Source organism: Curtobacterium sp. MCBA15_008, assembly GCF_001865065.1.
Classification (GTDB): domain Bacteria; phylum Actinomycetota; class Actinomycetes; order Actinomycetales; family Microbacteriaceae; genus Curtobacterium.
In genome coordinates, this window is the sequence record NZ_MJGN01000016.1 from 114,429 (window position 1) to 171,571 (window position 57,143).

Annotated in this window: 51 protein-coding genes and 1 tRNA gene (1 of these 52 only partly in view); 29 read left to right on the forward strand and 23 right to left on the reverse strand. The window is 71.4% G+C overall.

The annotated features are described in order from the left end of the window. Positions 1-573 precede the first annotated feature (573 nt). Positions 574-1,098 carry a hypothetical protein gene (locus tag BIU96_RS08715; protein ID WP_139199934.1) on the forward strand — a complete coding sequence of 175 codons (525 nt, stop codon included), beginning with the start codon at positions 574-576 and terminating at the stop codon, positions 1,096-1,098. A 169-nt stretch (positions 1,099-1,267) separates the two neighbouring features. On the opposite strand, the gene BIU96_RS08720 is transcribed toward BIU96_RS08715, so the two are convergent. The 5 genes from BIU96_RS08720 to BIU96_RS08740 all read right to left on the reverse strand — a co-directional run bounded on the left by BIU96_RS08720 (position 1,268) and on the right by BIU96_RS08740 (position 7,654). After that, positions 1,268-3,001, reverse strand: coding sequence for a cell wall metabolism sensor histidine kinase WalK (locus tag BIU96_RS08720; RefSeq protein ID WP_071292213.1), 1,734 nt, complete (start codon positions 2,999-3,001; stop codon positions 1,268-1,270). 61 nt (positions 3,002-3,062) lie between these two features. Beyond that, entirely contained in the window at positions 3,063-3,758 is a 696-nt protein-coding gene (locus BIU96_RS08725; RefSeq protein WP_017888045.1) for a response regulator transcription factor, read from the reverse strand. Positions 3,759-3,809: 51 nt separating this feature from the next. Further along, on the reverse strand, positions 3,810-5,507 hold the full coding sequence (locus tag BIU96_RS08730; protein WP_071292214.1) for a DNA repair helicase XPB: 1,698 nt from the start codon (positions 5,505-5,507) through the stop codon (positions 3,810-3,812). Between the two features lie 58 nt (positions 5,508-5,565). Then, positions 5,566-7,326 (reverse strand): helicase-associated domain-containing protein, encoded by a 1,761-nt coding sequence (locus BIU96_RS08735; RefSeq protein WP_071292215.1) that lies wholly within the window; start codon positions 7,324-7,326, stop codon positions 5,566-5,568. Between the two features lie 28 nt (positions 7,327-7,354). Next, on the reverse strand, positions 7,355-7,654 hold the full coding sequence (locus BIU96_RS08740) for a hypothetical protein (protein WP_071292216.1): 300 nt from the start codon (positions 7,652-7,654) through the stop codon (positions 7,355-7,357). A 56-nt stretch (positions 7,655-7,710) separates the two neighbouring features. On the opposite strand from BIU96_RS08740, the gene BIU96_RS08745 reads away from it, so the two are divergent. Continuing rightward, positions 7,711-8,088 (forward strand): cold-shock protein, encoded by a 378-nt coding sequence (locus tag BIU96_RS08745; RefSeq protein WP_022906598.1) that lies wholly within the window; start codon positions 7,711-7,713, stop codon positions 8,086-8,088. Continuing rightward, positions 8,088-8,861 (forward strand): DUF3027 domain-containing protein, encoded by a 774-nt coding sequence (locus BIU96_RS08750; RefSeq protein WP_071292217.1) that lies wholly within the window; start codon positions 8,088-8,090, stop codon positions 8,859-8,861. Before BIU96_RS08745 ends, BIU96_RS08750 begins: the two co-directional genes overlap by 1 nt. Before the next feature lie 151 nt (positions 8,862-9,012). On the opposite strand, the gene serC is transcribed toward BIU96_RS08750, so the two are convergent. After that, the gene (gene serC, locus BIU96_RS08755; protein WP_071292218.1) at positions 9,013-10,128 is read right to left on the reverse strand and encodes a phosphoserine transaminase; all 1,116 of its coding nucleotides are present in this window, start codon (positions 10,126-10,128) and stop codon (positions 9,013-9,015) included. A 196-nt stretch (positions 10,129-10,324) separates the two neighbouring features. Between serC and BIU96_RS08760 the strand changes: the two genes are divergently transcribed. The 3 genes from BIU96_RS08760 to BIU96_RS08770 all read left to right on the forward strand — a co-directional run bounded on the left by BIU96_RS08760 (position 10,325) and on the right by BIU96_RS08770 (position 13,126). Then, complete coding sequence (locus tag BIU96_RS08760) at positions 10,325-11,020, forward strand: metal-dependent transcriptional regulator (protein WP_071292219.1); 696 nt, start codon at positions 10,325-10,327, stop codon at positions 11,018-11,020. 283 nt (positions 11,021-11,303) lie between these two features. After that, complete coding sequence (locus tag BIU96_RS20390; RefSeq protein WP_071292220.1) at positions 11,304-12,275, forward strand: C40 family peptidase; 972 nt, start codon at positions 11,304-11,306, stop codon at positions 12,273-12,275. A 356-nt stretch (positions 12,276-12,631) separates the two neighbouring features. Continuing rightward, positions 12,632-13,126 (forward strand): HNH endonuclease, encoded by a 495-nt coding sequence (locus BIU96_RS08770; protein ID WP_071292221.1) that lies wholly within the window; start codon positions 12,632-12,634, stop codon positions 13,124-13,126. A 69-nt stretch (positions 13,127-13,195) separates the two neighbouring features. On the opposite strand, the gene BIU96_RS08775 is transcribed toward BIU96_RS08770, so the two are convergent. The 3 genes from BIU96_RS08775 to BIU96_RS08785 all read right to left on the reverse strand — a co-directional run bounded on the left by BIU96_RS08775 (position 13,196) and on the right by BIU96_RS08785 (position 15,697). Next, positions 13,196-14,056: a CPBP family intramembrane glutamic endopeptidase gene (locus BIU96_RS08775; RefSeq protein ID WP_071292222.1), complete on the reverse strand. Its 861-nt coding sequence runs from the start codon at positions 14,054-14,056 to the stop codon at positions 13,196-13,198. Between the two features lie 64 nt (positions 14,057-14,120). Continuing rightward, a complete protein-coding gene (locus BIU96_RS08780; RefSeq protein WP_083402766.1) occupies positions 14,121-14,990 on the reverse strand; it encodes a PrsW family glutamic-type intramembrane protease in 870 nt (289 codons plus the stop codon). A 53-nt stretch (positions 14,991-15,043) separates the two neighbouring features. Continuing rightward, positions 15,044-15,697 (reverse strand): hypothetical protein, encoded by a 654-nt coding sequence (locus tag BIU96_RS08785; protein WP_139199935.1) that lies wholly within the window; start codon positions 15,695-15,697, stop codon positions 15,044-15,046. Positions 15,698-15,763: 66 nt separating this feature from the next. Here BIU96_RS08785 and BIU96_RS08790 point away from each other — a divergent pair, with 66 nt between their 5' ends. From BIU96_RS08790 to argG, 4 genes are all read left to right on the forward strand, one after another. Beyond that, positions 15,764-16,867 carry an epoxide hydrolase family protein gene (locus BIU96_RS08790; RefSeq protein ID WP_071292225.1) on the forward strand — a complete coding sequence of 368 codons (1,104 nt, stop codon included), beginning with the start codon at positions 15,764-15,766 and terminating at the stop codon, positions 16,865-16,867. 13 nt (positions 16,868-16,880) lie between these two features. Continuing rightward, a tRNA-Arg gene (locus tag BIU96_RS08795) sits at positions 16,881-16,955 on the forward strand. Positions 16,956-17,528: 573 nt separating this feature from the next. Beyond that, complete coding sequence (locus tag BIU96_RS19420) at positions 17,529-18,089, forward strand: hypothetical protein (protein WP_139199936.1); 561 nt, start codon at positions 17,529-17,531, stop codon at positions 18,087-18,089. Between the two features lie 508 nt (positions 18,090-18,597). Next, positions 18,598-20,040 (forward strand): argininosuccinate synthase, encoded by a 1,443-nt coding sequence (gene argG / locus BIU96_RS08810; RefSeq protein ID WP_071292228.1) that lies wholly within the window; start codon positions 18,598-18,600, stop codon positions 20,038-20,040. A gap of 396 nt (positions 20,041-20,436) precedes the next feature. Here the strand turns inward: argG and BIU96_RS08815 are convergent, their stop codons facing one another. The 3 genes from BIU96_RS08815 to BIU96_RS08825 form a co-directional block, all read right to left on the reverse strand. Further along, positions 20,437-21,579 (reverse strand): AI-2E family transporter, encoded by a 1,143-nt coding sequence (locus tag BIU96_RS08815; protein ID WP_071292229.1) that lies wholly within the window; start codon positions 21,577-21,579, stop codon positions 20,437-20,439. A gap of 654 nt (positions 21,580-22,233) precedes the next feature. Next, positions 22,234-23,697, reverse strand: a complete 1,464-nt coding sequence (locus tag BIU96_RS08820) for an MATE family efflux transporter (protein ID WP_071292230.1) — start codon at positions 23,695-23,697, stop codon at positions 22,234-22,236. Between the two features lie 212 nt (positions 23,698-23,909). After that, positions 23,910-24,389, reverse strand: coding sequence for a MarR family winged helix-turn-helix transcriptional regulator (locus tag BIU96_RS08825; RefSeq protein WP_254786044.1), 480 nt, complete (start codon positions 24,387-24,389; stop codon positions 23,910-23,912). 424 nt (positions 24,390-24,813) lie between these two features. Here BIU96_RS08825 and BIU96_RS08830 point away from each other — a divergent pair, with 424 nt between their 5' ends. From BIU96_RS08830 to BIU96_RS08845, 4 genes are all read left to right on the forward strand, one after another. Beyond that, positions 24,814-26,922 carry a choice-of-anchor G family protein gene (locus tag BIU96_RS08830; protein ID WP_071292231.1) on the forward strand — a complete coding sequence of 703 codons (2,109 nt, stop codon included), beginning with the start codon at positions 24,814-24,816 and terminating at the stop codon, positions 26,920-26,922. 164 nt (positions 26,923-27,086) lie between these two features. After that, complete coding sequence (locus BIU96_RS08835; RefSeq protein WP_071292232.1) at positions 27,087-27,266, forward strand: hypothetical protein; 180 nt, start codon at positions 27,087-27,089, stop codon at positions 27,264-27,266. Between the two features lie 39 nt (positions 27,267-27,305). After that, positions 27,306-28,133 carry an ammonia-dependent NAD(+) synthetase gene (nadE, locus tag BIU96_RS08840; RefSeq protein ID WP_071292288.1) on the forward strand — a complete coding sequence of 276 codons (828 nt, stop codon included), beginning with the start codon at positions 27,306-27,308 and terminating at the stop codon, positions 28,131-28,133. A gap of 193 nt (positions 28,134-28,326) precedes the next feature. Beyond that, entirely contained in the window at positions 28,327-29,781 is a 1,455-nt protein-coding gene (locus BIU96_RS08845; protein ID WP_071292233.1) for an SPFH domain-containing protein, read from the forward strand. Positions 29,782-29,811: 30 nt separating this feature from the next. Here BIU96_RS08845 and BIU96_RS08850 read toward each other — a convergent pair whose 3' ends face one another. From BIU96_RS08850 to BIU96_RS08870, 5 genes are all read right to left on the reverse strand, one after another. Beyond that, positions 29,812-30,294, reverse strand: coding sequence for a hypothetical protein (locus BIU96_RS08850; protein ID WP_071292234.1), 483 nt, complete (start codon positions 30,292-30,294; stop codon positions 29,812-29,814). Between the two features lie 71 nt (positions 30,295-30,365). After that, a complete protein-coding gene (locus BIU96_RS08855; protein ID WP_071292235.1) occupies positions 30,366-31,052 on the reverse strand; it encodes an ATP-binding cassette domain-containing protein in 687 nt (228 codons plus the stop codon). Then, a complete protein-coding gene (locus BIU96_RS08860) occupies positions 31,049-31,918 on the reverse strand; it encodes an ABC transporter ATP-binding protein (protein WP_083402768.1) in 870 nt (289 codons plus the stop codon). Before BIU96_RS08860 ends, BIU96_RS08855 begins: the two co-directional genes overlap by 4 nt. Then, positions 31,915-35,070 carry an FtsX-like permease family protein gene (locus BIU96_RS08865; RefSeq protein ID WP_139199937.1) on the reverse strand — a complete coding sequence of 1,052 codons (3,156 nt, stop codon included), beginning with the start codon at positions 35,068-35,070 and terminating at the stop codon, positions 31,915-31,917. The genes BIU96_RS08860 and BIU96_RS08865 overlap by 4 nt, the downstream gene beginning before the upstream one ends. A gap of 88 nt (positions 35,071-35,158) precedes the next feature. Continuing rightward, positions 35,159-36,088, reverse strand: coding sequence for a phosphotransferase (locus tag BIU96_RS08870; RefSeq protein WP_071292237.1), 930 nt, complete (start codon positions 36,086-36,088; stop codon positions 35,159-35,161). A 216-nt stretch (positions 36,089-36,304) separates the two neighbouring features. Here BIU96_RS08870 and BIU96_RS08875 point away from each other — a divergent pair, with 216 nt between their 5' ends. The 9 genes from BIU96_RS08875 to BIU96_RS08915 all read left to right on the forward strand — a co-directional run bounded on the left by BIU96_RS08875 (position 36,305) and on the right by BIU96_RS08915 (position 46,652). Next, positions 36,305-38,365 carry an MDR family MFS transporter gene (locus BIU96_RS08875; protein ID WP_071292238.1) on the forward strand — a complete coding sequence of 687 codons (2,061 nt, stop codon included), beginning with the start codon at positions 36,305-36,307 and terminating at the stop codon, positions 38,363-38,365. 72 nt (positions 38,366-38,437) lie between these two features. Then, positions 38,438-39,019, forward strand: a complete 582-nt coding sequence (locus BIU96_RS08880) for a TetR/AcrR family transcriptional regulator (protein ID WP_071292239.1) — start codon at positions 38,438-38,440, stop codon at positions 39,017-39,019. A 316-nt stretch (positions 39,020-39,335) separates the two neighbouring features. After that, complete coding sequence (locus tag BIU96_RS08885) at positions 39,336-40,673, forward strand: enolase C-terminal domain-like protein (RefSeq protein WP_071292240.1); 1,338 nt, start codon at positions 39,336-39,338, stop codon at positions 40,671-40,673. A gap of 44 nt (positions 40,674-40,717) precedes the next feature. Beyond that, a complete protein-coding gene (locus tag BIU96_RS08890) occupies positions 40,718-41,956 on the forward strand; it encodes a sugar ABC transporter substrate-binding protein (protein ID WP_250900124.1) in 1,239 nt (412 codons plus the stop codon). A 107-nt stretch (positions 41,957-42,063) separates the two neighbouring features. Then, a complete protein-coding gene (locus BIU96_RS08895) occupies positions 42,064-43,041 on the forward strand; it encodes a carbohydrate ABC transporter permease (protein WP_071292242.1) in 978 nt (325 codons plus the stop codon). Then, on the forward strand, positions 43,034-43,951 hold the full coding sequence (locus BIU96_RS08900; protein WP_083402769.1) for a carbohydrate ABC transporter permease: 918 nt from the start codon (positions 43,034-43,036) through the stop codon (positions 43,949-43,951). The genes BIU96_RS08895 and BIU96_RS08900 overlap by 8 nt, the downstream gene beginning before the upstream one ends. A gap of 96 nt (positions 43,952-44,047) precedes the next feature. After that, positions 44,048-45,373 carry an alpha-L-fucosidase gene (locus BIU96_RS08905; RefSeq protein WP_071292243.1) on the forward strand — a complete coding sequence of 442 codons (1,326 nt, stop codon included), beginning with the start codon at positions 44,048-44,050 and terminating at the stop codon, positions 45,371-45,373. Then, a complete protein-coding gene (locus tag BIU96_RS08910; protein WP_071292244.1) occupies positions 45,373-45,693 on the forward strand; it encodes an L-rhamnose mutarotase in 321 nt (106 codons plus the stop codon). Before BIU96_RS08905 ends, BIU96_RS08910 begins: the two co-directional genes overlap by 1 nt. Next, on the forward strand, positions 45,690-46,652 hold the full coding sequence (locus BIU96_RS08915; protein WP_071292245.1) for an aldo/keto reductase: 963 nt from the start codon (positions 45,690-45,692) through the stop codon (positions 46,650-46,652). Before BIU96_RS08910 ends, BIU96_RS08915 begins: the two co-directional genes overlap by 4 nt. A gap of 94 nt (positions 46,653-46,746) precedes the next feature. On the opposite strand, the gene BIU96_RS08920 is transcribed toward BIU96_RS08915, so the two are convergent. The 6 genes from BIU96_RS08920 to BIU96_RS08945 form a co-directional block, all read right to left on the reverse strand. Continuing rightward, positions 46,747-47,028, reverse strand: a complete 282-nt coding sequence (locus BIU96_RS08920; RefSeq protein ID WP_071292246.1) for a GlsB/YeaQ/YmgE family stress response membrane protein — start codon at positions 47,026-47,028, stop codon at positions 46,747-46,749. Positions 47,029-47,123: 95 nt separating this feature from the next. Beyond that, positions 47,124-47,801, reverse strand: a complete 678-nt coding sequence (locus BIU96_RS08925) for a FadR/GntR family transcriptional regulator (protein ID WP_083402770.1) — start codon at positions 47,799-47,801, stop codon at positions 47,124-47,126. An 83-nt stretch (positions 47,802-47,884) separates the two neighbouring features. After that, positions 47,885-48,634 (reverse strand): SDR family NAD(P)-dependent oxidoreductase, encoded by a 750-nt coding sequence (locus BIU96_RS08930; protein ID WP_071292247.1) that lies wholly within the window; start codon positions 48,632-48,634, stop codon positions 47,885-47,887. Next, on the reverse strand, positions 48,634-49,497 hold the full coding sequence (locus tag BIU96_RS08935) for a fumarylacetoacetate hydrolase family protein (protein ID WP_071292248.1): 864 nt from the start codon (positions 49,495-49,497) through the stop codon (positions 48,634-48,636). The genes BIU96_RS08930 and BIU96_RS08935 overlap by 1 nt, the downstream gene beginning before the upstream one ends. Positions 49,498-49,538: 41 nt before the next feature. Next, positions 49,539-50,417: an amidohydrolase gene (locus BIU96_RS08940; protein ID WP_071292249.1), complete on the reverse strand. Its 879-nt coding sequence runs from the start codon at positions 50,415-50,417 to the stop codon at positions 49,539-49,541. A 191-nt stretch (positions 50,418-50,608) separates the two neighbouring features. Beyond that, complete coding sequence (locus BIU96_RS08945) at positions 50,609-50,872, reverse strand: glutaredoxin family protein (RefSeq protein ID WP_071292250.1); 264 nt, start codon at positions 50,870-50,872, stop codon at positions 50,609-50,611. Positions 50,873-50,945: 73 nt separating this feature from the next. Here BIU96_RS08945 and BIU96_RS08950 point away from each other — a divergent pair, with 73 nt between their 5' ends. The 6 genes from BIU96_RS08950 to BIU96_RS08975 all read left to right on the forward strand — a co-directional run. Then, positions 50,946-51,965 carry a PrsW family intramembrane metalloprotease gene (locus tag BIU96_RS08950; protein ID WP_071292251.1) on the forward strand — a complete coding sequence of 340 codons (1,020 nt, stop codon included), beginning with the start codon at positions 50,946-50,948 and terminating at the stop codon, positions 51,963-51,965. A gap of 28 nt (positions 51,966-51,993) precedes the next feature. After that, positions 51,994-53,679 carry an adenosylhomocysteinase gene (locus BIU96_RS08955; RefSeq protein WP_071292252.1) on the forward strand — a complete coding sequence of 562 codons (1,686 nt, stop codon included), beginning with the start codon at positions 51,994-51,996 and terminating at the stop codon, positions 53,677-53,679. After that, entirely contained in the window at positions 53,676-55,028 is a 1,353-nt protein-coding gene (locus BIU96_RS08960) for an amidohydrolase family protein (protein ID WP_368072971.1), read from the forward strand. The genes BIU96_RS08955 and BIU96_RS08960 overlap by 4 nt, the downstream gene beginning before the upstream one ends. Continuing rightward, a complete protein-coding gene (locus BIU96_RS08965; RefSeq protein WP_254786046.1) occupies positions 55,025-55,522 on the forward strand; it encodes a cupin domain-containing protein in 498 nt (165 codons plus the stop codon). Before BIU96_RS08960 ends, BIU96_RS08965 begins: the two co-directional genes overlap by 4 nt. A gap of 25 nt (positions 55,523-55,547) precedes the next feature. Further along, positions 55,548-56,339, forward strand: coding sequence for a DUF3800 domain-containing protein (locus BIU96_RS08970; protein ID WP_071292253.1), 792 nt, complete (start codon positions 55,548-55,550; stop codon positions 56,337-56,339). Positions 56,340-56,611: 272 nt separating this feature from the next. Next, positions 56,612-57,143 carry the 5' portion of an ABC transporter substrate-binding protein gene (locus BIU96_RS08975; protein WP_071292254.1) on the forward strand. Its footprint extends 290 nt past the window's final position, so the window shows 532 of its 822 coding nt (coding positions 1-532); the start codon lies at positions 56,612-56,614; the stop codon falls past the right edge of the window.

Here is a 57,143-nt window from a genome sequence, read left to right on the forward strand (position 1 = left end):
GCCGAGGTGCCGGGGCGCTCAGGATGGGGCCGAGGTCGCACGAACTGCCGCCTGCGCGGCGGACGAGCGGCAGTTCGAGCGACCCCCGCGATCGGTGCGCGGCATGTTGTGCGACCAGCGCAGAACGCACAGGAGGCGCGGCTCCTCCTGTTCTCCACAGTTCGGCTCCTCGTCGGGTCACGTCCGGCACCTCGCCGCCACACTCTGGCCATGCCTGCTCCTCGTGCTCTCCCCGCCGGAGTCGATGCGCCCGCGTTCCGCGTATGCGACGCCCTCGCCATCGGCATCGATCCGGGCAGACTGCGTCGGCGCGATCTTGTCCGGCCGATCCACGGCGTCCGCACGGCGGATCCGTCGCTGCCGATGGTCGCTGCCGTGGCCCTGGTGATTCGTCCTGACCAGTACTGCAGCCACACGACCGCTGCTGGCCTGTGGGGCGCCCCGCTCCCTCGGGAACACGAGGGAGCCGTCCACGTGACGACGGTCGGGTCCGGAGCGCTCATGCGCCGACCGACCGTCGTGGGGCACCGGCGGCGGGCCAGGGCGGACTTCGTGGAGCGACACGGTGTCCCGGTGAGCACCCCCGCACGGGCTTGGCGGGAGTGTGCCTCGCTGCTCACGGTGGCCGAGCTCGTCGCCGTCGGCGATCATCTCGTCGGTGTCGGCGGCCTGACGTCGATCGATGCGCTGGCGGCCACGATCGCACCGGGGGAACGGTTCGTCGGTGTCGCTCGGGCGGCGATCGAACGGATCCGCGTCGGGGCCGAATCGGCGATGGAGACGTGGTTGCGTCTCGCGGTCGTGGATGCGGGTTTCCCCGAGCCGGAGCTGCAGGTCGAGGTGGTGGATGATGCCGGGCGGTTCCTCGCCCGGGTCGACATGGCATGGCCAGCTGCCCGCATCGCGCTGGAGTACGACGGTGATCACCACCGAGACCGCGGCACGTTCGAGCACGGCCAGCGGCGGGACAACGCGATGACGGTCGCCGGATGGCTGGTGTTGCACGCCAACAAGATGGATGCGCGGAGGCCGGCGGTGCTGTTCGAGCGACTTCGCCAGGCATTCACGGCGCGCGCGTCGGGCATCGGCGGCGCCTGAGCCGGCCGAGATCGCACGACTTGCCGCGGCCGTGCCGCCGAGGTCTCACGAAGTGCCTCCGCGGGGTGCGGCGAGCGGCAGGTCGTGCGACCTCGACGATCGACGGGCGGCACGAAGTGCGATCTCGGCGGAAGTCGGGCCGGCGCGCGACGGCGGGCTGGCGCGCGCGTCAGGCGGCGGGGGGTGCGGGCGGGGCGGGGGTGTAGTCGCGGGGGAGGAGAGGGAGCCACACGCGGAAGGTGGCGCCGCCGCCCTCGGTGTCGAAGACCTCGACGGAGCCGTTGTGCGCCGCCACGATGCCGGACACGATGGCGAGGCCGAGGCCCGAGCCGCCGGTGTCCCGCGCGCGCGAGGTGTCCGCGCGCCAGAATCGCTGGAAGATCTTGTCGCGGAGCTGCGGCGGGATGCCCTCGCCGTGGTCGATCACGTCGAGGTGCGCCATGCCACGCTCGTCGTCCACGCCGATGCCGATCTCGATCGGGTCGTCGTGCTCGGTGAACCGCATCGCGTTGCCCATGAGGTTCGTGACGATCTGCCGGATCTTGTTCTCCTCCGCCAGGACGATCGGCGGACGCTGCGGCAGCACGACGGTGGGGAGCGGCGTGGTCTCGTCGGTCGGGGCGAGGGCGTCGACGCTCATCGCGCGGGTCCGGCGGGCACGCAGTCGCGCGATGGTCTGCCGCGAGAACGCGATCGGGCCGGTGGTGTTCGCCGAGGTGGGCGACGCCGGCGGGACCTCGCCGGTCTCGGAGAAGGGTGACGTCGATGCTGCCGAACCGAACGCGGACGTCGGGGGCCGGACTGCCTGGGCAACGCTCTCGCCGGTCACCGAGTCCTCGACGAGCACCTGGATCTCTCTGTCCGGGTTGGACGCCATCGTGTCGAGCGCGGAGTCGCGGGCGATGGCGACGAGGTCGACCGGACCGAGTTCGAGCGGCTTCGACTCGTCGATGCGGGCGAGCTGGAGGAGGTCCTGCACGAGGAGGCCCATGCGCTGGGCTTCCTTCTCGATGCGCTCCATCGCCTGGGCGACGTCCTCTTCCTTGCGGAGGGCACCCATGCGGTACAGCTCGGCGTACCCGCGGAGGGACACCAGCGGCGTCCGGAGCTCGTGCGAGGCGTCGCCGACGAACCGGCGCATCTGGTCGATGGTGCGCTGCCGGTCCTCGAATGCGGAGTCGATCCGTTCGAGCATCGAGTTGAGGGAGCGGTTGAGGCGGCCGACCTCGGTGTTCGGGGTGTCGGCTTCGAGGCGCTGGTTGAAGTCGCCGGCGGCGAAGCGCGCAGCGGTGTCCTCGACGTCGCGCAGGGGGTCGAACGTGGCGGTGACGAGGAGCCGGGTGAGCATCGCCCCGAGCAGGATCACCGAGATGCCGAAGCCCAGGAAGATGACCGTGAAGCGCGCGATCGTCTGGTCGGTGTCGGCGCTCGAGACGGCGACGAGCACGTACCCGGTCTCGGTGCTGCCACTCGTCTGGTCTTGCAGCGACGCCGGGATGACCTGCGCGCGCCACTCGTGGTTGTGCTGGCTGTCGTACAGCGAGAACCGCACGCCGCTCTGCGCCGCGGCGGAGAAGTCGAGCTGGCGGATGTCCGGTCGGCTGGACGCCTTCGTCTGGCAGATCCGGTCGCTGTCGGAGTTGTACGCGGCGACGTAGGCGCTCTGCGAGAGCACGACGGAGAGCTTGCAGTACTGCTCGCCGTCGCTGATGTTCTGGCCCTCGAGCTGCTCGGTCGTGTTCTTCACGCTGTTGTCGAGCTGCGACATCAGGTAGGTGGACAGCACCGTCATGGTGCCGAGTCCGGCGACGAGCAGGCCGAGCGCGACCAGCAGGACCGTGATCCCGGTGATCTTGGTGCGCAGGGAGATCCCGTCCCACCAGCGGCTCATTCGCGTGTGCATGCTGCCCCAACGATAGACAGCGGCCGCCCGGTGAAACCGGACGGCCGCCGTGAAGACGTGACTAGGAGGCCTTCGACGCCTTGAGCATGTAGCCGAAGCCGCGCTTGGTCTGGATGATCGGCTCGGCCGAGTACTGGTCGAGCTTGCGCCGCAGGTACGAGATGTAGGACTCGACGATGCCGGCGTCGCCGTTGAAGTCGTACTCCCACACGTGGTCGAGGATCTGCGCCTTCGACAGCACGCGGTTCGGGTTGAGCATGAGGTAGCGGAGCAGCTTGAACTCGGTCGGGGAGAGCTCGATCTGCGCGTCGCCGATGGTGACCTCGTGCGTGTCCTGGTCCATCGTCAGTTCGCCGGCGCGGATGATCGCGTCCTCTTCGTCGTTCATGGTGCGACGGAGGATGGCCTTGATGCGGGCGACGATCTCGTCGAGCGAGAACGGCTTCGTGACGTAGTCGTCGCCGCCGACGGTGAGGCCGGTGATCTTGTCCTCGGTGTCGTCCTTCGCGGTGAGGAACAGGATCGGCGAGGTGTAGCCCGAGGAGCGGAGGCGCTTGGTGACGCCGAAGCCGTTCATGTCGGGGAGCATCACGTCGAGGATGATGAGGTCCGGCTCTTCTTCCAGCACGGCGGAGATCGCCTGTGCACCGTTGCCCACCGCACGCACGGCGAAGCCGGCGAAGCGCAACGAGGTCGTCAGGAGGTCGCGGATGTTCGGCTCGTCGTCGACGATCAGGATCTTGGGGCCATCGCTCATGGTCCTATCTTCTGACCGTTCCCTCGGGGTTTCCTGGGAGCGATGCGTACGTCAGCCCACGGGCGTCTGGATCTGGTCCGCGTCGAGGATCGTGTACGAGTAGCCCTGCTTGGCGAGGAACCGCTGCCGGTTCTGCGCGAAGTCCTGGTCGACCGTGTCCCGCGTGACGAGGGTGTAGAACGACGCCGGCAGGCCGTCCTTGTTCGGGCGGAGGAGTCGCCCGAGACGCTGCGCCTCTTCCTGGCGGGAGCCGAACGACCCCGACACCTGGATCGCCACGGTCGCGTCGGGCAGGTCGACCGAGAAGTTCGCGACCTTCGAGACGACGAGCACGTCGATCGTGCCCTCGCGGAAGGCCTGGTAGAGACGCTCGCGCTCGTCGACCGGGGTCGCGCCGGTGATCTCCGCCGCGTCGAGCGACTCGGCCAGCGCGTCGAGCTGGTCGATGTACTGCCCGATGACGAGGATCTGCTCACCGCGGTGCTTCTCGATGAGCTCGCGGACGACCGGGGTCTTCGCCGGGGACGTCGCGGCGAGCCGGTAGCGCTCGTCGTCGCTCGACGCCGCGTACTCGAGGCGGTCCTGGTGCGGCAGGTCGATGCGGACCTCGAAGCACTCGGCGGGGGAGATGTAGCCCTGCGCCTCGATCTCCTTCCAGGGGGCGTCGTACCGCTTCGGGCCGATGAGCGAGAACACGTCGCCCTCGCGACCGTCCTCGCGCACGAGGGTCGCGGTCAGGCCGAGACGCCGACGGGCCTGCAGGTCGGCGGTGAGCTTGAACACCGGCGCGGGGAGCAGGTGGACCTCGTCGTACACGATGAGGCCCCAGTCGAGGGCGTCGAGCAGCGACAGGTGGGTGTACTCGCCCTTCCGGCGTGCCGTCAGGATCTGGTAGGTCGCGATCGTGACCGGACGGATCTCCTTCACGCTGCCGGAGTACTCGCCGATGTCGTCCTCGGTGAGGGTCGTCCGGCGCAGCAGCTCGGACCGCCACTGCCGTGCGGACACGGTGTTCGTGACGAGGATGAGCGTCGTCGCCTTGACCGTGGCCATCGCGCCGGCGCCGACGAGCGTCTTGCCGGCCCCGCAGGGCAGCACGACGACCCCGGACCCCTGCGCGAAGAAGGTGTCGACGGCCTGCTCCTGGTACGGACGGAGGTGCCACTCCGACGTGTCCAGGTCGATCGGGTGCGGCTGCCCGGGCGTGTATCCGGCGAGGTCCTCTGCCGGCCAGCCGAGCTTCACGAGTTCCTGCTTGATCTGCCCGCGGGCCCAGGGCAGCAGCTCCACTTCTTCCGGGGACCGCATGTTGCCGAGCAGCGGCTTGATGCGCTTCGACCGGATGACCTCGGCCAGCACCGACGGCTCCGTCGCGGTCAGGAGCAGCACCGGCTGGAGCTCGAGTTCTTCGGACGGCGAGTTCGCGATCGCCGGCGCGTCCGGGCGTTCCTCGCGCCGGATGACGAGCCGGCCGTACCGCGCCACGGTGTCGCGGATGTCCACGGTGACGCTCTGCGGGACGGGGAACTTCGCGAAGTGCTCGAGCGTGTGGATCATGCTCTCGGCGTCGTGTCCGGCCGCGCGCGCGTTCCAGAGACCGAGGCGCGTGATCCGGTACGTGTGCACGTGTTCCGGGGCGCGTTCGAGCTCCGCGAACACGGCGAGGTCGTGCCGCGCGTCCTCGGCGTCAGGGTGTGCCACTTCGAGCAGCACGGTGCGGTCGCTCTGCACGATCAGCGGTCCGTTCATGACGGATGAGCCTATGCCGCGCGGCTGCGAACCGGCGCGGACCGACCGTCCTGTGGAATCAGGCGTCGCTCTCCACAGCCACGACGAGGGAGAGCGGCAGGGTCCGTTCGACGTCGACAGCCGTGTCGCGCCCGCGGACGCGCCCGGCCGCGACGGACGTCGGGACGATCGAGAACGGCCGTTCCGTGCCGTCCGGCATCCGCACGGTCAGCCGGATCGGGGTGCGCCCGCGGACGGCGAGGTCGATCTGCCGCCCGAGCCACTCCTGCTCCGGTTCGGCGTCGCCGCGTTCGGTGGTCACCCGCAGCCGCTCCACGAGCGCGTGCGCCGCCTGCTCCGGGTTGCGTCCGCCCGCGCGTCGGCGGCCTGGAGGCACGGATCCCGTCGCGGGGCGGGCTGCGGCCGTCAGGACGGCCGGGTATCGCTGGTCCTCCAGCGCCGTGTGGACGACGTGCGGCGGGTAGCGGGTCAGGAGCGTCGTCAGCTCGCTGCGCTCCCACGCCAGCTGCCGGAGCTCGGCGTCGACCCCGATGAGGTCGAGCTGGTCGGCGGTGCCGTGCACCCGGGTGCCGAGGCCGTCCGCGCCGACGTCGACGACGATGCTGCCGTCGCGCGACGACACCTGGTCGACCAGGTAGGCGAGGGGCTGGGGCAGCCCGGTCGCCGAGAGGCGTTCGAGCAGCGCGACGACCTCGTCACGGGTGAGTCCGGCCCGGAAGGCCCGGCGGAGCGAGTCCTCCGAGATGCGGTACCGGGCGGCGAGCCCGGGCGCCTCGAGGACGGCGACGCTCCGGAGCGCGTCGTCGTCGACCGGCGCGAGGGGACCGGGGGCGATCACCGTGAGGTCGTGCTGCAGGTACACGCCGTCCACCGTCGGCGGCAGGTCCTCGGCAGCCGGGGTGGCGTCGCCGTCGAGCAGGGCGCGACCGGTGCTCGTCACGAGCCCGTCGACCGCCAGACCGAGGGCGTCCGCCGAACCCGCGACGTCGAGCAGGACGGCGTCGAGCCACCGCGCCCCGGCGGGGAAGGCCCAGCGGCCCACGGCGACGAGGTCGCGGAGGTCGTCCCCCGCGACGGCGAGGACCTCTTGCACGGCGGGGTCGAGCGCATCGCGCCACGCCGCGACGAGGGTCGACCAGCGGTCCGGCCAGCTCGCGACGAGCCAGGCGTCGCCGGCGGCCGTGGTCGTCCACGTGCCGTCCGACGGGTTCGCGAAACCGATCCGCTCGAGGAGCCCGAGCCGGTGCGGCACCACCTGCGGGTCGGCGCCGGCGCGTTCGCCGAGCGCCTTCGCCAGGGGGGTCCCGATGCCGCCCTTCACGAGTTCGCGCACGGCACCCTCGGAAACGGCGCGCAGGAGCTCGGCGAGCACGGTCATCGTCGCGAAGGCGTGCTCCGCGCCGACCGTCCGGGCGGTCGCGGCGTCGACCGCCTGCGGGTCGGGGGCGGCGGGGCGGGGGTGCGCCGTGCCTCCAGGCAGACCCACGAGGTCCGGGTGGGCGGCCAGCCGGGCCGTGACCGCGTCGTCGACGCGGCCGTCGTCGTCGGCCAGGCCGAGCGTGACCGCCGGGGCCAGGGCGTCCACGTCGCCCGTGCCGTCGCGCAGGGCGAGGAGCGTGGCACGCGGCAGGTGCTCGATCGCGGCGTCCACCGCGTCGTCGGTGCGGAGTGCCTCGGCGAGGTCGAAGAAGTCCGAGATGCGCAGCGGGCCGGTCTCGCCGAACACCGCCGTCGGGAGTCGCCGGGCCAGGACGAGCCGCTCCAGGGCATCGTCGGGCATCGCCCGGAGTCGGGCGGCGAGGTCTGCGGTGGTCGTCATCGTCCGCCGCGATCGTCCGGCGCGGGCCTCAGCGCGCCGTCCGGTTCGCTCGTGCCCTGCGCGTCCAGGTGATCGCGAGCAACGTGAAGACGAGCACCATGCCGATCGGGAAGCCGATGAGCGGGATCGCCATGATGACCGGCCACGGCATCGAGCCCTGGACGCTCGGGGCGGTCAACCACATCACGATCATGGCTGCCATGCAGAGGAACGCGGCGATGAAGATCCCGCCGACCATGAACGCGAGTGCGCGTTCGGTACGATTGAACGTCACCGGGGAATCCGCGGAGTCCTGCGTGTTCCCGGTCGATCGGGTCGGCTTGGCCATCGACCCAGGATATCCGACGCACCACGGCCGAACCACGACCACGAGGAGACCGACGAATGCCCACCGGCAAGGTCAAGTTCTACGACGACCAGAAGGGGTTCGGGTTCATCACCGGCGACGACGGCGAACCCGTCTTCCTGCACGCGTCCTCGCTGCCCGACGGCGTCACGTCGGTGAAGGCCGGATCGCGCCTCGAGTACGGCGTGGTCCAGGGGAAGAAGGGGTCGCAGGCGCTGTCCGTGCGGCTCCTGGACCCGCAGCCGTCCCTCGCGAAGATGTCCCGCCGCTCGGCGGACGACATGGCCGTGATCGTCGAGGACCTCGTGAAGGAACTCGACCGCATCAGCGGGGACTTCCGGCACGGCCGGTACCCGAAGAACGGCACCCGTATCGCCGCGATCCTGCGGCACGTCGCTGACCAGTTGGACGCGTGATGACCGACATCGATCCCTCCTCCACCACGGAGCCCACCGCACCGGTCCCCGGTCCCGACCTCACCGCGCTCGCGCGGAAGGCCCTGCTCGAGGTGACCCCGGAATCGACCGTCGGGGCGTCGGCGGGCACGGTCGACGAGGGCGACGGCGTCGTCTCCGTCCTGTTCGCCAACCGCATGTCCGGGTACCCGGGCTGGCGCTGGACCGTCTCGATCGCCCAGGTCGAGGGTGACGAGCCGAGCGTGCTCGAGGTCGAGCTCATGCCGGGCGACGGCTCGCTCGTCGCGCCGGAGTGGGTGCCGTGGTCGGATCGGCTCGCGGAGTACCGGGCCGGGCAGGACTCGGAGCACGCGCACGACGACGAGACTGACGAGGACGACGACGAGTCCGACGACGAGGACGACGACGAGTTCGACGGCGACGACGAGTCGGACGACGACGACGAGTCGGACGATGACGACGACGAAGACGACGCCGAGTCCGACGACGACGACAGCGACGACGACTTCGACACCGACGAGGACGACCTCGACGAGTCGGACGACGACGACATCGACGGCGTGGACGTCGACGAGCTCGACGTGGACACCGACGCCGAAGACGACTCGGACGCCGACGACGATGACGACGACGAGGCCGAGGACGAGGCCCCGCAGCCGTCCCGTGGCGCTCGCCGTCGCGCCCGCCGTGTCCGTCCGGTCGACCCCGACGATGACCTCGAGGTCGACCAGCTCGACCCGAGCGAGACCGACCCGGACCAGCACCGGTCCTGACGCCCGGCGCCTCCCGACACGCAACGGGGGCGGTTGCTCACAGCGGAGTACCGCTGCGAGCAACCGCCCCCCGTTGCGTTGTGCGATCGCGCGAGCGACCGGCCGGCCGGCCGAGCGAGCGACCGGCCGACCGACCGGGCGCGACTCCGGGTCAGCGCAGCGCGTTCACCGTGTAGTCGATCGCACGCGTGAGCTTCGCGACGTCGTCCGGGTCGATCGCGGTGAAGGTCGCGACGCGGAGCTGGTTCCGGCCGAGCTTCCGGTACGGCTCGGTGTCGACGATGCCGTTCTGGCGCAGGGTCGCGGCGACGGCCTTCGCGTCGATCGAGTCGTCGAGGTCGATCGTGGCGACGACCTGCGACCGGTGCTCCGGCACGCTGACGAACGGCGTCGCGTAGTCGACCGACTCCGCCCAGTCGTACAGCGTCGAGGACGAGGTCTTCGTGCGGGTGTCGGCCCACGTGAGCCCGCCGGACTGGTTGATCCACTGCACCTGGTCGTCGAGCAGGATCAGGGTGGCGAGCGCCGGGGTGTTCAGCGTCTGGTTGAGCCGCGAGTTGTCGACGGCGTTCTTGAGCGACAGGAACTCCGGGATGTACCGGCCGCTCGCCGCGATGCGCTCGACGCGCTCGAGGGCGGCGGGGGAGAACAGGGCGAGCCAGAGCCCGCCGTCCGAGGCGAAGTTCTTCTGCGGCGCGAAGTAGTAGACGTCCGTGGCGCTCACGTCGAACGCCGCACCACCGGCAGCGCTCGTGGCGTCGACCACGGTGAGCGCGCCGTCGTCACCCGCGGCGCGGACGACCGGAGCCATGACGCCGGTCGAGGTCTCGTTGTGCGGGTAGGCGTACACGTCCACGCCCTCCACCGGTTCGAGCGTCGCGAGCGAGCCACCCGGGGCCTCGAGCACGTGCGGCGCCTCGAGCCACGGGGCGGCGGCGGCCTTGGCGAACTTGGAGCCGAACTCGCCGAAGGACAGGTTCTCGGCGCGACGCTCGATGAGCCCGAACGCGGCGGCGTCCCAGAACGCGGTCGACCCGCCGTTGCCGAGGACGACCTCGTAGCCCTCGGGCAGGTCGAACAGGTCGGCGAGTCCGGCGCGCACGCTGCCGACCAGGTCCTTGACGGGCTTCTGGCGGTGGGAGGTACCGAGGATCGTCGCCCCGCGGGTCACGAGGGACTCGAGCTGCGCGCCACGGATCTTGGACGGGCCGCAGCCGAATCGTCCGTCGGTCGGGAGGAGGTCGGCGGGGATGACGATGTCTGCCATGCACCGATCCTAACGAGCGGTATCCCAGCGCTCGTGACCGTGCACCGGCCGGACGGGGCGGACCCGCACCGTGCCTCCAGGCCGCAGCCGACCCACGCCGGACGGGAGTTTCTTGCACCACGCAAGTGTTGGTCAGTCCTCGACGCCCCGAACAAGTAGGGTGGGGCGCGCTGGGCCCAGACATGAGAGGCGGACCGTGACCGATCTCGTCGACACAACGGAGATGTACCTCCGCACCATCCTCGACCTCGAGGAGGAGGCGATCGTTCCGCTGCGCGCCCGCATCTCGGAGCGCCTCGGCCACTCGGGTCCCACGGTCTCGCAGACCATCGCCCGCATGGAGCGCGACGGCCTCGTCGTCGTGTCCGGCGACCGGCACCTCGAGCTCACGGAAGAGGGGCGCTCCCGCGCGACCCACGTGATGCGCAAGCACCGCCTGGCGGAGCGGCTGCTCTCCGACGTCATCGGACTCGACTGGGCGTTCGTCCACGACGAGGCCTGCCGCTGGGAGCACGTCATGAGCGAACAGGTCGAGGTCCGCCTGCTCGAGATGCTCGGCAACCCGACCGAGTCGCCGTACGGCAACCCGATCCCCGGCCTCGCCGAGATCGGCGGCCCCGCGGCAGCCGGCTTCCTCGACGGCGTGCAGAACATCGTCGCCGCGACCGAGGGCACCGACGCCGTCGCGACCGGTGTCATCCGGCGCCTGGGCGAACCCGTCCAGTTCGAGCCGGAGCTCCTCCACCAGCTGCGATCGGCCGGCGTCATGCCGGGGCGGTTGGCGAGCGTGCAGCGTGCGGGCGCCTACGTGGCCGTCCGGGTCGACGGCGAGGACTCGGGCATCGAGCTGCCGAGCGAGGTCGCGCAGCACGTCTACATCGAGCGTCCGTAGGGACTTCGGCCGGCGATGCCCCTGCATCTGGGGGAACGGCATTTTTTGCGCTCTGATCAGGGCTTCTTTACCGTTCCGTTACAAAGCGGCGTTTTCATCTCGACAAGGTAACGGTCGGCACGTACACTCGACGAGTCCGCCGGCCACCCACGAGGCCCAGGACCCGTGACAGGACGTCTCGAACCCGTCTCCTGTCTCGATCGGAAACGATGACGAACGGATGGGGTTGCGCGGCCCGCGGTCACCCACGCGGACGTGATGACGAGACGCCGGAGACACCCCTTTGACGCAGACCGGTTCCGCCGCGGACGCCCAGACGCCCGTGAACCCGACGAACACCGCGAACGCCACCGATGCCCCGCTCTCGCGCCGCGCCGTCCGGCAGAGCGAGACCGACGTGCCCCGCACCCGGAGCGCTCGCGTGACGCCCGTCCGTGACGCACCGCTCCCCGGCGGTCGTCGTGCCGCGCAGGCCGCTCGGACCGCCGCCGACACCAAGGCGAGCTCGTCGGCCCGCAAGCGTCGCTTCCTGGCGCCGGTCGTCCTGACCGTGGCCGCTGGCATGTTCGGCACCGTCGCGGTCGCCCCGGCCTTCGCTGCCACGCAGCAGTCGAGCAGCACCGACGCCGCGAACGCCCAGCGTGCGATCCGCACCACCGAGGCCCAGAACTTCTCCGTGTCCGACGCGGTCGCCCTCGCCGGCACCAACCGCGACGGCTACGGCGCCACCGCGCAGTCCACGCTCGACGCCGAGGCAGCGAAGAAGGCCGCCGACGCCGCCGCGAAGCAGGCTGCGTCCCAGGCCGCAGCCACGCAGGCCGCACGTGCCCAGACCGCGTCGCAGTACGCCGCCTACACCGGCCCGAGCGCCTCCGACTACGTGGCGTCGGCCAGCGCCGCGAAGACCCCGTTCTCGCTGCCGGCCGTGGTCGCCACCGCCAAGCAGTACATCGGCACGCCCTACGTCTTCGGTGGTGCGGACCCGTCCGGCTTCGACTGCTCGGGCTACGTCATGTTCGTGTACGCCCAGTACGGCATCAACCTGGCGCACTCGGTGCCGCTGCAGGACCAGGCCGGCACCACGATCCCCGAGTCCGAGGCGCAGCCGGGTGACGTCGTCATCTTCAACAACGAGGCGCACGACGGCTTCTACATGGGCAACGGCATGATCATGGACGCCCCGAAGCCCGGCGGCGCCGTCTCGATCCGCCCGATCTGGACCAGCGACTACCACATCGTCCGCTTCGGCATCTGAGCCGACCGCGGGCTTCGATCCCGTGAACATCGCCGGAACCGGCCCGCACACCCTCGTGCCGGGCCGGTTTCTGACGTACCCTGCTGCTGCACCGGTCCGATCCGGTCCGCACAGGGAGACCTCATGTCATCGTTCCGCACGACCCGCACCATGGGTCGGCGCGCGCACGTCGACATATGGTCGACCACCGCCTGCATGCACGAGCACACCCCTGCATGACGAGAGCACTGCCCATCCGGGTGGTGCTCTTCGTGGTTCCGGGGTCGTGGACGCGAGCGACGGTCACCTGAGCGGGTGCCCCGGCCCGACGCACCCGCACCGCCTGGAAGCCGTCCAGGCACGTCGGAAGGGAACCCATGCGCACTCTCGTCCTCAACGCCGGTTACGAGCCCCTCGCGGTAATCTCGTTCCGTCGGGCCCTCGTGCTCGTCATGAACCAGAAGGCCGCCATCGTCGCCGCGGACCTCGAGCACCCTGTCACGGGCTCGACGTCCTCCTACGACCGTCCGTCCGTCATCATCCTGACCCGGTACGTGCGGATCCCGCACTCCCGGCTCGTGCCGGTCTCCCGGCGCGGGGTCCTGCGCCGGGACGCCAACCGGTGCGCGTACTGCGACCGGCACGCGACCACGATCGACCACGTCCAGCCGCGTTCCCGCGGTGGTGAGGACTCGTGGGAGAACCTCGTCGCCTGCTGCCTCGCGTGCAACAACACCAAGGGCGATCGCACCCCGCAGGAGATGGGCTGGCGACTGCGCTTCCGCCCGAAGGCGCCGCACGGGTCGTCGTGGGTGGTGCGCGGCATCGAGCGCCCGCAGTCCGAGTGGGATGAGTACCTGGTGGCCGCGTAGCGGCCCGTCGCGGCTGTCGCCGTGTCGGACTGGAGGCGCGTGGCGGGCTCGCCACGCGCCTCCAGTCCGTCAGCTGGTCCGGTCCAGGGCGCGCGCCCGGCGGCCCGGCAGCAGGAAGATCGCGACGATCCCGAACACGATGTAGACGAAGTTGAAGAGCGACGCGAACGTGACGAGGGCGTGTGAGCCACCCGTGACCACCGCGTGCGCGTCGTTGAGGCCGCCGACCGCCATCAGGGTCGTCGGGTCGGTGAGCGCGTGCAGGAGCATCGGCACGATCAGCCACCGGCTGACCCGGAGCGCGAGGAACATCATCGCGCCGAAGCCCATCGCGTAGCCGACGGTCGCGAAGACGAGGAGCGGGTTGCCGCCGCCGAGCAGGTTCTGCAGGTGGATCAGTCCGAAGACGAGGGACGACAGGACGAAGACGGCTCGCTCGCTGTACCCGTGGCGTTCCAGCAGTTCGACGGCGACGCCGCGGGTGAGGAGTTCCTCGGCGAACCCGACGCAGAGGCCGAAGAACAGGATCGAGAGCACCAGCGTCGGCGTGAAGCGGGACCAGTCGGTGCCGAAGACCTTGAGGATCGGCGGCACGATCGTGATGACGACGGCGATCCACATCCACCGCGGTGCCCGGTCGGCACGGCGGCGGAACAGCCGCGGCACCCAGCCGAGCGTCGCCGCGAACGCCAGGAGCAGCAGCCCCATCAGGCCGATCGGCAGGATCGACCCGAGGAGCACGCTCGTCACGTCGCCGTAGGGGTTGTCCAGGTCGATGTACGGCCGGATGACGAGGCCGAGGAGCTGGCCGAGGCCCAAGTACACGGCCAGGTACAGGGCTGCGAGGAGGACCGCGCGCCACCACCCGCCCCGTTGCCAGAACCGCTGCCAAGCGTTCGCGTGTGTCTGATCCGTCGTCTGGTCCGTCATCTGATCCCCTGGTGGCTCGGTCGGTTGCTCGGTCGGTTCGTCGAGCGGTGTCTCGGTCGTGGTCTCACCGCGCGTCGGTCCGGTCCCGCTGCAGTCGGAGGACCTGCGGTCGGAACCAGAACGCGAAGACCGCGACGACGTACACGGCTTCGAGCACGATGCTCGCCGGCACGCTCCAGTCGCGGACAGGGCCGTTGATCACCGCGTCGTTGAGTCCGTGGATCGCGGCGGCGCCGACGTACGCGAGGAGGCCGATGCCGAACGCCCGCCAGGCCGGCAGCGACTTCGCTGCGAGCCAGATGACGATCGCGGCACCGACCGTGATCAGGGGGTGCGAGACCTCCACGATGGTGCGGATCAGCACGTCCATCATCATGACGAACGGCGCATCGGACGGCGCCGGACCGCCGTCGAGGATCGGGTCCACCGCGGTGATGATGTAACTGACTCCCTCGAGGAACCCCAGCCAGGCCGCGGCGACGAGGACGAGCCAGGCGCCGAGCCGCGGCGAACGGTACGTGCGAGCGGACAGCAGCAGGACGACCGGGAGCAGGAGCTTCACGAACTCCTCGACGAGGCCGGGCCAGATCGCGCCGCCGGGCAGCATCGTGGCCGGGCCGTTCAGGACCCCGGCCAGCAGCATCGCGATCGTCCCCCAGGCGAGCCCGATCCACAGCGCCTGGCGCCGGTGCGGTGTGTCCGCGAGGGAGACCTTCTGGCGGAAGTACCAGGCGATCGCGACCAGCGGGACGCCGATGCCGATGATCGCGGCGACGACCACCACGAGTAGGGGGTAGGTCGGCCGGTCGTCACCGCCCGAGGCCGCGCGGTCGACGGTGAGCAGCAGCGAGCCGCCCCAGCGTCCGAGGAGCACACCGGCAGCAGCGCCCCCGAGGCCGACGATGAGCGGTACGGTCCCACGGGGTCGCGACATGTGCTGAAGCTATCAGCACGCTGAAGACACGCGGGATTGATGCGTGCCTGCTTCTACGGCCTTGCGTGGGCATGTGCCCTCGCCCGCCGTCGCCGCACGGTCAGCGTGATCGCCAGAGCCGGGAGGCCGAGCGTGCAGCCCCAGAACACGACGACGGCGGTGATCCAGAGCGCCGTCAGTCGACTGGCGCCCTGCTCGGCGGTGGCGAGCGTCGTCGCGGTCGGCGCGTGGACCGACCCGACGGGGCCGTGGTCGATCGCGTGCGGCGGGTCGTCGAGGACCACGAGGAACGACAGTCTGCGGGGGTGGTCGCTCGACGGCGGGAAGCCCCAGGTCTCGTCACCGACGGCCGTGATCGTGCTGCCGGCAGCCGGGTCGTCGACGTCGTCCGGGATCGTCATCGCGTAGTGCGGCGTCTCCTTCGGCATCCCGGACGTGGTGTCGACGTCGGTGAGCACGCCCTGTACGACGACGGAGTGTCCGACCAGGGGACGCAGCTCGGCGATGTGCTGCGGTGCCGAGTCCTTCGCGGCCCCGAGGAACCAGAGGCCGAGGGCGCTCGGCAGGAGCAGCACGCCGAAGACGACCCAGACGGGCCAGCCAGGAACGGGCAGGCGGGGCCTCGCCGCCGGGGGATTGGCCCACACGGGAGCGCCCGGCTGCCAGTCGGTCACGCCGCGTCCCCCGTCGTCCCCCGTCGTCCCCATGGCCTCATCCTCACAGTGATCGGACCCGGGCGTGCGACCGTCGGGGCTGCGTCGTAGCGTCGGGTCATGGCAGCCACCCCGCTCATCGACGACGCGACGATCGCCGACCTCCGCGCCCGTCTCCGTGCCACCCGGTGGCCCGACGCCCCGTCCGGACTCGGGTGGTCGCTCGGCGTGGACGTCGACGAGCTCCGGCCCCTCGTCGAGTACTGGGCGGACGGCTTCGACTTCGACGCGCACCGGGCCGAACTCGCGGCACTCCCCTCGCGCCGGGTGGTCGTCGACGGCATCAGCGTCCACGTGCTGCACGCCCACGCGGGTGGTCCGGACGCGCTGCCGCTCCTGCTCGCCCACGGCTGGCCGGACTCCGGGTGGCGCTACCGGAAGGTGCTGCCGATGCTCGTCGACGCCGGGTTCGACGTCATCGTGCCGGACATGCCCGGGTACGGGTTCTCCGAGGCGCCGCCGCAGCCGATCGACGCACGCCGGGTCGCCGGGATGTGGGCGACGCTGATGACCGAGCTCGGGTACGACCGGTTCGCGGTGTCCGGCGGCGACATCGGCACGCACGTCGTCCGCTACCTCGCGCTCGACCACCCCGACCGGGTCGTGGCCGTGCACCGGATCGACGGCGGACTCGCGTGGCCGGGGCTCGACGCGTCCACACTGTCCGAGGCCGAGCGGGCCTTCGTCGCCGAGACCGACCGGTGGCGGACGGACGAGGGTGCCTACGCGATGCTGCACCGCACGAAGCCGCAGACGGTGGCGGTCGCGCTGAACGACTCCCCGGCGGGGCTGGCGGCGTGGATCGTCGAGAAGCTCCGGTCGTGGAGCGACTGCGACGGCGACCTCTGGTCCGTGTACACGCGAGACGAGGTACTGGCGCTCCTCACCGAGTACTGGGCGACCGAGACGATCGGGTCGTCGGTGCGGATGTACCACGCGAACGCGGCGGTCCCCGCCGAGCAGATGGCACGTCGGGTCGAGGTGCCATCCGGGTTCTCGATCTTCCCGGGAGACCTCGTGCGGGCGCCGAAGGAGTGGCTCGAGCGCACGACCAACCTGGTGTACCACCACGAGCTCGAGCGCGGTGGGCACTTCGCAGCGTTCGAGCAGCCGGAGGTCTTCGTCGACGAGCTCCGCACCTTCCTGGAGCCGTTCCGCCGGTAGAGTGGTCGGGCCAGCCTCTGTAGCTCAATGGAAGAGCAGTTCCGTCCTAAGGAAACGGTTGGGGGTTCGAGTCCCTCCAGGGGCACCAGCAGATCGACGAGGTTCGAGTCCTGCAGCGCCCTCCGGCGGCACCATCAGCTGCGGCGGTTGATCAACGTGACCGCGTTCTGGGCGGCCGTCTCATGATCGATCGACGACTGTCCTGCTGACGGCTCAGTGCGGCCCAGTCTCATCGCGCCTCTTAGGCAAACCGAGCTACTGGTCGCATCTGGATCTCTGCCGCGAATCGGACGACTCGCAGGCGGGATGTGGGAGGCGCGAGCAGTGCCCACAACCGGTAGTAGCGCTTGCGGCAGCCACCTGGATCGCGGCCTTGAGGCGTGGCGGCCGGCGCGGCCGCAGTCGAAGCGGCCAGGGCGATGCGTGCAGCGGGGAGAACGTCGCACATCGATGTCATGAAGACTCGCGGTCCGTGGTCGCAGGGCACGCGGGTACCGGCCACCAGGAGTGCTCACGACAGTTTGCCGAACTGCGCATTGAGGCTTCGTGCGTCGACGCCGCCCGATACCCCGACCAGCGAGTCTGGGCGATTTTGACAGGTCGCGCCTGCACTGTCATGCTCCCGACATACGGCATGTAGCAGTTGGAATATGGGGTTGAAATGTGCAAAAGGTTCTCGATTCACGGGCGTAGTGTTGCGGCCATCGCCGGAGGGATCGCCGTCATCGCAGCTGCTGTCGCTGGGGTTACTCCCGCTCATGCAGTCGAAGAATCTGCGGGGGCATCGGTCGGCGCGGCGCAGGGACGCGCTGCGTGGGCGTACTACAACAAGATCATCAGTAAGTCTTCCGTCGGCAGCTATGTCGGAACTCAGAAGCTCGCTTCGTGCGGCTCCCGGAACACTGCGATGGATTGCTCGCTCAACCAGGGGTCAACGGCTACCCGGTCGATCGGGCTCGGCTTCGGGGCAACGCGCGGTTGGGCAGCCGGCCAGCTCAACATCAGCTCGTCGTCGACACAGAACGTCTCGGTGACGTGCAGCAAGCGGAAGGTGCCAAAGGGCAAGCAGCTCGTGGCGTATCCCGTTGGTGTTCGGTACAAGTACAAGATCCAGAAGCACATGACCGGAGGCGGAAAGGACTACGTGACGGGCACTACGGGGTGGCTCTACGCTTTCAATCCTGGCAACGCCCGCGTGGCTTGCGACATCAAGAGCTTCTAGCCCCTCCGGAGACCAATGCGTGCCGCCGCTGTTCTGCTGCTGACTGTCGCTCTCGTCGTCCCACTGGGTGGGTGCACTTCTCGGCCGGACCCTGCACCGTCGGAACTGATCGGCGAGAGTGTCGAGGCGGCTGGGGAGCGCGTACCGCCGGGGCGCTCGTACGCGTGGTACGACCTGTCCCGTGAAGTGCTCGGCAAGGAGGGCTCGCTCATTGGTGGCGAGGCGCCGGATGGCGAGGGGGGTGTGATCATCGCCGTGTGTGCCAACGGCGCGACGATCGACGCAAGCACGAAGCTGTCGACAGGTGCAATCCCGGAGGCGGGCTACCGCGGTGACGTGAAGCGTCGAGCGAAAGCGGGAGAGTACCGAGCGCTCCTCCCGGAGTGCGCTTCGAAGGAGTGATGATGGTCAACGGCCCTCGACCCAATACTGGATCGAGGGCCGTTGGTCGTCCACAACCGTCGGCCTGGACGGTAGGGACTGCTGGACTCCCCGTACGATTGACCCCGTGTCCAAGGTCCTGAGCAGTCTCCCCGTCGGCGAACGAGTCGGCATCGCGTTCTCAGGGGGTCTCGACACCTCCTGCGCCGTTGCCTGGATGCGCGAGAAGGGAGCGATCCCCTGCACGTACACGGCCGACATCGGCCAGTACGACGAGCCGGACATCGACGCCGTCCCGAGCCGCGCCCACGAGTACGGCGCAGAGATCGCCCGCCTGGTCGACGCGAAGAGCGCCCTGGTGGAAGAGGGCCTCGTCGCCCTGCAGACCGGCGCGTTCCACATCCGCTCCGGCGGCAAGACCTACTTCAACACGACGCCCCTCGGCCGTGCGGTGACGGGCACGATGCTCGTCCGCGCCATGAAGGAGGACGGCGTCGACATCTGGGGCGACGGCTCCACCTACAAGGGCAACGACATCGAGCGGTTCTACCGCTACGGCCTGATGGCGAACCCGCGACTGCGCGTCTACAAGCCGTGGCTCGACTCCGAGTTCGTCGAAGAGCTCGGCGGCCGCAAGGAGATGAGCGAGTGGCTCGTCGCCCGCGGCTTCCCGTACCGCGACTCCACCGAGAAGGCGTACTCGACCGACGCGAACATCTGGGGTGCCACGCACGAGGCGAAGAGCCTCGAAGAGCTCTCGAGCGGCCTGGACATCGTCGAGCCGATCATGGGCGTCGCCGCCTGGCGTGACGACGTCGAGGTCGCCACCGAGGTCGTGACCGTCCGCTTCGAGGCCGGTCGACCGGTCGCGATCAACGGCGTCGAGTACGCCGACGCGGTCGCCCTCGTGTACGAGGCGAACGCCATCGGCGGTCGCCACGGCCTCGGTGCGTCCGACCAGATCGAGAACCGCATCATCGAGGCGAAGAGCCGCGGCATCTACGAGGCCCCGGGCATGGCGCTGCTGCACATCGCGTACGAGCGCCTCCTCAACGCGATCCACAACGAGGACACGGTTGCGTCGTACCACAACGAGGGCCGCCGTCTCGGGCGCCTGATGTACGAGGGCCGCTGGCTCGACCCGCAGTCCCTCATGCTCCGCGAGTCGCTGCAGCGCTGGGTCGCCTCGGCGGTCACCGGCGAGGTCACGCTGCGTCTGCGTCGCGGCGACGACTACACGATCCTCGACACCACGGGGCCGGCGCTGTCGTACCACCCGGACAAGCTGTCGATGGAGCGCGTCGGCGACGCGGCCTTCGGCCCGGACGACCGGATCGGCCAGCTCACGATGCGGAACCTCGACATCGCGGACTCCCGTGCGCGTCTCGAGCAGTACGCCGCCGCCGGGCTCATCGGCGGCGCGACCGGTGACCTGGTCGGTCGGCTCGAAGCTGGCGAGTCCGAGGAGATCCTCGGCGGCGCCGTCGTCACCACGGATGCCGACGACGCGCTCGGTCGCGCGACGGACGCCGCCTCCGAGGGTGCGGCCTTCGACTCCGGCACCGACTGACACCTGCACGTACGAAGGGGGTCTCCGCGTCGGGCGGAGGCCCCCTTCGTCGTGCTGCGCCGGCGTCGATGTCCTCGCTGGCAGGCCGGAGCCGCGCTGGCTGTCGATGCGTGTGCATCGTGCGACGTCCCACTTGTCGATCGACGCGCGGGATGTCGCATCATGCGCGTGCACTTGGTGCGTGTGCATCGTGCGACGAGACGCGCGTCGATCGACTCGCACCTTGTCGCAAACGTGGTGCCGACCGCGACCGGCCGCCCCGCCGAGCGCGACCGCCCGCCGCCGACCGCGACCGACCGCGACCGACCGCGACCGACCGCGACCGCCCGCCCGCAGACGGACGGGAGGCGCGGCGCCACCGGCACCGCGCCCCGTCGAGCGTCCGGACGTCCCGCGTCAGCGCGCTTCGGCGGTCTCCACGCGCTTCTGCCGCCACGCACGAGCGGGTGTGTCCGGCCCGTCCCACACCTGGATCGCACCCCAGGCGGCGGCGAGCAGCGGCACCGAGATGATCGCCCCGGTGATGCCGGCGAGCACGGTGCCGGCGGTCAGGCCGATCAGGATCACGAGCCCGTGCAGCTTGAGTGTCTTGCCCATCAGGACCGGCTGGAGCAGGTTGCCCTCGAGCTGGTTCACGAGCACGACGATGCCGACCACGATCAGCGCCTGCACGGGGCCGAGCGCGACGAGGGCGACGAGCGCCGCCAGGATGCCGGCCGCGGTCGCACCGACGATCGGGATGAACGCCGTGATGAACACGACGACGGCCAGGGGCAGCGCGAGCGGGACGCCGACGATGGCGATGCCCACGCCGATGCCGATGGCGTCGACGGCTGCGACCGTCGCGGTGCCTCGGACGTAGCCGCCGAGGGTCTGCACGACGCGGTCACCGACACGGCGGGCCCGCAGGTAGCGCTCGCCCGTGAAGGGGCGGAGCAGGAACTCCCAGATGCGCGGGCCGTCCTTCAGGAAGAAGAACAGGACGACGATCATCAGCACGAGGCCGGTGAGGAAGTTCGCCGTGGCCGAAGCCCCCGCGAGGGCTCCCGAGCCGAACTGCGAGCTGGTGACGAAGTCCTGGATGCCCTTGACGGCTTCGTCGATCTGCGACTGGTCGATCGAGAAGGGGAGCGTCGACGCGAAGTCCTGCAGCTGGTCGAAGCCGTGCAGCGCCGACTTCTGCAGCTGGGGCCACTGCGAGACCACGGCGACGACGATGAGCCACCCGACCAGGCCGAGCACGACGAGCACGCCGATGAGCACCGCGAGCGTCGCCAGCACCGAGGGGACACGGTGTCGACGGAGCCACGAGACGACGGGGTGCATGGCCGACGCGATGATGAGCGCGAGGAGCACCGGGATCGTCACGACGCTGAGGGTCGCCGCCGCGTAGACGATGCCGATCGCGATGACGAGCACGATGATGAGCTGCAGGCACCGGGTGGCGATGCCGCCGAAGGAGTCCGACCACTTCTTCGACACCTCGGTCGGTGCGGCGGCGGCGGACGGTGTGCTGGGGGTGTTGCCGAACAGGGGCATCTGGCTCCTCGGGGTGCGGGTGTGCCCGCCCACCGTACCGGGGACGTCGCCCGCAGGGCCGGGCCGGTCGAAAGCCGCAGCGGCGGTGCCATCGAGCTCCGGCCCGAGCTGCAGGGAAGTGCTCGAGGGCCGGAGCGTCGATGCTCGTCGCGGGTCCCGGCGTGGGGAGCGCCGGTCGGGTGTGACTCGCTGACGACCATCACTCTAGGCGGTCCGCAGAAGTGTGGACAGACAGATCGGTCTCCCCAGTTCGGGGGTCGACCCTCGATGCGGTTTGCGGAGACTTCTCGTCCGGAGTCGGCGACGCCGTTACGGTGAGGGGACCAGGCCGAATCTCAGGTCTCGTGGTCTTGATGCTCCTCGCGGCCTGCGAGGTCTGGCGCAGCGAGACGGTCTGGTCGAATCCGGAGTGCGCATCACTCCGACGAAGGGCTGGTCGCCGTGACCGCCACCACCGTTCCGAGCTCGTCCGCTACAGATCTCTTCGCCAGTTCCACCCGCTCCCCGGTCGCACCCGTCGCCGGCTCGCTGCTGGAACTCGTCCTCTCGTAGGACCACCCAACCCGTCGCGCACCAGCGCACCCACCGACGGCCTGGAGGCGCGGTGCCAGCCGGCACCGCGCCTCCAGTCTGTCCGGGCGCAGGTCCAGTGCGTCAGGCGGCCGCCGCTTCCAGCGACGCGTCCGCCCGCTCGGGCGAGCCCGCAGCGAGACCGCGAGCGATCCGACCTCGGGACGCGAGCCACAGGACCAGGGCCGCCGCGAAGACGAGCACCTCGGTGACCGTCAGCGCCCAGATGATCCCGACGAGCCCGAACCAGACGTTGCCGACGATGACGATCGGGACGAAGAGCACGCCCTGCGCCATCGAGAGCACCATCGCGGGCAGCACCATGCCGGTCGCCTGGAAGAGCGAGGTGAGCAGTCCGGTGAACCCGTTGACGATGGTCGCGACGAGCTGCGCGGTGAGGATCGTCAGACCGACGGCGAGCACCGAGTGGTCGCCGGAGAAGACCGTGAAGACCTGCTCGCGGAAGACGAACACCGTGCCCGAGAACACCAGGACGATCGTGCCGACGGTGAACGCCGCCCCGCGGAGGGCCGCTCGCAGTCGTGCGGCGTCGCCCTTGCCGAACGCGTAGGCGAGGAGGGGCAGCACGCCGATGGTGACGCCCATCACGAGGAACTCCGGTACCTGGGCGATCCGGACGGCGACGCCCATCGCTGCCAGCGGGTCGTCCCCGTAGGCGGCCGCGAGGTTGTTGAGCACGAGGGTCGTGACGATGAGGAACGCGGACTGCAGCAGCTCGCTCGAGCCGATGCCGAACACGCCCGCCAGCACGTCGCGGCGCAGCGTGAACCACTTCGGCGCGAAGCTCACGTTCTCGCTGTGCCGCTGCAGCCACACGATCCAGTACCCGATCGCGACGAGGTTGCCGAGCCCGATGGCGAGGGCCGCGCCGGCGACGCCCCAGTGCAGGACGAGGATGAACAGCACGTCGAACACCAGGTTGCCGATGGTCGACAGGACGAGGCCGACCATCGCCTGCCGTGCGGCGCCCTCGGAGCGGACGATCTGCTCGAGGGCGAACGAGGCGGCCAGCACCGGCACGAACGCGAGCATCACGGCGACGTAGGCGCTCGTGGCCGGCACCGCGGCGGCATCGGCTCCGAGCACGGCGACGAGCGGCTGCAGGAAGACCAGGCCGATCACGGCGAGGACGGCACCGGTGACGACCGCGCCCCAGAGCGCGAACGAGGCGACGCGCTTGATGTCCTGCGCCTTCGCCGGGTCGTGCTCGGAGGCACCGAGCATCCGGGACATGAGCGCGCTGCCACCGACGCCGAACACACCGCCGACCGCCATGATGAGGCCGAGGAGCGGGGTGCCGAACGTGATGGCGGCGAGCAGCGAGGTGTCGTGCTGCGCGCCGATGAACCCGGCGTTGATGACGTTGTAGACGGCGCTGACGACCATCGCGGCGGCCATCGGCACGCAGAGGTGCAGGAGGGCACTGCCGATGGGGGCGGCGGAGAGGTACCAGCGGTTCTTCGCCGCGGCGGTGCCGGGCGTGGGTCCGGGCGTCGGCTCGGTGGTGGACGGTGACGTGGTGCTCATGACTGCCTCCTTCAGGGCAGGGCTCCGCCCGCCCTTCCGGGCACGACGGAGCGCGCGGGCCGCGGGCGCGGTCGCGTGGGATCGCGGTCCGCGGGTGCGGGCGCGACGGGGCGCCTCGGGAGCGGGCGCGACGGTGGGGCCTCCGGCGGTGGACCGGGAGGCGCGGGGTGCGCCGAGCGGGTCGGCGCGGGCGGGGGTGCCGGGGTCGGGTGCTAGCGGGTCGGCTCCGGCAGGTCGGCCGTGACCTTCTGCAGGAGGGCCTGCAGCGTGGTCCGTTCGTCCTCGCTCAGCGGCGCGAGCAGGACGTCGTCGAGGGCGACCATGGCGTCCTCGAACCCGGCGATGAGGGCGATGCCCTCGTCGGTGGCGTACACGCGCTTCGTCCGGGCGTTCCCGGCGTCGGCGCGGCGTTCGACGAGCCCGCGGCGCTCGAGCCCCTGCAGGAGGCTCGAGACGCTGGCCGCACTCGTCCGGGTGATGTCGGCGATGTCCCGCTGGATCGCCCCGGGCGTGCGCTGCAGGTACCCGAGCACGAAGGACTGCTCCTGGGTGAGGTCGCGTTCCCGCACCCACTCCTCGGCGGCCTTCCGCTGCGCCCACCCGATCCAGCGCATCTGCTGGAGGGGGGAGTCCATCCGGGGCGCCTGCTGCGGCTGGGGCTGCTGCGACGTCCGGGAGTCCTGCTTCGTCATGCTCAGAACACTAACCGTTCGATGTCTAACTGTCAACGATCGAACTGTTGAGGATGTCCAGCACGCGGCCCTCCCGAACGGGGGTATCGCCAGCACCCCCGACACCCCTTGTAGATTGCACAGGAACGCGGTCTCACCAGCCGCTCATCCTCAGCTCGACCACGTCGCCGGGCTCACCCGAGGGGATCAGGAATGGCACGAGGACGAACCATGCGCGCACCTTCGATGCGCCCGTTCGTGGGAGCCACGGCCTGCCGACCCCTCCTCCCCGGAGGTGGTCACGCCGGATAGCCGCGCCCGCGCACAGCTCGACGCGCACACGTGACTCCGGGGCCGCCTCACCAGCGACCTCGTCGGATCCCACGGCCAACCACCGCGGGATGGATCAGCGGCGGAGGACTCCTCCGCCGGAGGAAGAGGCACCATGCCACGCACAGCAACACGCATCGCGCTCCGCGCGGGCGCCACGGCCACCGTCGCGGCGGTCATCATCGGGGGAGCAGCCCTCCCCGCACACGCAGCCGCCTCGGACGCGACCCAGGCCGAAGGTCGGCTCATCGCGGGGAGCGGCACGATCGACCTCGACGACGTGGCGGCGCTCGCCGGGTCGTTCGGGGCCACCGCTCCAGGCGGCCAGGCGGCCGGCGGGTCCGACCCGCTCGACCTCGCGGTGCTCAACAGCATCGGGATCAACGTCCCCGGCGGGATCCAGCTGCTCGGGCAGAACGGCCTCGTGAACGTCGGGGTCGCCGGACAGGTCGCCGCGACCGACACCACCTCGGCGGTCGCCGCCTCGGGTGCGGTCGGGGCGGACGGCGCGATCCAAGTCGGCCCGGGGACCCCCGGTACCGCCGCCACCGTGAACCTCACGCCGCTCCTGGGCGACCTCGACGTCGACGGGGTCGTGAGCGAACTCTCCGTCGGGCTCGGCGCGCTGTCGGCTCGGGCCGAGGCAGACCGCACCTTCGACGGCGCCGACGTCACCACCGACTACCAGGTCGCCGGTGCGCAGGTCCGCCTGGTCAGCCCGGCGGTGCAGCAGCTCGTGACGAGCTTGGACACGACGCTCGGCACGACGGACACGACCGTGAACACGGCACTCGGGGAGGACGGTCTGACGACCGACCTGACCGCCTCGCTGCTGGGCCCGGTGACCGACGCCGTCAACACCCTCGGGCTCGGCGTGCTCAGCCTCGACGACACCACGGCGCAGCTCACCGCGGACGTCGACCTGCAGGGAGCGCTCGCCACCGTCACGCAGCAGCCGCTGACGGACGGTCCGGTCACGCTCGACCTGTCCACCGGCGTCGTCTCGATCGACCTCGGGCAGCTCTACACGCTGAACGACCTGCCGGCGAACACGAAGCTCCTCGCGAGCGACACCGTGAACGCGCAGATCACCGGCGCGATCTCGGACATCCTCACCGAGCAGCTGCCGGCGCTCCTCACGAGCACCATCACGAACGCGCTCGACGCCGCCGCGGTGCAGCTCGTCGTGGACACGGGCGTCGACCTGGCCGGGCTCGACGTCGCGGGCCTCACCCTCACCGTCGACACCACCGTCGGTGACCTGCTCGGCACCGGCGACGGCGCCACCCTCACGGTGGCCGGCGACGGGATCCTCGGCCCGGTGCTCGGGACGCTCGACCCGCTGCTCCAGCCGCTGCTCGGCTCGACCGTCGTGCCGGCGCTCACCGGGATCGTCGGCGACGTGCTCGGGGGCGACTTCGTCGCGAACACGGTGCAGACACTCCTCACCACGGCGACCGGCACGGTCACGGCGCTCGACCCGCTGCTCGACATCGTGAACGAGCTCGTGTCGATCACGATCAACTCGCAGACGGCACCGGCCTTCACCGAGCCGACCGCCGACGCCACCGGGGCCACCACGGTTCGGGCGGTCCGGGTGCAGCTCCTGCCCGCGGCCGACCTCGCGACGGTCGACCTGGCCACCGCGACCGTGCAGGCGGACCCCTTCGCCGGGATCGCGATCACCTCGCCCGAGGACGGCACGGACTACACGGTCGAGACCGACGACGACACCACCGACGTGCCGGTCACCGGCACGGCGGAGCCCGGAGCCGACGTCGACGTCACGCTCGACGGTGACGCGGACGGCGTCCAGTCGACCGTCGCCGACGAGGACGGCACCTGGACGGTGACGTTCCCCGACGTCGCGGTCGGCGACCACGAGGCCGAGGCCGTCGAGACCATCGGCGCCCTGGTCAGTGACCCGGACTCGGTCACCTTCGCGGTCGCTGCGGCGCCGGTCGACCCGACCGACCCCACGGACCCGACCGATCCCGGGACGCCCGGCGGTCCGGGTGGCCCGGGAGCGGGCGGTGACGGCGGTGCCGGCGGAGTCGGTGGCGCCGGTGGTGCCGGCGGTCTCGGAGCCGGAGCCGGGGCCGGAGCCGGCCCGGGCTCCCTCGCCTTCACGGGCGCCGAGGTCCTGCCGTTGATGCTCCTCGCCGGGCTGCTCCTCGCAGCCGGCGGCGGCACCCTGGTCGCGCGTCGTCTGCGCCGCGTCTGATCGGTCGAACGACCCCGACGGGCGCCGGTGGGGACCGGCGCCCGTCTCCCAGGGGTCGCGGCGCGTTCGGGTCGCCGCGGCCCCGACCGGTGCGGTGGTGGTTCGGGCCGCCACCGCACCGGCCTCTTCTCCGCTCTCGTTCCCACCCCGTCCACCCTCGAGCCGTGAGGACCACCGTGCACGACCACGACACCCACCCCCTCGACCGCCGCGTCGGACCGCCGCACGTCGAGCGGTTCCGGCTGACCCGCTCCGCCGAGACCCTCGGCGTCGTCTGCACCTGCGCGATCGGCACCGACCACGACAACACGGTCCGGCCGATCGGTGCCGAACCCGTGCGCTGAACCCGTGCGCGTCGGCGGTCGCAGCGGGATACTGAGGTGGTGCGTGAACTCCAAGCCGCCATCGCAGCGGACCTCAACGTCCAGCCGACCATCGACCCCGAGCAGGAGGTCGCCCGTCGGGTCGGGTTCCTGCGCGACTACCTGCTGACCACCGGCGCCGCGGGCTACCTGCTCGCGATCAGCGGCGGCCAGGACTCCACGCTCGCCGGCCGACTGACCCAGCTCGCGGTGGAGTCCCTCCGCGCCGAGGGGCACGCCGCCGCGTTCACCACCGTTCGCATGCCGTACCGGGTGCAGGCGGACGAGGACGACGCGCAGCTCGCCCTGCAGTTCATCGCCGCCGACCCGGGCATCACGATCAACATCGAGCACGGGGTCGACGGGGTCGTGCAGGACACGGCGGCGTCCGGCGTCCCGCTGAGCGACTTCGTGAAGGGCAACGTCAAGGCGCGGATGCGCATGGTCGCCCAGTACGCCGTGGCGGGACAACTCGGACTCCTCGTCGTCGGCACGGACCACGCGGCCGAGGCCGTCACCGGCTTCTTCACCAAGTACGGCGACGGTGGCGTCGACCTCACGCCGCTCACGGGCCTGACGAAGAGCCAGGGGCGGCAGCTGCTCGAGCACCTCGGCGCACCCGCCCGCCTGTACGAGAAGGCCCCCACGGCGGACCTGCTCGACGAGACGCCCGGCCAGACCGACGAGGCGAACCTCGGGCTCCGCTACGCCGAGATCGACGCGTACCTGCAGGGGCACGACGTGCCGGTGGAGGTCGCCGAGGCGATCGAGACGCGCTACCGCGCGACGGAGCACAAGCGCCAGGTCCCGGCGACGCCCTTCGACGACTGGTGGCGTGCCGGCGCGTAGGCGCTCACGCAACCACCGACGGGAGGCGCGGTGCGGGTCCGACCCGCACCGCGCCTCCCGTCGGTTCTCCACATCTCGCCCCCGGCACCCTCCTGCTGTCGGCTCCCGCTCCTAGGATGGGAGGCAACGGAACAACAGATGCGGAATCCAGGTCGGGCCGGATGTGGCCGGACGCTGGACCGGAGGGGGAGTCATGGAAGTCCTGTTCGCGCTCGGAGCCGTCCCGCTGATCATCGGCGGGATCATCGTCCTGGCGATCATCGCGCTGATCTACGCGAAGGTCGTGTACCGGAACGCGGGTGCCGACGAAGCACTCATCATCACGGGCAAGCGCTCACGCAAGGTCAAGAACTCGGACGGCACCGAGACGGTCGAGTCCGGCATCAAGGTCGTGCTCGGCGCCGGCGTGCTCGTCCGACCGTTCTTCGAGAAGGTCGCGAAGCTCTCGCTGAGCTCCCGGGCGATCGACATCAACGTCAACGCGCAGGACTCCCGCGGCGTCACGATCGACGTCGAGGCAGTCGCCCTCGTCAAGGTCGGCGAGACCGACGCCTCCATCCGGGCAGCCGCGCAGCGGTTCCTCGGGCAGGAGAAGAAGATCGACGACTTCGCGCGCGAGGTCCTGTCGGGTTCGCTCCGCGCCTCGATCGGCGCGACCGACGTCTCCACGATCATCCGCAACCGCGACCAGCTCACCGTCGCCGTGCTCGACGTCGCGAAGGACGCCCTGCACAGCCAGGGGCTCGACGTCGACTCGTTCGAGATCAAGGGCATCTCGGACCGCAACGAGTACATCAGCGACCTCGGTCGTGCCGAGCGTGCGCGTGTCCGGCTCGAGGCCGAGAACGCCGAGGCCCAGGCCGACCGCGAAGCGCGCGAGGCTCGGGCGACCGCCGACCAGGCCATCGCCGAGGCGGAGAACACACTCGCCATCCGACGGGCAGCGCTGCAGCTCGATGCCGACCGTGCATCGGCCGAGGCCGCGGCGGCGGGTCCGCTCGCCCAGGCCCGTGCCGCCCAGGGCGTCGTCGAGCAGGAGCAGCTGACCGCGCAGAAGCGTGCCGAACTCCGTCGCGCCGAGCTCGAGTCCGAGGTCAGCGCCGTCGCCGAGGCGCAGGCGCGGAAGACCCGCGTCGAGGCCGAAGCGGCCGCTGCTGCCCAGGTCGAGACGGCCCGTGCCCAGGCCGAGGCCCGGCGGATCTCCGCCGAGGCGATCGCCGCCGAGGCGAAGGCCGAGTCCGAGGCCCGCAAGCTCGCCGCCGACGCATCGCGTGCCGAGGGTGAAGCGGCCGCCGACGCGATCCGCGCCAAGGGTCAGGCCGAGGCCGACGCGACGAAGGCGCAGGCCGACGCCCTCGCCCAGCACTCCGACGCCGTCCTCCGGGTCAAGGCGATCGAGACGCTGCCGAGCATCGCCCGCGAGCTCGCGGCCCCGATGGGCAACATCGACAAGCTCACGGTGGTGTCGTCCGACGGCGCCGGTGCCCTGTCGAAGAGCGTCGTCAGTCAGTTCAGCGAGGTCGACGCGCTGCTCGGCACGACGGCCGGCTTCACCCTGAGCGACATCGTGAAGAGCACCACGACCGGGCAGGCCGCTGCCCGCGCCGTCGTGCGGGAGCAGGCGCAGGAGCCGCTCGCCGCCGAGTAGGGGCGGTGCCCGATGCGGGCGCGGCGGGGCTCAGGCCTCGTCGCGCCCGTCGTCGTTCCGGCGCTCGCGCTGCTGGCCACCGGCGTCCTCGCGCTGGCCGCCGTGGTCCTCGCGCTCGTCGACGCCGTCGTGCTGGTGACCGGCATCGTGCTGGTGACGGGCGTCGTGTTCGGCGTCGTCACGCTGCTGCGACAGCCGCTGCTGCCAGACGACGCTGCGTGCGGCGCCCTCGAGGATGTCGTCGACGCTCCGTCCGGACTGGGCGGCGAGCGCCCCGCTCAGGCCCGCGGTGAGCGTCCCACCAGCGGCGGCCAGCCGTTCGACGACCTCCTCCTGCCGGTCGGTCAACGGTTCGTCGATCATCTCGTCGATGGTGTCGCGGATGTTCTGCTCGCTCGCGTCCAGGGCCGCCTCGTCGCCCGAGTGCAGTGCTGCTGCCTCGCCGACGACGACCAGTCCGAGTCGTGCGGCGTCGTCCTCGGGACGTGGGGTGCTGCCGTGCTCGTCAGTCATGCGGAGGACCGTACGCTCCCGGGGGTCGCGCTTCCTGGATCGATGGGGTACCGCGGCCGACGGTGACCCGTTCAGACCGGAGCGTGCCGGCCGCGGTGACCGATCCGCAAGAGGATCGCCGACGTCGGTACCTCGTCGTCGGACGAGCGCCCGACGACCACGATCCCGCCCCGGTCGGCCGCGGCCTCGAGCGCGTGGAGGACGACGACCCCCGATGCCGGGTCGAGCTCGCTCGTCGGGTCGTCGAGCACCGTGACACCGGCATCGACCGCGAGCGCCCGAGCGAGTGCGACGCGCTGCTGCTGCCCGCCGGAGAGCTGCTCGGCGAGGTTGGTGCGGACCGCCGGCGGTACCCCGACGGCGTCGAGGGCCTCCGTGATGCGGTCGTCCCGGTCAGGGCGTCCCCGCTCCGCGCGACGGCGGGACGGCGCGTGCGCGAGCAGGCCGAGTGCGACGTTCTCGGTCGCGGTCAGGGCTCCGAGCAGATCGTGGTCCCGCGTCAGGAGCGCGAGCGGTGGCCGTCCGGCGGCGAGGTCCTCGATCCGGACCGAGCCCGTGCTCCTGGCGCGTGCCGACCGATCGAGCGGGGGCGCGTCCGGGTCGAGCGCGGCGACGACGGCCGAGAGCACCGCGGACACCTCGGCGCCGTCCTCCCCGGTCACGACCACGACCGCGCCTGCGTCGACCCGGCCGTCCACCGCGAAGACCTCACGGTCGCCGAACCCGACCGTGAACCGTTCGAACACCAGTGCCGTCACGCCGTCGCCTCCTCGTCCGCCCGTCGGATGCGCAGGCCGCCCGCGCCGTCCGGCTCGACCGTGACGAGTGCACCGGTCGGCCAGTCGCCCCGGAGGTGCTGGGGGATCGGCACGGAACCGTCGGCCGCGACGACGGCGCGGCGCCCCGACCCGGAGTCCTCCTCGCCGACCCGGCCGTCGCGGAGGTGGATCATCCGCTGCATCCGGCGGGCGACGGCCTCGTCGTGGGTGACGAGCAGGACCGCGATCCCCTCCCGCTCCGTCTCGGCGACGAGCAGGTCGAGCAGGGCATCCCGCGCGGCGGTGTCGAGGCGGCTCGTCGGCTCGTCGGCGAGCAGCAGCCGTGGGCGGGACGCCAGCGCCACCGCCAGTGCCGTGGTCTGCCGGTGCGACGCGGACAGCTCGGCGACGGGACGGCCGTCGTCGGGGACCCCGCCGGCTGCCAGCACACGCTCGCCGAGTGCGCTGTCGCGGCCGGGGATCCCACGGACCGTCCAGGCGACGTTGGCGCGGGCCGACTCGTGGCCGATGAGGTTGACGTCGGCGCCCTGCAGCATGAGTCCGAGGACGTCACGCCGCAGCCGGTCGAGGTCGCGCCGGTCGGCGGTGCCGAGGTCCTGCGCGCCGATGGTCACCGTGCCGGCACTCGGTCGCATCAGGCCGGCGGCGATCGACAGCAGGGTCGACTTGCCCGAACCGGACGGGCCGAGCAGGGCGACGCGCTGCCCGGGCGGCACCGTCAGGTCGACGCCGCGCAGGGCGGCCACGTCGACCTCGGCCTCCCGGTACACGTGCACGAGGCCCGAGGCGCGGAACGCCGGGAGGGACCCGTCGTCCGCGACGGGCGTGGAGCGCGATGGCGTCACGGTGCGGGCCTCCCGTCTCGCGGGCGCCGGTGCTCCGCTCCGTCGCCGGTGCCGCGCGGTCGGCCGGAACCGTCCGCGCCGACGGCGGCGACCCCGGCGGAGACGGCGAGCAGCACGAGCATCGTCACCGCCGTGACCGCGAGCACGGTGAGCGGCCCCACGGGCACTCCGAGGGGCGGGACGGCCTCGGCGCGCAGCGGGAGCCGCGCGGCGGTCACCACCGTGGCGATCGTCCCCGCCACCGCGCCGAGCAGGACGGCGGCCGCGGCGGGGAGGAACGTCTCGCGGAGCACGGCTCGACGCACGGCGCTGCGCGGGAACCCGCTCGTCCGGAGCACGTCCACGTCGTCACGACGGCGACGCGCTCCGATCGCACCGACCCCGGCGACGACGAGCAGGACGAGCACGAGGGCCGCGCCGGCGGTCGGGACGCCGACCAGTGCCCCGAGCACCGGGGCACTCCGCTCGGCCCGGCGTTCGGCGTCCGCGAGGGTGTGCCGGCCCGTCACGGTCACGCCGTTCCGGGCGAGGGCGGCCGTGACGCGCCGCTCGGCCCCGGGTGCGACCCACACCTCGTGGTCCGTGCCCGTGCCGACCGGGTTCGAAACGTGGCCGGCCGAGGTCAGGTCGACCAGGGCGCCGTCGGCGAGCACCCGCGGGAGCGCCGGCGCCGTCCCGACCACGCGCAGCACGATCGACTCACCGTTGAGCCCGATGCCGACCGTGGCGTCGGGAACGCCCGCGAACGGTTGCGTGACCGTCGCGGCACCGATGACGGTCGGGAGGGGCTCGGCGCCGTCCCGCGGGGTGATGCTCGGTGTCCCGGAACCCGTCGGGTCGACCCACGAGACGCGGAGGCCGTCGCGGCGGTCCCCGAGGGTGGCGGTCGGGCCGCCGTCCGGCAGCGGGTTCTCGCCGAGGCGGCTCCGCCAGCGGTCCGCGTGGAGCCAGGCGGCGCCGACCGACCGCGCCGTCGTGCCGTCCCCGACCGTGACGTCGGTGATCGTCGCCCCGAGTCCGTAGGGTGCGCTGGTGGTCGCGCTGGTCTCGAGGCCGAGCCAGACGAGTCGGCAGCCGTCGGTGCAGGGGAGGGCGCCGCGGGCACTCGTCAGCGTGCCGTCCCGCGGTGCGCCGAGGACGACCCGGTGCCAGCCGTCGGTCGCCTGCACGACGGCGACGACGTCCACGTCGGCGGGGTCTGCGGGGGCGACGGTCTTCGCCGCCTCGCCGTCGGGTGCGCCGACCTCGCGGAGCGTCACGGCGAGCTGCGTCCCGGTCAGGCGGAGCGACCGGCCACCCGTCGGACGGAGTTCGCGTTGGAGGGCGGCCGTGCTGCGCCCGCTCCAGGTCGGGTCCCACGCGCTGACGGCGGCGAGGCGTGTGGAGTCGAGGGCGATCAGCCGTCCGACGCCGACCCCCCTGGACGTCGCCTGCACCGCCATCGCCGACCGCCCGCCGGGATCGGCGTCGCGCACGGCCTGCACGAAGGGCGTGTCCTCGGCCACCCGCACGTCGAGGACGGTCGCCGCGCCGAGGGTCGCGGCCGCGCGGTCGTCGGCGAGGCGGACTGCCAGGACGGCCGTCTGCGTCGACGACACCGCGAGCGCGACGCCGAGGACGACCATGACTGCGGTCGTCAGCACCGACGGCGTCCGCGCGATCCGACGCACCACGAGCAGTTCGGTGAGGGAACGCGCCGGGCGGTCGGCCCGGCGACGGACCACGGCGACCCCGACTCGCAGTCCGACGATCGCCAGCAGGACGGCGATGAGCGACGGCGCGAGGAGCGCGATGCTCGGACCGGTGACCTCCGTCTCGGTCGCGACGGCCGCGAGTCCGACGACCGCGGCGATCACGGCCACCGCCTGCACGACCGCGCCCGCGCGGGACAGGGTCCGCGGCTCGGTGACACGCCGGAGCAGGTCGACGAGCGGCACCCGTGACGCGCGGGCGCTCGCGACGACGAGGGCGACGAGCGACCCGGCTAACGCCGCGGCGAGGGCGAGCAGGACGGGCGCGCGGAGCGGTTCGAGGGCCGGGGCCCCCGCGCCGAGCAGCACCGGCGCGCAGAGTGCGGCGAGGCCCAGACCGGCAGCCGCGCCGGCGACGGCGCCGACGACCGTCGCGAGCACGGGCTCGAGCAGGACCGCGGCGAACCGACGTCGCGCCGGCAGCCCACGCAGCCGGGCGAGTCCCCACTCCGCCGCGCGCGCCTGCCCGATGCGGCCGGCGACGACCCCCTGGGCGAACCACGCCAGCACGACCGCCTGCAGTGCCGTCACGGCGACGATCGTCGTCGCGGCGTCGTTCCCGTCCGCCACCCGGTCGACGAGGTCGTCGATCCGTTCCTGCACCGACACCGACGACTGTGCGCTGCTCTCGGTCAGCGTGCCGTCCCGAGCGGCTGCGACGTCGCGCACCACCGCGGGCACGTCGTCGAGGCGGAGCCCGTGCCGGAGGGTCTTGACCGACCACATCGTCCCGGTGATCGACAGGTCGTCGAACCCGGCGAGGGACATCACCAGGTCGGGGCCGCCGGTGCCGCCGCTGCCGAACAGCTTGCCGGGCGCGCTCGCGATCCGGCCGACGCGGCTCGTTGCGTCGTAGGTGCCGACCACCCGCACGCGGACGGACTGCTCGGGGACGTCGAGCACGGAGAGCGGCAGCACCGCCCCGGTCGCGATCCCGGAGCCTGCCGGGGCGAGCACCTCGTCGGAACCGGACGGACACCGCCCGTCGACGAGGCCGAGGGACGCGCAGTCGTCGGAGAGCCCGGCGAGCTGGGTGTACCGCACGTCGGCGTCGGCCGGATCGGACGGCGCTCGGTAGGAGACGAGGGCCTTCGACTCGGCGACGACGACTTCTCCGTGCCAGAGGCGGCTCTCCGTCGCTGCGGAAGTGGTCGTGACGACCGCTCCCTGGGCCTCGCTGAGCTTCTGGTACTCGATCTCGGCCGAGGCTGCGATCGACGTGCCGCGCACCCCGGCGTGGGCGAGCGCATCGTCGAGCGTCGACTGTTCGACGGCGCGGAGGAGCAGGGGCGCGATCACGGACACCACGGTCGCGACGAGTGCGAGGAGTGCGAGCACCACGGCGGCCGCGGGGCGGCGACGGACGCTGCGTGCCCAGAACGGAGCCGACCCTCGTCCCACCGGCACCCCCTCGCGCGGTCGGCACCAGCGCCGACGTCGGAAGTCTGGCACACCGGTGTGGCGTGCGGCGGTCACCTGTGCGCGGCGGTCAGCGCGTCGTCCACCGGCGGAGGAGCCACTCCGCCGCTGCCAGTCCCTCGCGTCGCTGGAAGTCCCGGAGCGTCGGCATCTGCGGGATCGCGGGCCGCGCGGCGTTCTCGAAGAAGGTGCCCGCCAGCCCCGCCAGGACCGCGTCCACGGTCGGCGCGGTCAGCCCGGCGAACACCGGGTGCTCGGCGAGGTGCGCCTCCACGTCGGTCGACTCGCCCCGGACCAGCACGTCGAGCAGGTAGGCGAGCGGATCGAACCAGTGCGCGCCCACGGCCGCCCACGGCCAGTCGAGCACCCAGACCTGCCCCGCGTGGTCGACGAGCAGGTTGTCGGCACGGCAGTCCACGTGCACGAGGTGGTCCCCGTCGAGCAGGGCAGCGCTCCCGGCCGCCGTCCGGGCGAAGGCCTGTGCCGCCGCGGCGACGGGCTGCGGGATCGACGACGGCAGCCCGGTGGCGAGCATCCGGTCCCACGCGTCGAACGCTCCCGCGAGTTCGGCCGCGAGCCGTGGCCGTGCCGCCAGCGCGCCGGTGGCGACGGGCAACGTGTCGAGCGCGTCGAGCACCGCTCGGATGTCGGTTCCGTCGCGGCTCCCACCCGGATGGCGGCCGTCCACGTCGGAGAGCACCAGGGCGATCCAGTCGTCGCCGTCGGCGGTGTCCTCGATCGCGGTGAGCAACCGTGGAGCACGGACCGACTGCGGGAGCTGCACCATCACGTCGGCCTCTCGTCGGTGGAGATCGAAGGCGTCGGCGTTGCGCGATCGGGAGACCGTCTTGACGAACGCCCGGCCGCCGCCCCTGACGACGACCCGATCGGCACTCCCGGGCGAGTACCCCTCGGCCTGCGACTCGGCCTCGACCACCTCGCCCCCGAGCGCCCCCTCCACCCGACGGCGCAGGGCCGTCGGCAGTTCGTCCCACGTCATCCGCCCCACGGGTTCACGGTACCGGGCGGCCCACCCTGAGAAGCCGTTCACGAACGTGCGCTCTCGGCAAGTTTGCGTTGTCGGCAAACGTGCTCTGGGTGTAAAGTTGCATTGTCTGCAAGGTTGACCCGCCGTCACCGGCCCGCCAGCACGCTCCGGCGTCCCTCGCGACCACGCACCAGCACGCACTCACCCCTCGCACCCCTGAAGGACCCCATGTCTACTGCCACCGCACCCGTCGAGGTGCAGCGCGGACGACAGAGCACCCCGGCCAGCACGCCGGGGAAGCCGATCATGTCGCACCGCCAGATCCTCCTCGTCATCTACGGCCTGATGGCCGGCATGTTCCTGTCGTCCCTCGACCAGACGATCGTCGGCACGGCGATCCGCACGATCGGTGACGACCTGCACGGGCTCGACCAGCAGGCCTGGGTCACGACCGCGTACCTCATCGCGTCGACCATCACGACGCCGATCTACGGCAAGCTGTCCGACGTCTTCGGGCGTCGGCCGCTCTACATCTTCGGCATCGCGGTGTTCATCCTCGGGTCGCTGCTCTCGACCATGTCGACGTCGATGATCATGCTCGCCGCGTTCCGCGCCTTCCAGGGCATCGGTGCGGGTGCGCTGATGTCGCTCCCGTTGGCGATCATGGGCGACATCCTCGCCCCGCGCGAGCGTGCGAAGTACCAGGGGTACTTCCTGGCTGTCTTCGGCATCTCGAGCGTCATCGGCCCGCTCATCGGTGGGCTGTTCGCCGGCGCGTCGAGCATCCTCGGCATCACCGGCTGGCGGTGGGTCTTCCTGATCAACGTCCCGATCGGTGTCGCGGCCCTCCTCATGGTCATCGCGTTCCTGCACCTGCCGAAGTTCGGCGACGCCAAGGCGAAGCCCCGCATCGACTGGTGGGGCGCGACCTCCGTCATCGTGACGCTCGTCCCGTTCCTGCTGGTGGCCGAACAGGGCCGCACGTGGGGCTGGGGTTCGGCCGGCGCGATCGCCTGCTACGTGATCGGTGCCCTCGGGCTCGTCGCCTTCCTCGTCGTCGAGACGCTCATGAAGGACGACGCGATCATCCCGCTGAAGCTGTTCCGCTCCGGCACGTTCTCGATGGCCACGATCCTCGGCTTCCTCGTCGGCTTCGCGATGTTCGGCGCCATGCTGACCATCCCGCTCTACCTGCAGATCGTCACCGGGCTGACCCCGACCGAGTCGGGCTTCGCGACCCTGCCGATGATCGGCGGGCTCATGATCGCCTCGATCGCCTCGGGCCAGATCGTCGCCCGCACCGGCCGCTACCGGATCTTCCCGGTGATCGGCACGGCGCTGGTCTCGTGCGGCTACGTCGTGCTGACCTTCATGACGATCGACAAGCCGCTGTGGTTCCTGATGATCGGCATGTTCCTGATCGGGCTCGGCCTCGGCCAGCTCATGCAGAGCATCACCCTCGCCTCGCAGAACTCGGTCCAGCCGCGCGACATGGGCGTGGCGACCAGCTCCGCCACGTTCTTCCGCCAGATCGGTGGAACGCTCGGCACCGCGGTGCTGCTGTCGGTCCTGTTCTCGATCATGCCGGCGAACATCCTGCACGCCACGGCGGACGAGAAGAACCTGACCCCGGCCCTCGACGCCGCGCTGAACCCCACCGTCGCGACGGCGAAGGCGAACCAGGGCGTCATGGACCAGATCTGGAACCCGATCGTCACCCCGGTGAAGCAGCAGGTGCAGACCGGCCTCGACGCCGCGACCGCCAAGGTGACCCAGGCCACCGCCGGCGCTCCGGAGTCGGTGCAGCAGCAGGCGCTGGCGAACGCCGCGACCCAGGCGCACGCGAGCGTGCAGGACGGCAAGCTCGCCGTCGACTGGTCGAACGCGGCACAGCGCACCTACTGGGTGAACGACCTCGCGCCGACGCTCGCGAAGCAGATCGACAAGGGCGCGAACAGCTCGGGCGACTCGAACGCCGAGACGAGCGACACGTCCTACCTCAACGGCGCGGACAAGGCCCTCACGAAGCCGTTCATGACGGGGTTCAACACCTCGGCCGTGACCGTCTACTGGGTCGGCTTCGCGGTGATCCTGCTCGCGTTCGTCCTGAGCTGGTTCTTCAAGGCGCCGCCGCTCCGGAAGAGCTCGGCCCTGCAGGAGCAGGCCGACAACGCCGGCACGGCCGACGACCTCGAGGTGCAGGCGGTCAAGGCCGCCGACACCATGGGCTCGCCCACCGCGCCCGTGACCGGTTCGATCCCCGTCCAGCGGGGCGCGTCGAACGACTAGGCCGAACGGGGCCTCCCTCCACCTCGAGGGAGGCCCCGTCCCGCACCACCCGTTCCGCACCAGGAGCAGCACGTGACCACCAGCGAAGCCCCCGCCGCCGACTGCGGCCTCCGGGAGCGCAAGAAGCAGCAGACCCGCGCTGCGATCCACGCCGCCGCGCTCGAGCTCGTCACCGACCGCGGGCTCGCCGGCGTCACGGTCGAGGAGATCTGCGCCGCCGCCGGCGTCTCGCCGCGGACGTTCTTCAACTACTTTCCGTCGAAGGGCAACGCCGCACTGGGCCTGCCCGCGACGACGGTCCCCGACGAGGCCCGAGCGACGTTCCTCGCCGCTGAGGGGCCGCTCGTCTCGGACCTCTGCGACCTCGTCGCGCAGACGGTCACCCTGCCGGAGGACCGTCGCCGCATGAAGGAGCTCGTGCAGGCCCGGCCCGAGATGGTCCCGACGATGCTGCAGTGGATGGCCGACGCCCGGCTCGCCGTCCACGAGGTCGCCTCGCAGCGGACCGACCCGGACTCGGCACGCACGGCGGTGACGCTCGTGATGGCCGCGGTCATCGAGGCGGCGCACCGCTTCACGGTCGGCTCCCGCGACGACCTGGCGGACCGGCTCCGAGGTGTGGTCGCCGAGATGGGCCGGCTCGCCACCGCCTGACCCAGCGCGACCACGGCCTGGAGGCGCGGTGCGGGCCCGACCCGCACCGCGCCTCCAGGCCGTCGGTGCGTTCCGACCCATCGCGCGTGCAGTGGAAAGCGGAATCGCGCGTAGGTGGTCGGAAAAAACGACCTCCTACGCGCGGAACGACCTCTTACGCGCGGAACGGCTCCGGGGCGGGCGGACGGCGCGAGTCATCGGACGACTTGGCGCGCTTCGTGGCTGAAACGCAACCTCGTGCCCTCTTGACAGCAGAGACATCGGATGTTTCGATTGCCTCGTTCGGTCGACGGAGACCGGACGGGCAGGAGACACGATGAGCCGCATCACCGGTCTGCGCGTGCGCGACGTCCGGTTCCCGACCTCGCGGGAGCACGACGGATCCGACGCGATGAACCCGGCGCCCGACTACTCCGCGGCGTACGTCGAGATCAGCACCGACGCCCGCGACGGGCACGTCGGCACCGGCTTCGTCTTCACGATCGGCCGTGGCAACGAGGTGCAGGAAGCCGCGATCGCCGCCCTGCGCGGGCACGTGGTCGGTGCCGACGCCGAAGCGGTCCTCGCCGACATGGGCGGCACCTGGCGTGCGATGGTCCACGACTCGCAGCTGCGCTGGCTCGGCCCGGAGAAGGGCGTGATGCACATGGCGATCGGCGCCGTGGTGAACGCGCTCTGGGACCTCCGGGCGAAGCGCGCGGGGCAGCCGCTGTGGGCGCTGCTGGCCGACCTGAGCCCCGAGGAGCTCGTCGACCTGGTGGACTTCCGGTACCTCACCGACGCGATCACCCCGGCCGAGGCGCTCGAGCTGTTCCGCGCCGCCGAACCGCACCGTGCGACCCGTCGGGCCCGGCTCGAACAGCAGGGCTACCAGGCGTACACGACCACCCCGGGCTGGCTCGGCTACGACGACGAGAAGCTGGCGCGCCTCTGCCGCGAAGCCGTCGACGAGGGGTTCACCCAGATCAAGCTCAAGGTCGGCGGCGACATCGACGAGGACGTCCGCCGGATGGGCATCGCCCGCACCACGGTCGGCCCGGACATCCGGATCGCGGTCGATGCCAACCAGCGCTGGGACGTGGACGAGGCCGTGACCTGGATCGAGCGGCTGCGCCCGTTCGACCTCGCCTGGGTCGAGGAACCGACGAGCCCCGACGACGTCCTCGGGCACGCCGAGATCGCCCGGCGCATCGCCCCGATCCCGGTCGCGACCGGCGAGCACATGGCCAACCGGGTGATCGCGAAGCAGCTCATCCAGGCTGGCGCGATGAGCGTGCTGCAGATCGATGCCACCCGGGTCGCGGGGGTCAACGAGAACCTCGCGATCCTGCTGCTCGCCGCGAAGCACGGCGTCCGGGTGTGCCCGCACGCCGGCGGGGTCGGCCTCTGCGAGGCGGTGCAGCACCTGTCGATGTTCGACGCCGTCGCGCTGACGGGCGACCTCGACACCCGCTGCATCGAGTTCGTCGACCACCTGCACGAGCACTTCGTGACCCCGGTGGACGTCCACGACGGCCGCTACTGGCCGCCGACCGCTCCGGGAGCCGGCACCGAGATGCTCGCCGACTCCCTCGACGCCTACGCGTTCCCGGACGGCCCGGCCTGGGCCGTGGTCGACACCGAGACGGTCCCCGACGCGGTCCGCGTCGCCTGATCCCACCCCACACACCCCATCACCACGACGAAGTGGAGACTCCGATGCAACGACGACGCATCATCACCGGGCTCGCGGCAGCAGCTGCCGCGGCCCTCGTGCTCACCGGCTGTTCCTCCGGCAGCAGTGCCGGCGGAAGCCAGTCGAAGGACGCCCTGACCTGGTCCATGTGGATCGCCGGGAAGGAGGACAAGGCCGCCTGGCAGAAGGTCGCCGACACCGTGAAGACCGAGGACGACATCACCCTGACGATCCAGGGCGCGCCGTTCGAGAACTACTTCACGAAGCTCAGCACGCAGTTGAGTGCGGGCGGCGCCCAGTGCGTCGTGAGCATGCAGTCGCTCCGCACCGCGAACTACACGTCGTCGCTGCTGCCACTCGACGACCTCGCGAAGAAGGACGGCACCGACCTGTCCGCGTTCGACAGCACCGCGCTCGACGGCATGAAGGTCGACGGGAAGCTCTACGGCCTGCCCTACGACACCGGCCCCATCATGATGTTCTACAACAAGGACGTCTTCACGAAGGCCGGGGTGGCCGAGCCGAAGCCGGGGTGGACCGTCGACGACTTCGAGGCGGCGGGTGCCGCGCTCAAGGCGAAGGGCATCACCATGTTCGGTTCGACGGTCGGCGACCTCAACCTCGAGTCGATGGTCTACGGCTACAACGGTGGCCGGGTGATCACGTCCGACGGTGAGCTCGACGCGTCGAACGCGAAGTTCGCGGACGGCCTCGACTGGCTCTCGACACTGGTGAAGAAGGGCTACGCGACGCAGGCGTCGTCGGACTCGTCGACGCCGGGCAACGACTTCGCCGCCGGCAAGGTCGCGATGTACACCGACGGTCCGTGGTCGCTCATCAGCCAGAAGGCCAAGGTGAAGTTCGACCTCGGGGTCACGACGCTCCCCGCGGGGACGTCCGGTCCGTCGACCTTCGCCGCCGGCTCCGGCTTCGGTGTCTCGAAGCAGTGCAAGTACCCGGAGCAGGCGTTCAAGGCCGTCCAGACGATGACCAGCGAGAAGGTCCTGACGTCGCTCGCCGAAGCGGGACGGGCCTTCCCCGGCCGCACCGCTGCCCAGTCGGCGTGGTACTCGAGCGCCGGCATCGACGGCGCCGAGGCCGCGCTCAAGGCGGGACTCGCGAAGTCGTCGCCGCTCCTCGGGAACAAGCAGAGCGACCAGCTGTCACAGCTGTTCACGCAGTACGCGCTGCAGGCGGTGAACGGGCAGACCTCCGGCAAGGAGTCGATGTCCTCCATCGCCGGCCAGCTCGGTACGCAGTGACCAGCTGAACCAGTGATCGGACGGGAGGCCCGTTGCGGTCCCGCCACGGGCCTCCCGTCCGATCCATCCCCTGTTCAGGACCGCGCGAACGACGAGGAGGTCGTCGCATGACCACCATCCAGGACCCACCGGCCGAAGCGGCCGTCCCCGCGGTCGCGACCGCGGTCGCGGTCGGAGCCGCCACCCCGCGGCGGAAGGACGGCGAGGACACGAGCGCGCTCGGGCGCCGCTCCTGGTGGGGTGCCGCGTTCGCGGCACCGCACTCGATCGGACTCGTCGTCTTCACGGCGTTCCCGATCATCGCCTCACTCGTCGTCAGCTTCATGAACTGGCCCATGCTCGGCGAGCGCAGCTGGGCCGGCATCGAGAACTACGCCCGGCTCTTCGCCGACCCGGTCTTCCGCACCGTCGCACTCAACACGGCGCTGTTCGTGGTGCTCTACGTGCCCCTCAACCTCGTCGTGTCGCTCGGGCTCGCCGCCTGGCTGACACCGCGGATCGCCGGCCGGCACGTCTTCCGCGTCCTGTTCTTCATCCCGACCATCACGCCGATCGTCGCGAACGTCGTGGTCTGGCGGATGCTGTACCAGCCCGGTGGGGCGATCGACGCGTCACTGCAGTCCACCGTGGGCGTGCACGCGCCGAACTTCCTCGCCGATGAGCACTGGGCGATGCTCGCCATCGTCGCGATGAGCGTCTGGCAGGGCTTCGGCTACAACATGCTGATCTTCTCGGCGGCGCTCGACGCCGTGCCGGAGAACCAGATCGAGGCCTCGCAGCTCGACGGCGCGAACGCCTGGCAGACCTTCTGGGCCATCAAGTTCCCGCTCATCTCGCCGTCGGTGTTCTTCGCGACGATGATGACGCTGATCACCTCGTTCCAGGTGTTCGTGCAGCCGTTCGTCCTGACCAAGGGCGGGCCGGGCACCGCGACGGAGACCCTCGTGCAGTACATCTACAACACCGGCTTCCAGAACCAGCAGCTCGGTCTGGCCTCGGCCGGCGCCTGGGTGCTGTTCGTCATCATCCTCGGGATCACGGCCGTCCAGTTCCTCGGGCAGAAGCGGTGGGTGCACTATGAGTGAAGCGGTCCGCGGGCACGTCGGTGCCACCACGTCGAACCGGACGGTCAACCCCCGTGCCGTCGCCAGGACGAAATCCGCGCCACGACCGGGGCGGGTCCGGCACGCGATCGGGTACGCCCTGCTCTGCCTCGTCACACTCCTGTTCGTCTCGCCGCTCATCTACATGGTCGCGACGAGCCTCAAGCCCGCCGACCAGGTGTTCACCACCCCGCCGACGCTCTGGGGTCGCTCGCTCGAGTGGGACAACTACGTGCAGGCGTTCACCTACCTGCCGTTCGCCCGGTTCATCCTCAACGGGGTGTTCGTCGCCGCGGCCGGCACGGCGATCAACGTCGCCGTGGCCGTGCTCTCCGGGTACGCGTTCTCACGGTTGCGCTGGCGCGGCCGGAACACGGTGTTCCTGCTGTTCCTCGTCACGCTGATGATCCCGCAGGACGTCCTGGTCATCCCGATGTACGTGATGATGCAGGGCTTCGGCTGGGTTGACACGTTCCAGGCGCTCATCATCCCGTGGGCCTTCACCGCCCTCGGCGCGTTCCTGGTGCGACAGTTCTTCCTCACCGTGCCGCAGGAGCTCGACGACGCCGCACGGGTGGACGGGGCCGGGGCGATCCGGACCTTCTTCTCGGTGATGCTCCCGCTCGCCCGACCGACCATGGCCGTCCTCGCGGTGTTCTCGTTCATCTCCTACTGGAACTCGTTCCTCTGGCCGCTCGTCGTCGTGAACGACGTCGAGGCCCACGGCACCATCCCGCTCGGCCTGCAGCAGTTCTTCGGGCAGCAGGGCTCCGAGTGGAACCTCGTGATGGCGGCCTCGGTGATCTCGATGCTGCCCACCGTGATCCTGCTCGTCCTGCTCCAGAAGCACCTCGTCAAGGGCATCGTCACCTCCGGCCTCGGCGGCCGCTGATCCAGCCGCACCGCGCCGTGGACGCGAGCACGTCGTGACCGCAGCGCACCCCGACCACCCGCACCGTTCCTCCCGTCCGAAAGGAAGACTCGCCACATGACCATCACCGCACCTGCAGAGCCGCAGACCGCGACCGACGCCACCGGCCTGCCCGCGTGGTTCGCCCACGACCGGTTCGGCATGTTCATCCACTGGGGGCTCTACGCCCTGCCGGCACGGCACGAGTGGGTGAAGAACCGTGAACGGATCACCGACGCGGACTACCAGAAGTACTTCGACCACTTCGACCCGGACCTGTTCGACGCCGCCGACTGGGCCCGCCGCGCCCGCGAGGCCGGGATGAAGTACGTGGTCCTCACCACGAAGCACCACGAGGGCTTCGCGCTCTGGGACTCGAAGCTCACCGACTACAAGGCGACGAACACCCGTTTCGGCCGCGACATCGTCCGCGAGTTCGTCGACGCCGTCCGGGCCGAGGGCCTGCGCGTCGGCTTCTACCACTCGCTCATCGACTGGCACCACCCGGACTTCACGATCGACGGCGTGCACCCGCGACGGGACGACGGCGAGGCAGCGATCGCCGCGCTCAACGAGGGCCGCGACATGGCCCGGTACCGCGCGTACCTGCACGGGCAGGTCGAGGAGCTGCTGACCGACTACGGACGGATCGACTACCTCTTCTACGACTTCTCGTACCGCGACAACGACCACGAGGACATCTGGGGTGGCAAGGGCCGAGACGACTGGGGGTCCGAGGAGCTGCTCGACCTGACCAGGCGGCTCCAGCCGGGCATCATCGTCAACGACCGGCTCGACCTGCCCGGCGACATCGTCACCCCGGAGCAGTACCAGCCGGACAAGCCGATGGAGGTCGACGGCGTGCGCGTGCCGTGGGAGGCCTGCCAGACCCTCAACGGCTCGTGGGGCTACGACCGCGACAACCTCAACGTGAAGAGCGTCGACCTGCTCGTCCGGATGCTCGTCGACGGCGTCTCGAACAACGGGAACATGCTGCTCAACGTCGGCCCGACCGGCCGCGGCGAGTTCGACGGGGTCGCACGGACCGCGCTCGCCGGTATGGGGACGTGGATGCACCAGCACGCGCGGTCCGTCTACGGCGCGGGGCCGTCGTCCTTCCGGGCACCGGCGGGCACCGTGTACACGCAGAACGGGAACCGGCTGTACCTGCACCTGTTCACGTGGCCGTTCGAGCACGTGCACCTGGCCGGCCTGGCCGGGAGGGTCGAGTACGCGCAGCTGCTCAACGACGCGTCCGAGATCCACTTCCGCGAGATCCCGGAGGGCACCCGTGCGCAGAACACCGGGCTCGGCGGACAGCCGGCCGGCACCCTGACGGTGACCCTGCCGATCGTGCGGCCCGACGTCGCGGTGCCGGTGGTCGAGCTGTTCCTGCGCGACTGATGCAGCGCATCGTGTCGAGGACACGGTTGCGGGCGGGACAGGAGTCCGCCTACGAGGAGGCGCACGCCGCGATCCCGCCCGAACTGGTCGACCGACTCCGCGGGGCGGGGGTGTCGAACTGGAGCATCTGGCGGGACGGGCGGGACCTGGTCCACCTGATCGAGGTCGAGGACTACCGCGCGATGCGCCGGTCGCTCGCCGACGACCCGGTGAACGCCGCCTGGCAGGACGTCATCAACCCGCTCCTCGAGGCGGACGACGACTACTCCGGCAGCGACGACGGGATCCCGCTCGTCTGGACGCTGGAGGGACAGGCATGACCGACCTCGCCGTGGACCTCGACCGCGGGCCGTTCTGGCTCGGCGGTGCCGGCATCGCCAACCTGCTGCACGCGGTGTCCGACGAGGACGCCCGGGCCACCGTCGACGCGGCGTGGGACGTCGGCGTGCGGGGGTTCGACACGGCGCCGCACTACGGCCTCGGGCTGTCCGAACGGCGACTCGGGGCGGCGCTCGCCGACCGGCCGCGTTCGGACTACCTGGTCTCGACGAAGGTCGGCCGGCTGCTCGTACCCGGTCGCGGCGACGGCGACGACCTGGCGTCGGGCGGGTTCGCGGTGCCGGACGACCTGGTCCGGCAGTGGGACCCGTCCCCGTCGGGCGTCCGTCGTTCGCTCGACGAGTCGCTCGACCGGCTCGGTCTCGACCACGTGGACATCGCGTACCTGCACGACCCGGACGTGTACTCGCTGACCGACGGGCTGACGCAGGCGCTGCCGACCCTCGCCGAGCTGCGGGACGAGGGCGTGGTGCGCGCCGTCGGCGTGGGGTCGAACTCGGTGTCCGCGCTCGAGGGCGCCGTCGAGACCGGGCTGTGCGACGTCGTCATGCTCGCCGGTCGGTACACGCTGCTCGAGCAGCCTGCGGCGTCGCTCGTCGCACGGTGCGGGGAACTCGGTGTCGCCGTGGTCGCGGTCGGGGTCTACAACTCGGGGCTGCTCGGGCAGGACCGTCCGGACGCGTCGGCGACCTACGACTACGCCACCGCGCCGGCTCCGGTCCTGGCGCGGGCGAACGCCGTCGCGGACGTCTGCGAACGGCACGGGGTCACGCTGCCCGAGGCCGCGCTGGCCTTCCCCCGCCGGGCCGCAGCCGTCCGGGCGATCGCCCTCGGGGCCCAGTCCGCGGAGCAGGTGCGGGAGAACGCCGGACGGGCGGCGGCGGACGTCCCCGAGGCGCTCTGGGGCGAGCTGCGCGCCGCGGGCCTGCTCGACGCCTGACCCGTGGAACCACGAATCCGACATCGAACCAGGGCAATCGCCCGGTTCGATGTCGGATTCGTGGTTCTTCGCGCGCCGCTCGGCGCCGTCGCGACTAGCGCGTGCGGGCGCTGCTGCGGCCCGAGACCTTCAGGTAGATGAACAGCACGATGATCGCGCCGATGATCGAGCCGATGATGCCGGCCGGCTGGAAGAAGCCGTCCATCGGGTCGTGCTGGAAGATCAGGAAGCCCAGGAAGCCTCCGACGAACGAGCCGATGATGCCGAGCAGGATGGTCATCGGGATCGAGATGTGCTGCTTCCCGGGCATGACGAGTCGGGCGACGGCGCCAGCGATGAGTCCGACGATGATGAGGCTGATGATGAGACCGAGCACGGTTTCCTCCTTGTGGGGTCAACGTGTCCAGCGGGTTGCCGGGTTCACGACCGACGTCCTACCCAACACGACGGTGCCCCAGCGCGTTCTCAGGTTCAGTCGAGGGACCGGCGCAGCCAGCGCTCGACGCCCTCGACGTGCGACACCACGAGGGACTGCACGAGTTGCGGATCACGGCGGCGGATCGCGTCCACGATCGCGGCGTGCTCGTCGAGCGTGCGTTGCACCGAGCCGTTCTGGGTGAGGCCGCGCCAGACCCGCACGCGCACGGTCTTGCTCGACAGGGCGTCGAGCAGCCCGGACAGGTACTGGTTGCCGCCGATGCCGGCGATGGTCGAGTGGAACAGCAGGTCGTGGGCGACGAGGTCCTCGACGCCCGTGTCCTCGCCGACCGACGCCATCAGGGTCGCCAGGTCGTCGATCTGCTGCTCGGAGGCGCGGGCCGTCGCGAGCACGGCGGACGCGGGTTCGAGGATGCGCCGGACCTCGAGCAGGTCGACGAGCGAGCGGTCGTGGTGCATGTCGACGACGAACGACACCGCCTCGAGCAGGACGCCCGGCTCGAGGGAGGTGACGTAGGTGCCGTCGCCGCGGCGGACGTCGAGCACGCGGATGAGTTCGAGGGCCTTCACCGCTTCGCGCAGGCTGTTCCGTGACAGCCCGAGCGACTCGCTCAGCTCCTTCTCGGGCGGGAGGCGCTGCCCGGGCTGGAGCTCGCCGCTCACGATCATCTGCTGGATGCGCGCGATCGCGTCGTCGGTCAGCGAAGCCACACGTCCACCTCCTGCTCAGCCCACTCGCGGACGCGACCGGACAGGTCGACGATAGTCGTGCCTCCAGGCCGGGACCGGCAGCATCAGGCGGGCCGGAGCCGGAGCGACTGCATGCCGCCGTCGACGGCCAGGTCGACGCCCGTCGTCGACCGGGCGAGGGGGCTCGTCAGGTAGGCGACCGCCTCGGCGACCTCTTCGGCCGCGACGAGCCGCCCGTGCGGCTGTCTGGCTTCGAGGGCCGCGCGCTCGGCGGCCGGGTCGGCGGCGGTCGACAGCAGGCGACCGACCCACGGGGTGTCCGCGGTGCCCGGGTTGACCGCGTTCACCCGGATGCCCTCGCGGAGGTGGTCGGCGGCCATCGCACGGGTGAGCGCCGCGATCGCGCCCTTCGTGGCGGAGTACAGCGCACGCTGGGGCAGGCCGGCGGTGGCGGCGATCGAGCACGTGTTGACGATGCTCGCGTTCCCGGAGGCGCGGAGGTGTGGGAGTGCTGCGCGGGAGAGCCGGACGGCACCGAGGACGTTGACCTCGTACACGCGACGCCACTCGTCGTCGGGGTTGTCCTCGACGGTGCCCTGCGCGCCGATGCCGGCGTTGTTGACGAGGACCTCGAGGCCCCCGAGCTGGTCGACCGCCGAGGACACCGCTGCGCGCACGGACTCGTCGGAGGAGACGTCGCAGGTGACGGAGACGACACCCTCGGCACTCGAGGGCTGCAGGTCGAGCACGGCCACGGTGGCACCGCGGTCCTGCAACGCGCTGACGATCGCGGCACCGATGCCGGACGCGCCGCCGGTGACGATCGCGCGGACGCCGTCGTGTGACCCGCCCATCACGCCGCCCCGATCGTCTGCCGCTGCGTGCCGAGGCCCTCGGCGGTGAGCTCGACGACGTCACCGGGCTGCAGGTACGGGGCACCGCTGCCGAGCGCCACACCCGCCGGGGTCCCGGTGCTGATGACGTCGCCCGGGTACAGCACCATGAACTGCGACAAGTACCGGACGATCTCCGCCGGCTTGAAGATCATGTCCGCGGTGGTGCCGTCCTGCCGCACCTCGCCGTTCACGGTGAGGTGCAGTGCGAGTGCCTCCGGGTCGAGCCCGGCGTCCCGCAGCGACGACGGGGTGACGAGCCACGGCCCGAGCGGGTTGAAGGTCTCGCACGACTTGCCCTTGTCCCACTGGCCGCCGCGCTCGAGCTGGAACGCGCGCTCGGAGACGTCGTTGGCGATGGCGTACCCGGCGATGTGGGTCGCGGCCTCGGTCTCGGACTCGCAGTAGCGCGCGGTCGTGCCGATCACGATCGCGAGTTCGATCTCCCAGTCGGTCTTCGTGCTGCCGCGGGGGACCAGGACCTCGTCGTCGGGGCCGATCACCGTCATCGGGTCCTTCATGAACACGATCGGCTCGGTCGGGATGTCGGCGCCCGTCTCGGCGGCGTGGTCGCGGTAGTTCAGGCCGATGCAGACGACCTTGCCGGGTCGGGCGACCGGAGCGCCGCGGCGGAGGGCATCGGCGTCCGGGACGGGCCGCAGGTCGCCGGCGCTGCGGGCGTGCTGCACGCGGCCGATCGGGTCGGACGCCAGGAACGTCCCCGAGACGTCGTTCGTGATCGGGCGGAGGTCGAGGACCTCGCCGTCGGTGTCGATGGCCACGGGGATCTCGCTCCCCGCCGGGCCGAGTCGTGCGAACCGCATCGTTCCTCGCTCTCCTGCTGCGCCGGTGCAGCGGAAACATCCTATGTCTGTGGATGCTCCCCGGCAAGGTAGATGCGCTCGGCGGTCCCGCGGAACACCGCGTCGCGCTCCTCCGGTCCGAGGTCGGCGAGGGCGGTGGTGGTCGTGGCGAGGACCTCGGCGTAGTCGGTGGCGAGCGTCGACACCGGCCAGTCCGAGCCGAACAGGGAGCGGTCCGGGCCGAAGAGCTCGACGACCTCGCGGGCGTAGCGGGCCACGGGGCGGTCGCGCCAGTCGTCGCCGGCTTCGGTGAGGAGGCCGGAGACCTTGCACACCACGTTCGGGCGCGCGGCGACGTCGCGCATCCGGGCCCGCCAGGCGTCGGCGACCTCGCGGCCTTCGCCGCTGTCCTGCGTGCCCGATCGGTCGCGCGCGATCGCTGGCTTGCCCGCGTGGTCGAGCACGAACACCGCCTCCGGCACGGCGTCGACCAGCGCGAGAGCGGCGGGGTGTTCCCGCTCGCGGACGAGCAGGTCGAACACGAGCCCGGCGGCGGCCACGGCACGGACACCGCGGACCACGTCCGGGCGTGCGAGCCAGGACGGATCGGGTTCGTCGTGCGCCTGGTGCCGGATGCCGACCAACCGCTCGCCACCCGGTAGCGCCCGCACGACCGCGAGTCGGTCGGCGACGTCCGGCGCGGTCAGGTCCACCCATCCGACGACTCCGGCGACCGGCCCGGGCTGCGCGAGGAGCCACGCCGTCTCGCCGGGATCGTGCACGGCCTGCACGACGACGGTGCGCGTGACGTCGGTGTCCCGGGTGACCGCACGGAGGTCGTCCACGTCGAACCGGCGCCGGATCGGGGCGACCGAGTCGTCCATCCAGGGGTACGGCCGGTCGGCTGGATCCCAGAGGTGGTGGTGAGCGTCGATGATCACGCGGCCATCATGCCCGATTCATCCGATGTCCGACCGTTCGACCGTTCGACGGGTTCGACCGGTTCGACCTATGACACCCGCGATGGAAAGCGGAAGCGGGCGTACTCGGTCAGAAGTTCCGACCAGGTACGCCCTATTCGACCAGGTACGCCTGATTGGACAAGGCGCGTGCGCCCGGCCCGGACCCGCGCTCAGGCCAGCGACGCGGCCTCGAGCTCGGAGCGCAGCTCGGCGTCGGACGGCTCCACGAAGTGCTTGCCGTTGGGCAGCACCACGACGGGGATGTTCTTCCGCCCGCTGATCGCCTCGGCGCGGTCCGCCGCGGAGAGGTCTGCCTCGACGTCCACGTACTCGTAGTCCACGCCGAGCGTGTCGAGCAGCGCCTTGGACCGTCGGCAGTCGCGGCACCAGTCGGCACCGAACATCGTCACCTTGTCGAACGTCTCGTCAGTCATGCCACCCCGAACAGATGACTCGATCCCGCCATTCCCGCGGTCGTACCGTACGCCGTCGGAGCACCATGTCCCCATGAGCCTGCCCTCGGACCTCCCCGCCGTCCGCGCCGAGCAACGCAACGAGCACCCGCACCAGCATCCGGACCCGGACCCGCACGAGCAACCGCCGCACCCGCACCACCGGCACGGGTGGTGGTGGAAGACGCTCCTGACCGGGTTCGTGCTCTGGGTCGTCACGATCATCGTCACGTTCTCGACGCTGAACACGAACCTGGTGCCGACGATCATCCTGCTCGGCAGCTTCCTCGTGCCGTTCACGGTCGTGCTCTTCGTCATCGAGCGGGTGACCGGTTCGGTGAGCACGATGCAGCTCATCGTCGCGTTCTTCGTCGGCGGCATCCTCGGCGTGCTCGGGGCGTCGCTGCTCGAGGCCGACCTCCGCGCCGGCGCCGGCCTGTACATCGTGGTCGGGTTCGTCGAGGAGTTCGTGAAGGGCGTCCTCCTGGTGGTCGTCGGCTGGCGGGTGCGCCCGAAGACGGCACAGCAGGGTGCGCTCCTCGGTGCCACGGTGGGCGCGGGCTTCGCGGCGTTCGAGTCCGCCGGCTACGCGTTCAACGCGGCGATCACGAGTCGCGGCATCGACCTCGTGTCCCTGCTGCAGACTGAGGTGGTGCGGGCCATCCTGTCGCCGGTCGGCCACGTGCTCTGGACTGCGATCCTCGGGGCGGTGGTGTTCGGCGCTGCGCACGGACGGGCGCGCTTCCGGTGGTCGTGGTCGATCCCGATCGCCTACGTCGGTGTCGCGCTCCTGCACGGCCTGTGGGACTCGAACTCCACGATCTCGACGCTGCTGGCGTTCCTGGTGACCGGGACGCCGTTGTCCGCGGCTCGGAACGGTGCCGTCCCGGCGTCGATCGCGGGCCTCGCGACGACGCTCTACGTGGTGGGGTTGGCGATCGTCTCGGCGATCGGGGTGGTCATCCTGATCGCGGTGCTGATCCGTGCGAGGAAGCGGAGCGCCGGCGCCGGCGCCGGCGGCGTCGACGGCGACCCGGCCTGGGGCGAGACGCCGGCACCGCACCCGCTCGGGTGATGCCGCAGGCTCACCATACGATTGGGGCATGCCGCCCGGACCCGACCCCGAGACGCGCGCCTGGGCCTCCGCCGCCGTCCGACGCTTCGCGGCCGCCACGAACCTGCTCGTCGCCGCCCGCCGGTTCCGCATCGTCGGCGGCGACCCCCGCGACACGGCCGCGCTGCACGCCCTGCTGACCGGCCTCGGTGCCCGCCCCGCGGCGGACCACGAACCCGTCGACCAGCTCTGGTGCGTGGGATCGCCGGACGAGAGCACGGCCGCCGTCGAACGCGAGGCCGACCGCCCCCGCGGGGCCACCCTCGTCGTGGTCGACGCCGGCCGACACCTGCCCGCCGTCGACGAGGACGCCTTCGGACCGGTCACGAGCGTCCGTCCGGGGGTGCTCGGCGTACCGGCCCTGTCCGACGACGTCTTCCTCGTCTCCACCGGCCGCGACCCGGAGGACGACCCCGCCGCCGACGCCCGTCTGCGCTGGGCTCGACGCTCGATGCCCGTCTCGCGAGCGGTCGCCGCCGAACTCCGCGACGGCGGGCTCCTCCGTGGCACGCGCATCGGCGTCAGCATGTTCCTCGAGCCGAAGACCGCCGTGCTGAGCCTGCTGCTCCGCGACGCCGGGGCCGAGGTCGTCGTCTACGCCCACGCCGACGAGACGGACGACGCCGTCGCGGACGCGCTCCGACGCGCGGGGCTGACCGTGCACGCCAGCAGCACCGCGACCCTGCCGGAACAGAAGGCCCTCGCGCTCGCGATGCTCGACACCCGACCGCACGTCCTGCTCGACGACGGTTCGCACGTCATCCGGCTCGCCCACCAGGAGCGCCCGGACCTGCTGCCGACGATGCTCGGTGCGGCGGAGGAGACGACGAGCGGCCTCCGACCCCTCCGCGTGCTGGCCGCGCGCGGCGAGCTCGGGATCCCCGTGGTCGCCGTCAACGACGCCCGCACCAAGACCTTCTTCGACAACCGGTACGGTACCGGGCAGTCGACGGTGTTCGCGACACTCGACCTGGTCGACGGGCTCCCCTCCGGCACGCACCGGGTCCGGCCTGGAGGCGCGGCTGTCGTCGCCGGGTTCGGGCACGTGGGCGAGGGGGTCGCGCTGGTGCTCCGCGCGCTCGGCTTCGCCGTCACGGTCGCCGAGACCGACCCCGTCCGCGCCCTGCAGGCGCTCGTCGCCGGGTACGAGGTCGCACCGCTCGTCGACGCCGTGCGCGACGCCGACCTGGTGATGAGCGCGACCGGGGTCGCGGACACGATCGACCTCGGGGTGCTCCGGGCCTGCGCGGACGGCGCGGTCGTGGCGGTCGCCGGCGGGGTCGACGGCGAGGTCGCGATCGACGCCGCCCTCGCCGCCGGTGCCGTCCGGACGGAGATCGGCCGGAAGGTCGAACGCTTCGCGTGGCCGGACGGCCACGACGTGCTCGTACTCGACGACGGCGGGTGCATCAACATCACCGCGGCCGAGGGCAACCCGATCGAGATCATGGACCTGTCCTTCGCCGCCCAGCTCGGCGCCGTCCGGATGCTCCTCGAGCGCGGCGACGAACTCGACCGCGCCGTCGTGCCGATCGACCCCGCGGTGGACGACGCGACCGCCCGCGCGGCGCTCGCCGCGTTCGGGAGTCGACCAACGCCTCCCGGCCCGCTCGCCGCACAGCCCGCCGACCGCGAGCCCGACGTCCGGACCCGCCGTTTCGGGGACCCGTCGTGACCGGCGACCACGCGGTCACCGTGCACGCGGCGCGCATCGTCGTCCCGATGACCGCGCCGCCGATCGCGGACGGCGCGGTCGCGGTGCAGGACGGTCGGATCCTGCACGTCGGCGACCGGTCCTGGGTCGTCGACCAGCTCGCGAGCACCGGCACGGCCTTCACCGAACGGCGCTGGCGCGGGGCGCTCCTGCCCGGTCTCGTCAACGCGCACTCGCACCTGCAGTACACCGGCATGGCAGGTGTCGGTCAGCGCCAGTACGCGGGGTTCGAGGACTGGGCCGCCGCGTTCAACCAGGACTACGCCGAACCGCACGACTGGCGTGCCGAGGCCGCCGCCGGCGCTCGGCAGTCGATCCTGGCGGGCGTGACGAGCATCGCCGACGTCGTCACCGACCTCGAGGCGGCGACCGCACTCGAGTCGCACGGACTCGGCGGCATCGCCTACTGGGAGGTCATGGACTGGGAGAACGCGGCGTGGCAGACCCACGGCCGCGACCAGGTCCTCGCCGAGCTGGAGCGCTTCCCCACCGTGCCGGGCGCCGGACTCTCGCCGCACGCCCCCTACTCGCTCGACGTCGCACCCCTGCTCGAACTGCCGGACATCGTGCGGCAGCGCGGGCTGCGCCTGCACCTGCACCTCGGCGAGGCGGCGTTCGAGGGTGAGCGGGTCGCTCTCGGGCCCGTCCCCGGACTCGACGGCGTCGACGGTGTCGGCCACGGCAGCGACTGGCACTTGGCGAACGCGCCGTCGTTCCGGGCCATGCGGGCGCTCGGCTTCGGTGCCAGCGCGACCGCGTTCGTCGACCGGCTCGGCGTGCTCGGGCCGGACTGCCACATCGCGCACGGGGTCTACATGACCGCGGCGGACCGGGCCCTGCTCCGTGCCCGCGGCACCGCCGTCGCGCTCTGCCCCCGCTCGAACGCCGTCATCGGCCTCGACCCGCCGCCGGTCGCGGACTACCTCCGCGAGGGCAGCCCGATCGCGATCGGCACCGACTCGCTGTCCTCGTCGCCCTCGCTCGACCTGATGGCCGACGTCACCGCGCTGCACCGGATCGCCCGCGCCCAGGGGTACGGCCACCGGGACCTGCACGAACGGCTCCTCGCCGCCGCCACCCTCGGTGGTGCGCACGCGATGGGACTCGCCGTCGGGCCGGACCGCGTCGGGCACCTCGCCGTCGGCGCGCGGGCCGACCTTGCGGTGTTCGACGTCGATGCCCGCACCGTGCCGGACGCGATGGCCGAACTCGTCGAGGACGGTGCCGGCCGTGCGGTCGCGACCGTCATCGGCGGCGTCGTCCGGGCCGCCGACGGCACACTCACCCCGACCCCCGTGGAGGAACCATGACCGAGACCGCACCCCGACCCGGCATGGCCGCGCGACGCACGGTGGGCGGCGAGCTCATCGAGTGGCTCGACGTCCCGAAGCGCGCCGTCGCCCTCGGCATGGAGCCGCACCCCGAAGGCGGCTGGTACGTCCGTACCTGGACCTCGCCCGCGACGGTGTCGACGCCCTCCGGCGACCGTCCCGCGGCCACGCTCATCCACTTCCTGCTGCCCCCGGGCGAGGCCTCCGCCTGGCACCGGGTGACGAGCGACGAGATCTGGATGTGGCACGGCCCGGACTCGGTCGACCTGCAGCTCGGCGGTGACGGCGACGAGCCCGTGCCGGGGGCGACCATCACGCTCGGGCCGGACGCCGGGCGCGACCGGGTGAACGACGCGCAGGCGTTCGTGCGCGGCGGGGTGTGGCAGCGGACGATCCCGGGCGAGGGCGAGGTGCTGCTGAGCTGCCTGGTGTCGCCGGGGTTCTCGTTCGAGGACTTCACGATGGCGGACTGACGTACCACATTGGTGTGTTGGCCGGATGGACTCCGGCCGCGTCCCCGCCCTCGCTCGAGCGGCGCTCGAGGCGCCGTTCGAGTTCGCCTACGTGGACGAGACGGGCGACAAGGGCGACCCTGCGGCCTCTCCCGGGGCGACCCGTACGTACACGCTGGGCTGCGTTCTCGTCCCCGGCGGAGACTGGACCGATCGCCTGGACTGGCTGGCCGGAGTCCGTCGTGAGTTCCGTGACGCCTACGGCATCCTCGTCCGCCACGAGCTCAAGGCGAACGTGCTGCTCCGCGGACGGGGCGACCTCCGCGACCTCGGGCTCGGCGACGGTCAGCGGCGTGACGTGTTCCGCCGGTCGCTCGCCGCATTGACGGTGGCGTCGTCCGGTGTCTTCGCGGTCGTGATCGACAAGGAAGCGCGGCCGATGGACTACCAGCCGGAGGACCGGGCGTGGACCTACCTGCTCCAGCGTCTCCGGCTCAGATCGGAGCGATCCGGCAAGCCGATCATCCTCGTGCACGACGGCGGAGACGACGCGACGGTCCGCGCGATCCGCCGCCGGTTCCGCCGACACAGCTTCGCGCCCGGTGGCGTCCGGGTCACTGCGCCGCTGCTGGTCGAGGACCCGGTCCCACGCGACTCCGCGTCGTCGTACTTCATCCAGGCCGCCGACCTCGTGGCGTACGCGGCGTTCCGACGGTTCCAGGCGCCGGGCGCGAAGAGCGGCAGTGTCTGTGACGAGACGATGTGGGACGAGCTCCGGCCGGTCTGGCGGACCGAAGTCACGAACGCCCGCCGGGACGCGATCGTGGTCTGGCCGTGACGGCGGCCCGGACCAACAGAAACCCGGACCAACAGAAACCCGGACCAACAGAAACCCGGACCAACAGAAAGGGGGCGCCCCGTGCTGGGACGCCCCTTGATCTCAGACCTCAGCCGAGCATGCGCTCGGTTCAGCCCGCACCTGCAGGCTACCAGTCGGGCTCGAGGCGGTCGATGGCCGCGGGCGCGTCACCCGGTGACGCCGGTTTCGCGCTGGTATCCCAGTGCGAAGTACACTTCGTCCTGCCCTGACCCCCTCACGAAGGCCCGACCGTGACCCGTTCCCTCCGCCTCACCCTCGCCGTCGCCACCGCCGCGGTCGCCGCCCTCGCCCTGTCGGCCTGCTCCGCCGGGGGCAGTGGCAACGCCGACGGCACCGTCACCGACGGCAAGCTCACGATCGCGACCGGCCAGCCCGCGTACTCGCCGTGGGTCGACGACAACAAGCCGCAGTCGGGCAAGGGCTTCGAGTCCGCGGTGGCGTACGCCGTCGCGAAGGAGATGGGCTACGCGAAGTCCGACGTCGTCTGGAAGCGCAGCACCTTCGACAGTGCGATCGCTCCCGGCCCGAAGGACTGGGACCTCAACGTCCAGCAGTTCTCGATCGACGCCAAGCGCAAGAAGGCCGTCGACATGTCGAGCCCGTACTACACGACCACCCAGGCCGTCGTGACGACCTCGGGTTCGAAGGCGGTGGAGCACACGACCATCGACGAGCTGAAGCAGGACGCCATCGGGGTCGCGACCGGCTCGACGAGCATCGCGTCGGTGAAGAGCGTCCTCGGGGTCACGCCGCAGGTGTTCA

Excerpts from the sequence above, each read along its gene's own strand:
- BIU96_RS08820 (WP_071292230.1), bottom strand. The coding sequence starts at position 23,697 with ATGAGCACCACGTCACCGTCCACCACCGAGCCGACGCCCGGACCCACG.
- BIU96_RS08725 (WP_017888045.1), bottom strand. The coding sequence starts at position 3,758 with ATGAGCGATGGCCCCAAGATCCTGATCGTCGACGACGAGCCGAACATC.
- serC (WP_071292218.1), bottom strand. The coding sequence starts at position 10,128 with ATGGCAGACATCGTCATCCCCGCCGACCTCCTCCCGACCGACGGACGA.
- BIU96_RS08735 (WP_071292215.1), bottom strand. The coding sequence starts at position 7,326 with ATGACGACCACCGCAGACCTCGCCGCCCGACTCCGGGCGATGCCCGAC.
- BIU96_RS08895 (WP_071292242.1), top strand. The coding sequence starts at position 42,064 with ATGACCACCATCCAGGACCCACCGGCCGAAGCGGCCGTCCCCGCGGTC.
- BIU96_RS08935 (WP_071292248.1), bottom strand. The coding sequence starts at position 49,497 with ATGCGGTTCGCACGACTCGGCCCGGCGGGGAGCGAGATCCCCGTGGCC.
- BIU96_RS08870 (WP_071292237.1), bottom strand. The coding sequence starts at position 36,088 with ATGACGTGGGACGAACTGCCGACGGCCCTGCGCCGTCGGGTGGAGGGG.
- BIU96_RS08740 (WP_071292216.1), bottom strand. The coding sequence starts at position 7,654 with ATGGCCAAGCCGACCCGATCGACCGGGAACACGCAGGACTCCGCGGAT.
- BIU96_RS08945 (WP_071292250.1), bottom strand. The coding sequence starts at position 50,872 with ATGACTGACGAGACGTTCGACAAGGTGACGATGTTCGGTGCCGACTGG.
- BIU96_RS08950 (WP_071292251.1), top strand. The coding sequence starts at position 50,946 with ATGAGCCTGCCCTCGGACCTCCCCGCCGTCCGCGCCGAGCAACGCAAC.
- BIU96_RS08845 (WP_071292233.1), top strand. The coding sequence starts at position 28,327 with ATGGAAGTCCTGTTCGCGCTCGGAGCCGTCCCGCTGATCATCGGCGGG.
- BIU96_RS08915 (WP_071292245.1), top strand. The coding sequence starts at position 45,690 with ATGACCGACCTCGCCGTGGACCTCGACCGCGGGCCGTTCTGGCTCGGC.
- BIU96_RS08790 (WP_071292225.1), top strand. The coding sequence starts at position 15,764 with ATGGCAGCCACCCCGCTCATCGACGACGCGACGATCGCCGACCTCCGC.
- BIU96_RS08930 (WP_071292247.1), bottom strand. The coding sequence starts at position 48,634 with ATGGGCGGGTCACACGACGGCGTCCGCGCGATCGTCACCGGCGGCGCG.
- BIU96_RS08890 (WP_250900124.1), top strand. The coding sequence starts at position 40,718 with ATGCAACGACGACGCATCATCACCGGGCTCGCGGCAGCAGCTGCCGCG.
- BIU96_RS08875 (WP_071292238.1), top strand. The coding sequence starts at position 36,305 with ATGTCTACTGCCACCGCACCCGTCGAGGTGCAGCGCGGACGACAGAGC.
- BIU96_RS08730 (WP_071292214.1), bottom strand. The coding sequence starts at position 5,507 with ATGAACGGACCGCTGATCGTGCAGAGCGACCGCACCGTGCTGCTCGAA.
- BIU96_RS08780 (WP_083402766.1), bottom strand. The coding sequence starts at position 14,990 with ATGTCGCGACCCCGTGGGACCGTACCGCTCATCGTCGGCCTCGGGGGC.
- BIU96_RS08815 (WP_071292229.1), bottom strand. The coding sequence starts at position 21,579 with ATGCCCCTGTTCGGCAACACCCCCAGCACACCGTCCGCCGCCGCCGCA.
- BIU96_RS08785 (WP_139199935.1), bottom strand. The coding sequence starts at position 15,697 with ATGGGGACGACGGGGGACGACGGGGGACGCGGCGTGACCGACTGGCAG.
- BIU96_RS08750 (WP_071292217.1), top strand. The coding sequence starts at position 8,088 with ATGACCGACATCGATCCCTCCTCCACCACGGAGCCCACCGCACCGGTC.
- BIU96_RS08885 (WP_071292240.1), top strand. The coding sequence starts at position 39,336 with ATGAGCCGCATCACCGGTCTGCGCGTGCGCGACGTCCGGTTCCCGACC.
- BIU96_RS08775 (WP_071292222.1), bottom strand. The coding sequence starts at position 14,056 with ATGACGGACCAGACGACGGATCAGACACACGCGAACGCTTGGCAGCGG.
- BIU96_RS19420 (WP_139199936.1), top strand. The coding sequence starts at position 17,529 with ATGTGCAAAAGGTTCTCGATTCACGGGCGTAGTGTTGCGGCCATCGCC.
- BIU96_RS08970 (WP_071292253.1), top strand. The coding sequence starts at position 55,548 with ATGGACTCCGGCCGCGTCCCCGCCCTCGCTCGAGCGGCGCTCGAGGCG.
- BIU96_RS08770 (WP_071292221.1), top strand. The coding sequence starts at position 12,632 with ATGCGCACTCTCGTCCTCAACGCCGGTTACGAGCCCCTCGCGGTAATC.
- BIU96_RS08910 (WP_071292244.1), top strand. The coding sequence starts at position 45,373 with ATGCAGCGCATCGTGTCGAGGACACGGTTGCGGGCGGGACAGGAGTCC.
- BIU96_RS08905 (WP_071292243.1), top strand. The coding sequence starts at position 44,048 with ATGACCATCACCGCACCTGCAGAGCCGCAGACCGCGACCGACGCCACC.
- BIU96_RS08830 (WP_071292231.1), top strand. The coding sequence starts at position 24,814 with ATGCCACGCACAGCAACACGCATCGCGCTCCGCGCGGGCGCCACGGCC.
- BIU96_RS08900 (WP_083402769.1), top strand. The coding sequence starts at position 43,034 with ATGAGTGAAGCGGTCCGCGGGCACGTCGGTGCCACCACGTCGAACCGG.
- BIU96_RS08850 (WP_071292234.1), bottom strand. The coding sequence starts at position 30,294 with ATGACTGACGAGCACGGCAGCACCCCACGTCCCGAGGACGACGCCGCA.
- BIU96_RS08720 (WP_071292213.1), bottom strand. The coding sequence starts at position 3,001 with ATGCACACGCGAATGAGCCGCTGGTGGGACGGGATCTCCCTGCGCACC.
- BIU96_RS08955 (WP_071292252.1), top strand. The coding sequence starts at position 51,994 with ATGCCGCCCGGACCCGACCCCGAGACGCGCGCCTGGGCCTCCGCCGCC.
- BIU96_RS08745 (WP_022906598.1), top strand. The coding sequence starts at position 7,711 with ATGCCCACCGGCAAGGTCAAGTTCTACGACGACCAGAAGGGGTTCGGG.
- BIU96_RS08825 (WP_254786044.1), bottom strand. The coding sequence starts at position 24,389 with ATGACGAAGCAGGACTCCCGGACGTCGCAGCAGCCCCAGCCGCAGCAG.
- BIU96_RS08965 (WP_254786046.1), top strand. The coding sequence starts at position 55,025 with ATGACCGAGACCGCACCCCGACCCGGCATGGCCGCGCGACGCACGGTG.